This is a genomic window from Massilia violaceinigra (assembly GCF_002752675.1).
Classification (GTDB): domain Bacteria; phylum Pseudomonadota; class Gammaproteobacteria; order Burkholderiales; family Burkholderiaceae_D; genus Telluria_A; species Telluria_A violaceinigra.
Window position 1 is genome coordinate 7,347,748 of sequence record NZ_CP024608.1, and the last position, 57,365, is coordinate 7,405,112.

Consider the following 57,365-nt stretch of genomic DNA (forward strand, 5'->3'; position numbering starts at 1 on the left):
TGCAACGCCGAAATGGGCATTTTCCTGCTGTGCTTCAACAGCGAAGCCGCGTTTGCCGGCACCGCCAGGGAATATGTGGATCGGTTTAACTACGACGCCGCCCGCCTGGCGCAACTGAAAACCAACTTCGGCGACTGGAAATACCAGGGTTTCAACCAGGACCAGCCGCACTGGGACGCCGGCTGGGGCGCGTTCCAGGAAGCGATCGAGGCTTATCTGACCGATGACGCGATGGAGGTGGAACCGGCCAATCTGTATATCGAGCGATTGATGCGCTGTGCGTGCCGCGTTTTGGTGCGTATTGAGCGCTCGGGCATCCTGGAACGCACCAGAATGGACCCAGGATTCACCACCTTGGTGATGGATCACGATCAAGATCACCAAGAAGCAACAGTTCGATTAAATACTGTACGCGCAGAATCTTAACGGCTGATTGCAATTGGGATATAAAGGGATGATTTCCTTCGTCATGATTCAACTTTTTCCATTTAATATAAGTTATTTTTGCTGAAAACGCCTAATTTCACCTATGTTTACTAGTGTTGCTTTTCATGCACACAAATGTCCACAGATCAGTCATAATGTTTGGCAATACGGTAGATTTAACCCTTCCGGATGACCTGGCGTATCCACGCTGTTGATAGGAAAGTGACTTGAGAAGAATGGACGGTGACATGAATTCCCCACACAAAGCCTGCTTGCTGCGGACGCGTCGTTTAACCCCGGGTATTTCTGCACTGTCTGGACGTCACATGGCCACGCTGTTCTTTCCGGCAGCATTGCTGCTGGGCGGCGCGGCGCAGGCGCAAAGCGTCAATGCGGCCACTGCCGCGGTCTTTTCCAAACCCGCCCTGCTCGGCGTGCAACTGTCGATGAAGGCCGGCGCCAAACAGGGCAAGGTCACGGCCGACCAGTTGAAATGCGTGCAAGCGCTCGACCCCGCCAGTTTCGACGAGGTCTACAAGCAATTGCTGCTCGCAAATCTCGACAGCAAGGAATTGACGCGCACCCAATCCTTCCTGGCCAAGTCGGTCGGCAAGAAATTTGCCAAGCATGGCTACCTGGGCGTGTTCGCGGCGGCCGGCGAACCGCTGCCGGAAGCGCTGCCGCGCTTTACCGAGGACGAGATGGTCGATTTCGAGCAGTTCCGTACCAGTACGGCGGGCGAAAAACTGGTGACCAACCGCATCCTCGAAGCACCCGCCGCCCGCACCATCCTCAACGAGCGAATCGAAAAAGTGCTGGAAGTCTGTATTCCCCAGCAGTAAGTAGCCAGAGTGTCATGAAAGTGTAGCAAATTGTCCGCGCTGGTCTGCAACTGGCTTTTTTCGTAGTAGCTCTTATACAATGGGCGGCTAGGAGAAAACTCATGTTTCGTGTAATGCTGGTGGAAGACGATGCGCGCCTGGCGCAACTGGTCACGGAGTACCTGAGCGGATACGAGTTCACGGTCGACCTGGTCACGCGCGGCGACGCCGCGCTCGAACGCTTCAAGGCGCTCACCCCGGATGTGGTCATTCTCGACCTGATGCTGCCCGGCCTGGACGGCATGGTGGTGTGCCGCCAGATCCGCGAACTGAGCGAAACCCCCATCCTGATCCTGACCGCGCGCGAAGATTCCTACGACGAAGTGTCGGTGCTGGAACAGGGCGCGGACGATTTCGTCAACAAGCCGGTGCAGCCGCGCGTGCTGCTGGCGCGCCTGCGCGCCCTGCTGCGGCGCGCCCAGGGCAAACCGGGCAGCGACCCGGCGGCGCTCGAATTCGGCGCCCTGTCGATCATCGCCAGCGACCGCATTGTCACCTGGCGCGGCGAGCAGTGCCTGCTCAGCAATACCGAATACAAGCTGCTGCTGGTGCTGGCCGAATCGGCCGGGCGGGTGCTCTCGCGCGATGCTTTGCTGAAAAAAATGCGCGGCATCGAGTTCGACGGGCTGGACCGCAGCATCGATAACTGCATTTCCAAGCTGCGGCGCAAGTTCGACGACGTCGATTCCGAGAAGATCAAGACCGTGTGGGGCGAAGGCTATCTGTTTTCGCCCTCGGCCTGGGCTTGATGCGCAAGGGGACGCCGCCAGCGCGTCCCGCCTTTTCCGGCTAGCGGTAGTACGACAGCTGTTCCACGAACTCGACCGGCTCGTCCGAGCGCTCCACCACCGCCGCCGCCCAGGCATTGGTGATCGCCGCCGGTGCCGGGCCCATGCTGTAACGTCCCATCGTTTTTTCGACCGTGGTCACGCGCAGCTTGCCGCCGATGCGCTCGACATCGCTTACCGCCAGCTTGTACGCCTCCACCGGCCGGGCGCCGGTCGTGGCGAACAGCACCATGTGCTTGCCGAAGTCCACGTCCGGTGGCGGTGTTACGCCGTCATGCCGTTTCCACAAGGCGGCCCAGCCCTGCGCATCCTTGATCACCAGCTGCGTGCGCTCGTGCATCTGCGACTTGCGGGCGCCCTCGATCGGCTTGAACGCCACCCGGAGCGGCGCCACTTTGTCAAACGTCACGCTGGCGTAGCTGCGGTCGACCATTACGATCTGCATGGGCGTGGTGACGATCTGCGGGCAGGCGATACCGGGCGGGCCGCTGCGATGTTCGTACTCGGCGACCAGCTTGTCGCCGCTGACCCGCACCGCGCGGATGCCGAATTCACCGCAACTGCCGCCGCGGCTGCCGGCGAACACGGCGATGGCCATCTCGTTTTCAAAATGCACCACCGGCCGCGCGGCCGGACTGGCGCCGCCGTTGGTGTGCTCGGCCCACACGGCGGCCAGGGTGGCGGCGTCGCGGATCACGAGGTGGCGCGGCTCCTTGATACCGGACGCGTTGTCCTGCGCCAGCGGAGTCAATGCCAGCCTGCTGCCATCCATGGGCAGAAAGAAGATTTCTTCTGTTTTGGTCCCTGCGGGAAGTAACTTCGGACTCGTCTGCATCCCCCACAGTTTCTCGAACAGGCCGGTGAGCATGGGATCGGCACAACTTTCCTTGCCGCCAAGCCGTCCATAATAACTGGTGCACAGCCTGACATCGGGCGTGGAACCGAACAGCACCTCGCGATCCGTATTGACATCACAACTGCCGTTCTGGCCCGCAAAAACGTATTTGTGGTCGACCACGAACAGGCGATTGTAGTACTGGCCGCAGGTACTTTGACGGGCACGCTGCACGAATGGCGTGATGAAGACGCCGGAGGCACTGGGGTCCGGCTCGGCGACGCCTGGGACTGTGACGGACGCCGGCTCCGGCGTCGGGTTTGGGATCGGGTCTGGCGTTGGCGTTGGCGTTGGCGTCGGGACCACCGGGTCGGCCGCTTTGACCGGGACCGGATCGCTGCCGCCCCCGCAAGCCGTCAGCAGCAGCGCGCCGGCCAGAGGAATGGCGAGGTACAGGCTAGTTCTTTGGGTCATCGGAATCTTTCGGCGATGCCGGGCGCACTGACAAACTGCACCAGCAAAATATTGTTTGGATTTAAATATTGTCTAAATTCATATTAACCGTTCCGCAGCCTGACGTCCATGCCGCGCGGCTGGGACGGTAACACCGGAGGCGGCGGCGCCAACACGGCGCTTGACTTTGAACGGCAACGGCACAATAGTTGATGCGGAATGCTGGCGCGCTCGCGATACCGTCGCGCGGCGTTCGCCCCCACTCCGGATGACTTAGGGCAGCCATGAAAATCCTTGTTTACGCGATAAGCCTGATGTGCGCCGCCTGGTTGACGAAGGCGCGCTCCGAAACGTTCAAGGTCGGCTTCTACAATTACCCCCCCATGATGATCGAAAGCGGGCGGACGGGCATTTACCAGGAACTCCTGGACGAACTGGGCAAGATTACCGGCCATCGCTTTCAGATAGAGTACTTTCCCTACGCACGGCTCGCCAAACGGTTCGACCTGGGGCAGGTCGACGTCGAACCCGGCGTGTTCCCCGGCTGGGTAAAGCAGCAAAAAGTTCCCGGCGTCTTTTCAGTGCCGTTTGGCAAGGTGATCGACATACTCGTGTTTGGTCCGGGCAAACATTTCAAAGTGAACACGCCGAACGATTTGACTGGCAGAACAATTGGATTGGTACGGGGTTACAGCTATCCGGAGTTGCGCGAGCTGTTCGACAGCGGTGCCGTGCATCGCTCCGACGCCGTGAGCGAGACGCAGCTCATGGCCATGCTCGCTGCCGGGCGGATGGACCAGATCCTGATCAACAAGGCGGTCGCACAATACAGCATTCTCCAGACGCCCAAGTACAGTGAGTTCGTCGTCGGTGACGTCCTGGGGTCGTATGATGTCTCGATACGCGTCCATCCCAGCAAGAAAGCCTTGCTGCCGAAACTGGACGAAGCCATCCTCATCATGAAACGCTCGGGGGCCATCACCAGAATCTACGGCAAATACGGCGTGAGTCTCTGAGTCGCGCCGCCGTGGCGCTTGCCTCCGCCCGCATATCGACCGATGTACAAGGGGGATCGAACACCCGCCCCCGCTTGACCTATTCCAGCAGCGGCGCGATCGCCAGCGGCGCGCTCTGCGTGACCAGCTGCCCCTTGTCGGCATGCTCGCCGAAACGGTAATTGACGACCCGGAAGCCATCGTTGTTGTCGTCGCCGAAGCTGGCCCCTTCGGCCACCGGCAGCAGGGCCAAGTCGCCGCTGCCGTTACGCAGCCTGACCACCGGGTCCGCCCCCTTGCGCAGGTAGCTCAGGCGCACGCCGCTGCAACGGCGTGTGCGCGCCGAGGAATCCACATGGCGCAGGTACGTAAGCGCTTGCTCGCAGGCGGCGCGCAGGTCGCTCGTTTCGTACACGCCGTCGGAACGCACCACGATCGATACGCGCGGGCGGAACACGTACTGGGCGGCGTTGCGAGTGAGCATCAGCGTGGCGTTGTCGTCATACGCCGCCTTGAGCAGCGGAAAGACGGTGCGGCCGGTCGGATCGAGCGGCAGGTTCAGGCTGCTTGCCTTGCTAAGCAGACTCAACTGCAGACCATCGGTCAGCACGCCCTTCTCTTTCAACATGACCTGGAAATGATTCTGCAAGAAATTCTTGGGCCTGCCGTATTTTTCAAACACCACCATCGCGCGGTAGGCATCGCGATAACTGAGCCATTCGCCGCCGGCTTCACTGGCCGTCGTGCCGCCTGCCGTAAACAGCAAGGCAAGCATGGCGGAAACGTGGCGGACAAATGACATGATCAGAATCGGTAAGCGAGTCCAGTGGACACGGTGAAATTATTGGGGCGCTCGACCAGCGGGCTGCGCCGCGCATCGCCCTGCAGGCGCGCGGCGCGCACCGCGCTGCCGAGCATCCAGGATGGCGACAGCGCCCAGTTCCAGCGCGCCGCCACGGCCACATCCTTGAGGCCGCCTCCGGGCGCATATGCGTCATTGCCGCTGCGTAGGCTTTCAGCCTCGGTCACGCCGAAATAGCTGCGGTTGTAGCTGCCGTTGACCAGCGTCAGGTCGGCCGACAGCAACACGGTGTGGTGGGGCGCGATGGTCCGCGCCACGTGCTGCATGCCCACGGTCCAGGTGGCGCCATGGCGGTCGCGTCCCGATCCTGCCAGCAAGTTATTGGTAATGCGCAAGGATGGCGTCAGATAATAATGGAAAAACGCCCCGCCCTGCAGGCGCGCACCAATCGCATCGGTGCCGCCGAGACGATTGCCGCCGCGCTTTTGCGCGGACGGCTCTGCGGGCTGCACCGCGGATGGCCGTATCGGCCCGGTCTTCGGATCGGTCGTGCTCAGCGGCGGCACCGACTCGCCCACGAAGCCGGCCATGGGCGCCCCGACCCACTCGCTGTCGCTGCCGGATTGGCTGCGGCGCGGCTGCAGTGCGACCAGGGGGCCATATTCGAGCACCGGATTGGTCGACAGGTGCATCCCTGCGCTCATGCCCGAGATAAACACGCCATTGCTCCATTCGACCTGAAGCAGCGGCAAGGCTGTCACGCGCCGCTGCGCCGCGCCCTGGTAGCGCGGCGCCGAGACGGCGCCCAGCCCGACATACATGTCGCGGCTGCCGTCCGGCATCGGATTGGTGGCAGGGGTCTGGGCCCAGGCGGCAGGCCAGACGCCGGCCAGGACAAGGGCAAAAAGGGTTCTCATGAATATCGCCGAAAAGATGATCAGCCGCCATTTTACGGCCTGCCGTCAACATCGCCGAAATCGCTGAGTTTTCGTCAAGACCGCACGCGCCTCGACTGCACGCTGCGGCGTCCCACGATACGCGGATGGCGGGCGCCTTCATGCGGCCCGCTGCATCGCCATCATGCTGTTGCTGCGAATAAAAAAAGCCCACGACACCGGAGAGCATCGAGGGCGAACGGAAAACCCGATACGCATAGCTTAGGCGCTTCGTGCGTTCCTTTCCGCCTCGAAATGTCTGGCAATTGTCGTAAATGTGTATTCGACATCACCGCACCGTTGAGCACGCTATTCGATCAGCGGCGCGATGGCCAGCGGCGCACTGCTGGTGATGAGCTGGCGCGGCTCGCCGCCACGGCTGAATCGATAATTGACGATGCGAAATCCAGCCGGGCCATCGTCGGGAAACGCGCGGCCCTCGGTTACCGGCAGCGTCACCGCGTCGGCCGCGCCGCTGCGCACCCGCACCGGGGGCGTGGTGAGCGCGTTCGGGTAGACGAAGCGCACGCCCACGCAGGCGCGCGCGCGCGCGCTGGCATCGGTGTAGCGCAAGTAGCCCAGCGCCTGGGCGCAGGCGGCGCGCAACTCGGCGCTGTCGTACAGGCCGTTGGCACGCGGCATGATCGACACGCGCGCGCGAAAACCGACCGGCCCGCTACTGCCGCTCACCAGCAAGGGCGCGTTCTCGTTGTAGGCCGCTGTGCTGAGCGGAAATACCGTGCGCCCGGTGGGGTCGAGCGCGAGATACTGGTCGCCGTCGCGGGTGTGCAAGATCAGCCGCAGGTCCGGCGCCGCGGCGCCCTGCTGCCCCGTTACCAGCTGCAACTGGTTTTGCAGATAGCTCTTGGGCCCGCCATATTTCTGGAACGCCACCATCGCGCGGTAAGCGTCACGATAGCTGAGCCATTCCGACGCCGGCGCGTGCGCCGTGCTGGTGCCCGCCGAAAACAGCAGCGCGAGCAAGAGAGCGAGACGGCGTGGGGCGTTCATCATCAAAACCGGTAAGCGAGCGCGGTGGATACGGCAAAGCCGTTGGCACGCTCCACCAACGGACTCTTTTGCGCAGCGCCCAGCACGCGGGTCGCTTGCACGTTGTTAATCAGCAGCCACGAGGGCGACAGGGCCCAGTGCCAGCGCAGGCCCGCGCTCGCGCCGTTCAGGCCGCCGCCGGGCGCATACGCAGGGTTGCCGCTGCGCAGGGATTCAGCAGGGCTGACGCCGAAAAAGCTTGTGTTGTAGTGGCGGTTGACCACGCTCACGCCAGCCGACAGCGACACGCTGTGGTGCGGCGAAAACTGCTGCGCCACGTGCTGGATGCCGAGATTCCACAGCACGCCGTTGGCGTCCCGGCCGCCACCGTACAGCACGCTATTGGTCAGGCGCAGGCTGGGGCTGAGATAGACGTTAACGAAGCCGCCCGCCTGCAGGCGCGCGCCGACCACATCCATGCCGGACAGGCGGTTGGGGCCGGCGTTGCGCGCGGTCTTGTCGGGCTGGCCCGGCGTGATGGGCTGGCCCGGGGTGTCGACGACGGGCGCCAGCGGCGAACCGCCGTCGGTCATGGAGGTCAGCGAGGCGCCGCCGAGCGCGGCCCCGTTGCCCGATTCGCTGCGCCGTGCCTGGACCGACAGCAGCGGCCCGAATTCGAGCGATGGCTGGTCCGACAGGTGCACGCCGGCATTCATACCGGAAATAAATACGCCATTGCTCCACTCGCCCTGCAGCACCGGCACGGCCATGCGGCGCGGCCGGCGCGCGCCTTCGTACGCCGGCGACGACACGAAGCCGAGCCCGACATACATGTCGCGGCTGCCGTCCGGCATCGGATTGACGGACGGGGTGCGGGCGGTGGCGCTGGCGCACGCCGCGCCCAGCACAAAGGTCAACAGTATTTTCATACATCGGGGTCCGGGCCCGGCAGCGCTTGCGCGCCACCAGGGAAACGGAAAACTGCCTTATCGGTGCCGCGATTGGGTCGAAAACTCGACCGTGTCATTCGAGCGCGGCAGCTTGACCAGATGCCCGGGGTTCGAAATCGCCGCCGGACACGCAAGGCCGCTATCGGGCTTGAGCGACCAGTTCACGCTGGACACGTGAATCTTGCCGCTCTCGCGGTAGACGCTCTGGATTTCCGTGGTTTCGCACCCGGTCGGGCCACCCTGGCCGAATACCGCGACCACCATTTCCTTGCTGAAATCGACAACCGGCAGGGTGCCGCCGCTGTGCGACTGGTTCCATACGGTGGCGAAGGTGGTGGCATCCTTGATCACGATATTGCGCGGTGTCGGCATGTGCGAGTAGGGGCCGCGCCACAGGTCGGTGAAATCGATGTTCTGCGTCTTCACCTGCACGAAGTCGACCACGGCGTCCACGCGCGGGACCGTGATCATCTGCATCGGATTGGCGACCACGGCGATGCACATGACGCCGGGATCGGGCGCCCTGTGCTCGGTGCGGATCACCAGATGGCCGTCGCTGGCATTGGCGCGCACCACGCCGAAGCTGCCGCAGGCCGAGCCGTTGCCGCCGAATACGGCGATCACCATTTCAGTCTTGAAATTGACTTTCGGCGCCGGCGGCGGCGGGATGCGGATCCGGCTGTGCTCGGCCCACAGGGCGTCGAGCGCCGCCTGGTCGCGCACCACGACATTGCGGGCCTCGGACACGCCGGAGAAGGTATCGCTGGCGATGGTCTTGAAATCCACGCTGAGTCCATTTGCAGGCAGGAACTTGATCTCTTCGACAACGTGGGCGGCGCCCAGGCCGAAACCTTCTTCGTTCGTCTTGTCGACAATCGTGTTAAACATGGGCAGCATTTTTTCGTCGCTGCATTCCTTTTTCGGACCGGCGATGGTATCACTCAGGCTGCATACTTTCGCGTCCGGCGTCGTGCCGAACAGTTCGAGGCTGTAGCGTTTGTCGGCGCAGTCGCCCGACTGGTTCCACAGCACATATTTTTTGTCGATGAGGAACAGGCGGTTGGTCACGCTGGCGCACGAAGCTTGCTGGGCGCGCGCGACGAACGGGGTCATCACGGTGACCGGATCGGGCGTGGGCGTGGGCGTCGGCGTCGGCGTCGGCGTGGGCGTAGGCGTTGGCGTAGGCGTTGGCGTTGGCGTGGGCGTGGGCGTGGGCGTCGGGGTTGGGGTTGGGGTTGGGGTTGGGGTTGGCGTCGGGGTCGGGGTCGGGGTCGGCACGACGATGTCCGGCTGCGTCTTCGGAGGTACGGGCGTGCTGCCGCCGCTGTCGCCGCCGCCGCAACCGGCAAGCGCGACAGCGCCAGCCAGCGGGAGGCAGGAAAGTGCGCGAATCAAAACAGACATGGCAAATCCTTTCATAAGGGAAGCGATACCTGCCGTCGCGCAAGCGCGGCGGGCAGACCTGGAATTCGAGTAAAGCCATGATATAGACAATCGCGCGGCACTTCCGCCATGAACTGTCCCCTATTTGTCACTTATTTGTAATACCCCGATGCGCGCCACTCTTATACAATGCTGCGCAAGGAGAAGCGATGTCTATGGCAACAGTTATTGAACACCGTTGTGGCGGGATACACGCGTGAACCGGATCTTCTTCCGCTTCTTCGTGCTGGTCATGCTGTCGATCACGATCGCGACCTTTGCCATCTACTTTGCCACCAGCCGCCTGTTCGGCGATCCGCTGGACGATATCGCGCGGCGCCAGGCGGCCGCCCAGATTTTCCTGCTTGAACAATACATCGACAAAGCCCCGGCCGACGATTGGCTGGTACGGCTCAACAAGGTGCGCGAAGTGACGGACGTCAAGCTCGACCTGGTGCCGCTGACCAGCGCGCGTGCCTCGCTGCCGGTCCAGCAGCACGGCGCGCTCGACCGTGGCGAACTGGTGCTCGACACCGCCAACAAAGCCTTTTACCGCCGCGTCGACCTGCATGGCGAAAGCTATGTCGGCAGCGCCGAGGAAGTCATCCACGCCCATCAGCTGCCCATCGACATCGGTCTGGCGCTGGAAATGGAAGCGGTGCGCTACGTGATCGTGGCGCTGTTCCTGCTGGTGCCGATCGCCCTGTGGTCGCGCTCGCACTGGCTGGGACTGCAGGAACTCTCGCGCGTGGCCGACGAGGTCGGCGCCGGCCGGCTGGCGGCGCGCGCCAGCTTCAAGCCGGGCGCCATCATCTATCCGCTGGCCGAGCGGCTCAACCACATGGCCGGGCGCATCGAAGGCTTGCTCGACGCGCAGAAAAACCTGCTCCATTCCGTTTCGCACGAACTGCGCACCCCGATCGCGCGCCTGGAATTCGCGCTGGAACTGCTCAGGTCGGCAGCGGACGATCCGGCGCTGGAACAGCGCATCGTGGCGATGGAAGGCGATGTCGCCGAGCTGAACGGGCTGGTGAATGAACTGCTGGGCATGATCCGGCTCGACAGCCGCCAGGCGCTGCAGCAAGCCAGCTTCGAGCTGGCGCCGGCGCTGCTGGGCTGCGTGGACGCGCTCGACCCGCTGGCGGCCCAGCCCCAGGTCCGGCTCGACAGTGCGCTGGGCAGCATGACCGGCGACCGCCGCCTGCTGCTGCGCGCGGTGGGCAACCTGCTCAGGAATGCGCAGAAATACGGCAACGGCCAGATTGCGCTCTCGGCGCGGCGCGCGGACGGGGTGGAAATCGTGGTGGAAGATGACGGGCCCGGCATTCCGGAGGCGGAACGGGGCAAGGTATTCGAACCGTTTTACCGGATCGACCGCAGCCGCGACCGCAGTACCGGCGGCTTCGGGCTGGGATTATCGATTGCGCAAAAGGCCGTGGCGCTGCATGGCGGCACGATTGCGGTGGAACAGTCGGCGATGGGCGGCGCGCGCTTCGTGATTGCGTTGCCGGCCTGAGCACCGTCGTTTCCAGCGCTTGCCTAAAAGCCGTCTTTCCCGCGCAGTGAAGTGACCCAAGAAAGTTGGACGGTGTTTTGATTAAATCAAAGCGAATGCTGGGTTCGGTATTGCACCGGGCTCAGTCCGTTCAGCTTCATCTTGATACGGCAGTGATTATAGTAGTCAATGTACTCGGCCAGACCTTTTTTCAACTCGTCGACGCTACTAAATTTGTTCAGGTGGTAATACTCCGTCTTCAGCACTGCGAAGAAGCTCTCCATGGCTGCGTTGTCGAGGCAGTTGCCTTTGCGAGACATGCTCTGCACGATGCCTTTCTGCGCCAGCATGTGCTGGTAGGCCGGCATGCGATACTGCCATCCCTGATCTGAATGGACGATCGGTTTATCGTCGGCACGCAACTTCCGGAAGGCTTTTTTGAGCATGCCTGTCACCAGTCCGAGTACCGGACGCGTGTCCATTTCATACGCTACAATTTCCCCGTTGAACAGGTCCATCACGGGTGATAGATACACTTTCTGACCAGCGACTTTCATCTCGGTGACGTCGGTTGCCCACTTCTGATTCACCCCCTCTGCGTTGAAATCGCGCAGCAAGATGTTCGGCGCAGTCTTGCCCACTTCCCCCTTGTACGACTTGTATTTCTTGATGCGTACCAGCGATGTCAGCTTCATTGCCTGCATGCAGCGCTGGACGGTATTGGCGCATGCGCGATGGCCTGCCTTGCGCAGCACGTCAGCGATACGCCGATAGCCCATACGCCCCTTGTGTGCCTGATAGGTCGTCTCGATACCCTGCTTCAAGTGCGCATGCTTGTCGCCGTCTTGCGCAACCTTCTTTTGATAGTAAAACGTACTACGTTTCAGACCGGTAAGCGCAAGCAACTGCGCAATGGGAAATTGCAGCCTTAACTCGTGGACTATGTGCGCTTTTTGCGCATTGCCGCAGCCTGTTCGGCCGCTTGAGCTAAGGCTCTCCGCTTTTTTAGAACGGCGACCTCCATCCGTAACTGGTTCAGTTCCACCAGCAACTCTTCACGGCTACGTGTGGCATCACTATGCACGCTGGCAGGTGCAACTTGCTTGGGTAAATCAGCCATGCGCTTGGGTCTTCCTCTGGGTTTGCGGATCAGTGGCACTATACCGCCATCACGAAAATCGCGCTCCCAAACCCCGACGTAGCCCTGCGCGCGAATATTGAACCTGGCCGCCGTTTCCACATACGATAATTTGTTCGCCCACATGTACCGCAAAACCTCAAGCTTCTCATCGGCGCTGTACTGAACAGACTTCCTCGGTTCAAGGCCAGCTTTGCCGTGATAGCGGTGGAACAGTACCCAACGGCGTACTTGGCCGTAGCTAACGTTGTTGATGCGGCCTACTTCCTTATAGCCCATCAAGCCACGTACATATTGCTTAGCGATTTTTAGCTTGAATGCCGTCGTATGCTTCGTCATCGACTTCCCCCAAAAAGTAGAAACGGTGTCCAACTTTTTTGGGTCAGTTCACAGGCGGGAATCCAAGTTCGCTCCGAAGCCATTAGCTAAATTACGAACTTGGGGAGAACGGATGCGTTCCCGCCGACTGCCGTCTTGGCGCGGAAAGCCGTTCCTGGCGTCGCCAGAAATGACGGGGTTACTTCTCCGCCGGCTTCAGATGCGTAATCCCGTACCAGAGGTGTTCCCACCAGTGCGGACGCGAGCTGACCACCTGCAGGCAGCGCATGTCGACCTCGCCCTTGAACACGGGATCGGCGCACTGCTTGGTGATCAGCGCATGACGCTGGTTCTCGGCATTGATGATCGCAATCGAGAACCACACCACGATACTGCACAGCACGACCACCAGGCTCCATGCCAACTGGTTAATCCAGTTGCGCTCGAATAAATCTTCTTCCACGGGGCGCGAACCGTCGTAGATCTTGATGATTTTTTCTTCAGGCGTGCTCATTTTCCGGCAGGTTTGGCAGGTGCTTTGGCTGGCGCGGCGGCAGGGCCCGCCTTTTCTTTCTGGGCCTTGGCCACCAGCGCATCGAGGGTTTGCCCGATCGCCGGGTATTGCGTGGCGTTGCTCAGACCCGGATTGGCGTCGCCGATGAGCGATGGCGAGGTCATGAGACGGCCATCGATCACGATGCTGGGCGCACTGTCGACCTTATAGTTCTGGATCAGTTGCGGTGCGCTTTTCAGCTTGGTCAGCACGCCGAACGAATTCCAGTATTCCATGAACTTGGCCTGGTCGATGCCCTGCTTCGGAATCCACTCGAGAATGGTGGCGTCCTTGTTCAGGCGAACGCGCTCGACGTGGAAGGCACGCAGCACTTTCGGATGCATTTCTTCGCCCTTGCCCATCGCTTCGAGCGTCAGGTGCAAATGCGCTTCCGGATCGTTGTTGCTGGAAGCGAAGTGCACGCGCCGGAACAGGATATTGTCACCCTGCTTTTTGACCCAGTCGGCCAGGTGCGGTTCGAACGCATTGCAAGCCGGGCAGTGGTACATGAAAAACTCGATGACTTCGATTTTCTTACCGACCGACTTGGTCGGCTGCGGACTTGCCAGCGTGACAAACTCGGCGCCCTCTTTCGGGTCAAGGGGCGAAGCGAACGCCGTGCTGGCGGCCAGACTGGCCACGGCCAGAGCAATACGCAGGAAACGCATAAATATCCTTCATGTTAAGTTGAGACGACGATCGCGAGATTACCACTTTTTGCGGCAGGTCTCAGTCCAGGGACCCGCATTTTACATTGCGTTGCATATGCGTTAACGCTACAGGCACCGTCAGCTCCGTAGTCAGCGTGTAAACGCAGGCCTACCTGCGGCGTTGACGCGCCAGTTCAAGTTTTTCGCACAGGATGGCGGCACCGTCGGGCAGGCGCGGTCCGGCCCGGGTCAGCAATTCGCCATCCAGGGTGAACAGATTGCCCTTTTGCACCGCCAGCAGGGTTGTATACGGCGCCCAGATCGCCAAACCCTGTTCCGAGGCGTCGTAGGGCGTGCTGCCGACGATCGCCTCCGGATTGGCCTGCAACACCGCCTCGACGCCGACCGAAGGCGCCTTGACCGCCAGCGCGGCGAAAATATTCTCGCCGCCGCACAGGCGAATCGCATCGCTGGCGACATGCTGGCCATTGAGGGTGTACAGCGGCTTTTCCCACACCTGGTAAAACACCTTGACCGGCGGCCGCTTGCTGTAGCGCGCCTCCAGCGCCGCGATGCGGGCGCGGAACGACGCGGCCGCTGCCTGCGCCACCGTCCCGGTACCGAGCAGCTGGCCGAAACGCAGCATGCTGCCGGCCACCTGGTCCATCCGCGCCGGCTCGCTGTAAAACATCGGAATGCCGAGCTGGCGCAGCTGCTCCAATTGGCGCGCCGTATTCCCGCTCTGCCAGACCACCAGCAGGTCGGGTTTCAGCGCCAGCACCCGTTCCATGTCGATCTGGCTGTTGTCGCCGACAAGGGGAATGGTTCGGGCGGCCGGCGGATAGTCGCTGTAGCTCATCGCCCCGACGATGCGCGCGCCGCCACCGGCCGCGAACAGCAGCTCGGTGACGTGCGGCGCCATCGACACGACGCGCTGCGCCGGCGCGGCCAGCACCACGCGCCGGCCGGCGTCGTCCACCACCGTGATGGCGGCGCCGGCCAGACCGGCCCACAGGGCCAGCACGGCGAAGACGAGGCGCTGGCGCATCAGAAGTCGTAGCGCGCCGAGACCTTGACCTGGCGCCCGTCGCTCGGATAAATGCCGCTGTTGCAGCCGTAGGCATTGCTGGTGTAGCGCTTGTCGGCCAGGTTCAGGCCCGCCACCGCGAATTCCCAGGCGCCGACCTGGAGCGCGTAACGCGCATCGAACGTGGTGCTTGATGCCATGCGCACGCCGCAGGTGTTGGCGAAGTCGGCGCCAAAACGCTGGCTGCCGGCCCATTGAGCGCCGATGTCGGCGCTGTGGCCATTGCCCGGCACCCAGGCCAGGCGCGCCGAGACCACGTTCTTCGGTACCAGCACCATTTCGCGCCCGGCGTTCGGGCCGCCGGTGAAGCGGGCCAGCACGTGCTGCCAGTTGCCGCTCACGCGCCAGTCGCGCGCGATGCGGGCGTGGACATCGAGCTCCACGCCTTTGCGCTCGGTCGGGTCGAGGTTGGTGTTGGCGCCGTAGCCGCCGTTCACGGTCGGGTCGTAGAAAATCTCGTTGCGCAGCTGATGGCGGAACACGCGCCCGTTCGCGCCCATGGCCGCATCGCCGTAAGCGACGCCCAGTTCCAGGTCGCGCGAGGTTTGCGGCGCCAGCACGGCGGAGGAGGAACGGTAGCCGTTCTCGTCGACGTTGGCCACGCGGTAGCTGCGCCCGGCCTTGGCGTACAGGTTTACCATCGGCATGACGTTGGCGCTGCCCTGCACTTCCCAGGCGTTGAGGGTGGTCTTGCTGGCATACGGTGCGGCGTAGGCGCGCTCGTCGGTGGCATCCTTCTCGAAGCGTTCGCGGCGCGCGCCGACAGCCACGCGGGCTTTGTGCGCACCGCCGAACTTGAGTTCATCGCGCACGTACAGTGCCCGCGATTTCTGCGTGGCGTCGGCGTTCGAGTAGTCCGACTCGGTCACGCGCGACCACGTGACAAGGTCCACGCCAGCCACCAGCTCATTGAGCATGCCGCCCATTTGCGCAAGGTGGCGCAGGCGCGGCGAGAACTGGGTCTGGGCGCTGTCGTAGGTCGACTTCGAGGCTGCGCGCACGCCCTCGAAGGTGTAGAAATAGGTGGAACGGACGGTGCGCTCGCGGCGCGACAGTTCGGCGGCCAGGTCGACGCTGCCGACGCGCTGCTCCACGAACGCGGTCACGCGGTCCGAATCGAGCGAGCCCACATCGTCGGGCGTGCTGGCCTGGCGCGGATTGTCGCGGAACTGCTGCATGCTCAGGGCACCCGGCAGGTCCGATTCCTGGCGCGCGCGGTCGTAGCGCAGGCCGGCGCGGCCGCCCTGGTACGCCCACTGGGCGCCGCCGCTGAAGGTATCGAGCTCGAAGCTGTTATGGTCGCGGTAATTGTCGGTGCGCTGGCTGCCGACCGAGGCGTCGAGCGCGAACCCGTTCCACGACTGGGCCACGGCGGCGCGCAGGTCGCGCAGGTTGAACTGGCCGGCTTCGGCGCGCAGCATGCCGCGCCGGCCATTGGCCTCGGGACGGCGCGTGACGATGTGGATCACGCCGCCGGTGGCGCCTTCGCCATACAGCACGCTGGCGCCGCCGCGGATGATTTCGATGCGCTCGACAGTCTCGATCGGGATCGACGACAGGGTCGCATTGCTCAATTCACTTTCGGACATGCGCACGCCGTCCAGCGTGACCACCATGTTCTGGCTGCTGTTGGTGCCGAAGCCGCGCAGGTCGAGGCTGAAATCGGGCGAGCCGTCCAAGCTCTGGCGGCCGTACACGCCGCCGATCTGGCGGATGGCCTGGTTGACGTCGGCCGCGCCGGCGCGGCGGATGTCGTCGGCGCTGATGACGGTCGCGCCGATCGGGGCCAGCGCCGGGTCGCTGGCAAAGCGGGCGCCGGTCACGGTCACGGCGGGCAGGGTCTGGGCCTGGGCTTGGCCATCGGCGGCCAGCGCGGTGCTGGACATGAAACACAGGGACAGGGCGGAAACCAGCGCGAGCGGCCTGGCGGAGAGCGCGCGGCGCGGCGATACTGCAGAAATCATGATGTCGTCTTCAGAAAATAGAGTCCTGGCTTGCGTCCCCGCAAGCCGGATTGCACGGACAGAGGCGCGCTGCGCGGCATCGTGTCCACCTGTTTTGGCCGGTATCCGGGCTTGCAAGGCGTCAGGAACGACGGCTTGCAGTACCGTTGCGGGGGCAGCACACTGCGTGTTTCCCGTTTAACTGCCGGCGTGAAGTCGCGGGCGGGCACCAAAACTGCGCCATTATAATCGGAGTCGCCATCCGGACCGCGGCCCGGCGGGCGTTGTGGCATGCTGTGCGGCTGGCCGGCTGCCCACCAGTATGGCCCATTACCAATCGAAGCGCCCGATGGCGCAGGAGAATGCATGCAAGCGCGTACCCGAACCATGGCCCAGAGGGCGCTCCTGCTGGCGGCAGCGGCCATCGCCGGGGCCGAGCTGATGGCGCAGGCCGACATCACCATCACGCCGATTCCGGAACCGGTGACCGACGTCGGCATCGGCTTCGCCATGCCCTCGGCCAGCGCGGTGAGCGTGCCGAGCGCCCCGCACGCGTGGGGCGGTCCGCGCAGCGGCAGCGAAGCGACCCTGTCGGACCGCGTGGTCGACTACCGGATCGAAGCGACGCTCGACCCGATTGCGCACACGGTCGACGGCAAGCAGAAACTCACCTGGCGCAACCGCAGCAAGGAGACCGTGCGCAGCGTCTACCTGCACCTGTACATGAACGCCTTCAAAAACGCCGGCAGCACCTTCTTCACCGAGCAGCGCGCATCCGGCTACAACGCCACCATCGCCCCCGGCGAATGGGGCCATATCACCCTGCGCAGCGTGACCCAGGGCGGCGCCAGGGTGGACTGGTCATTCGTCCATCCCGACAACGGCCCCGCCACCGACGAGACGGTGGTGCGCTTCGACCTGCCGGCGCCGGTGGCGCCCGGAGCTTCCACCAGCTTCGACATCGCTTTCCTGACCCAGTTGCCGCGCGTGGTGGCCAGCACCGGCCATGTCGGCAGCTTTCACCTGGTGGGCCAGTGGTTCCCCAAGATCGGGGTGCTGGAGCTGCCGGGCGAACGCGGTGCCACCAGGGCGCGCTGGAACGTGCATGAATATCACCACGAGACCGAGTTCTACGCCGACTTCGGCCGCTTCGATGTCAAGCTCACCGCGCCCAAGACCTACACCGTGGGCGCCACCGGCGAACTGCAGGGGCCACCGGTGGAACGGGGCGGCATGCTCACGCACCACTACGTGCAGGGCGACGTCCACGATTTCGCCTGGACCGCCGACAATCGCACGGCGCCGCCCCTGCGCGGTACCTGGAGCGCGCCGGGCAGCCCGCAGGTTGCGCTGTCGGTACTGTTCCCGCCCGACCGCGCGGCCAGCGCCGCGCCGGCGCTGAAAGCTGCCACCGAGGCGCTGACCTATTATTCGACAACGCTCGGACCGTATCCGTACAAGACGCTGACCATCGTGATCCCGCCGCTGAACGCCGACAACGCCGGCGCCATGGAGTACCCGACCTTCATCACCGTCAACGGTTACGACAAGGTGGTGCCGCGCACGGCCACCGCCTTCGACATTGATCTCGTCACGATCCACGAAGTCGGCCACAGTTACTTCCACGGCATCCTGGCGTCGAACGAGACTGAAGAACCGATGCTCGACGAAGGCTTGAACGAATTCTGGAACCATCGCATGCTGCGCGACACCGGCAAGGACGCGTATCTTGGACCGCCGCTGCTCGCGGCACTGGGCATCGCGCCGGGGTTCAAGGGCTTCGACGTCGAGCGTTATGACACCGTGCCCGCCGAACCGGCGGAACCGCTCGGACAGAACGCCCACATGCGCAAGCAGGGCATTGGCCCGGTGTACGTGCGCAGCGCCACCGTGCTGCGCGACCTGGAGGCACGCATCGGCAAGGAGGCAACCGGGCGCGCCTTCAAGGAATACTACCGGCGCTGGAAGTTCCGTCATCCGAGCATCGCCGATCTGCGCGAGACGCTGGCCGAGGTGAGCGGCCAGCGCGCCGCCGTCCACGCCGCGTTCGCGCAGCAGGTGTACGGCACGGCCAGCGTGGACGACCGCATTGCGCACTTCGCGAGCGAGGCGGAGGCGTCGGCCAAGGCCGGCGGCGCGGGCGCGTGGCGCACCAGCGTCACCCTGGAGCGGCGCGGGGCGCCGGTCGCGCAGACCGTGGTGGTCAAATTCGCCGACGGCGGCAGCGAAACCGTGGTGTGGGACGACCAGCAGCGCACGCGCACCTTCAGCTGGGTCAAGCCGGTCAAGGCGGTATCGGCCGAACTCGACCCGAGCCGCCTGCACTACCTCGACGCCAGCAAGCTCGATGACAGCCGCACGCTGGAACCGGACCGCAGCGCCGCGCGCCGCTGGGCCGGCGACCTGGCGGCGATGTTCAGCATCCTCTTTTCCCTGATTGCGACCGTGTGATGATCTCCTCCCCTGCCTTTTCGATTGCAGCGGCGGCGCGCGCGGCGCTGCAATGGCGCCTGCTGCTGCTGTGGGCCTTGTGGATGCTGGTGCCGACGCTGATCATGGCGCTGCCGGCGTGGCATCTGCTGTCGTCGAACCTCGATTATTCGGTGCACGCGGCGGCGCTGGCGCGCGCGCTCGACATGACCGCCGTCAGCGATCTGCTGGACGTGCACGGGCGCCATCAGGCGGTATTCACCCAGGCCGGCAGCATCGCGCTGGGCGTCACGCTGCTCATTTCGCCGCTGTTGTCCGGCATGGTGGCGACGGCCGCGCGCGCGCCGCAGGCACCCGGCTTTTCGGCCCTCACGCGCGGCGGCATGGCGTACTATGCGCCCATGCTGCGCATGCTGGCGTGGGGCGCGGTGCCGCTCGGCGCGGCCTTCATGGCCGGCTCAAGGGCGGTCGATGCCGCATCCGCCTACGCCGGCAAGGTCGTCACGACCGGCGAGGCCGCGCTGCCGATGATGCTGGCGCAGGCGCTCATGGTGCTGCTCATCGGGCTGGTGACCGTTTCGCTCGACGCCGGCCGCGCTTTCCTGACGCACGACCAGCGCCAACGCTCCGCTCTTGCGGCGTGGTGGTCGGGCTGCAAGCTGCTGGCGCGCCACCCGCTGGCCGCGCTGGGCACGTACGTCGTCATCAGCCTCGTCGGCCTCGGCCTGGCCGGCCTGTTGTCGCTGCTGCGCGCGAACACGGCGGGCGTCGATGTCCTGGGGTTTACGGGTGCCCTGCTGCTCACGCAGGCGGCCGTGGTCACCATCGGCTGGATGCGCAGCGCGCGCCTGTTTGCGCTGATCGGCCTGGTGCGCGCCCGCGCGACTTGATAAAGAGCGCGCGCGCCCCTATATTGAATAGATAAACCACCGATTGGAGCGCCGCCATGAACCATCGCCTGCCGACCTATTTCGTCTCCCACGGGGGCGGGCCGTGGCCGTTCATGAAGGAGCAGTACGGCGAGACCTACGACGTGCTGGAAGCGTCGCTGGTGGACATCCGGCGCCAGATCGGCGACGTCAAGCCGGCCGCGGTGCTGGTCATTTCCGGTCACTGGGAAGAAAAGGAGCTGATGCTGTCGTCCGGCGCGCAGCCGCCGATGATTTACGATTACGGCGGCTTTCCGGCCCATACCTACCAGATCAAATACCCTGCGCCAGGCTCGCCGCAACTGACGCAACGCGCCGCCGCCCTGCTGACAGCGGCCGGCCACGCGGTGTCGCTCGATCCGCAGCGCGGCTTCGATCACGGGACGTTTTCGATGCTGTATCCGGTCTATCCGCAGGCCGATGTGCCGGTGGTGCAGCTGTCGCTCCTGCACGGCTTCGATCCGCTCACGCACGTGAAGATCGGGCGCGCGCTGGCGCCGCTGCGCGATGAAGGGGTGCTCATTATCGGCAGTGGCCTGAGCTACCATAACCTGCACCAGTTCGGGCCGGAAGGCCGGCTCGCCTCGCACCAGTTCGACGACTGGCTGCAGATGGTGCTCAAGCTGCCGCCGTCGGAGCGCACCACCGCCCTGCTGCACTGGGGCCAGGCGCCGTATGCGCGCAACGCCCACCCGCGCGAAGAGCATCTGCTGCCGCTGATGGTGGCGCTGGGCGCGGCCGAATCGGAGGATGCGGCCTGCGTGTATCACGAAGATGAATTTTTCGGCCACCTGGCCGTGTCGAGTTTTCGCTTCGGGGAACCGGTGGCGCCGTAACAGCGCCACCGGTTCGACCAAGCCTCGTCAGAACTGGTTGCTGTCCTTGACCACCAAACCGCCCTGGGGCTCGGGCAGCGATTGCATCAGGGTGGCGCCACCAAGACCGGTGATGCGAACCTGCATCGGGCCTGCGGCAATCGGGTTCGGATAAACGAAGTAATTGTACTCTTCGCGCTTGACGGCGATCCAGTTGGCGCTGCCGTTCGGCCGGATCTCGAGTTTCGTGATCGGCAGGCGGTGATTGAGCACCTGGATGCCCTGCCAGTAGATCGTGCTGCCTTCCTTGAAACGATAGCTGACTGTACCCGTCGTGTCGCCGGCCACCACATACCAGCTGATCGGCACCCTGCCGGCCGACTTCTCGGCCACCTTGACGAAAGCCTGCTCGCTCAGGTCAACGTCACCCGGTTTGCACTCCGGGCAGCGGTCGGTGATCCGCACCGTGACCTTGCCTTTGGGACCGGTGACGACGATGTACTCGCCGCACGCCCCGCTGTTGGCGTAATCCGTCTGGTTCATTGCGGCGACCATCAGGTTGCCGGGACTGGCGTCGTAGCTGCAGTTGCCCTCGCCCGTTGCGCCGTAAAAGGTGCCTTCGCCCTTGTAGACTGGCGAGAGCGCGCCTGTCGGCGTAGGCGTAGGTGTCGGTGTAGGCGTAGGCGTCGGTGTCGGTGTCGGAGTCGGTGTCGGTGTCGGTGTCGGTGTTGGTGTCGGAGTAGGCGTCGGTGTTGGAGTAGGCGTCGGCGTGACGGCATCCGTCGCGCAAAAGCCGATCGACTCAATCGATGACTTGCCCTGGATGATCTTGTTCCAATCGAGCCCGCCGCTGAACACGATGGCGCCGCCGGACTGCTTGCCGACCGCGTTCCACAGCGATGTCACGGTGCCCCGTACCGGGAGCGAACCGCTCCACTGGACCGCCTCCGCATTCGGATTGGACACCTTGACGATGGCACAGTAACCGCCCGCCCACGGATTGTTGACGACGTATGTCAGCGACACCGGCAATGCCGCCTGTGCTGAGGTGGCAAACAGGCCGGCGACGATGGTTTGACAGATGACGGTGGAACGCAGCGTGAATCGCATTCGGACTCCATTTCGGTTGAAGTAATCGGTTCGCGCCAGAGCAGGCGCAGGCAGGCGACGAATTCATCAACCGGGAGTCCGGGGGTTCGGATATCCGTTCAGTCAACCATCGGCCGCCGCTGAAATCGTTTGCACGACCCATGCATTAGGCTTCATAGTTGAACAAAAGTCAATGCAATGCTGCCGCTTCACCGATTCTGCAAGGTGTCAAAGCGCGCAAACAGGTCGTCCAGGATATCGTCCTGGTCCATTTTGGGGCCATCGACGGGGCGGATTCCCGGCGTCATGAAGCTGAACATTTTATGTTTCCCGACCATGCTGATGTTGCCGCCCACCGTGGTGAGGCAGAACGCCCGCCGCAAGCTCCGTCCGGCCTGTTTTACCGCCATGTCCGGCCTGACGTGAAAGACGATATTGAGAAAACTGCCGAAAATGTTGGGCAATGGATTAATGAAGGTGATTTTTTCCATGTCCGAAAATGCCACGAACAAACCGTCGGCAAAGCTGACGCCCTCGTCGCTCACCGTCATCGTTGCGGACTTGCCATTCATGGCAAATTGAAGAACTCCCATCACGGCCACCCACCCGCCCAGCACGAGTCCCGCGATGGCAAAACCCGTCTTGCCTTCCCTGACTGCCGCCACGGCGAGCGCCAGGACGATCGCACTGGTCGGAATACACGCCCACGCAATTCGTTTGCCTTCGGTATAGGTGATCGGTGGACGCGGTACATTCATGGAGGACTCCGGACAGATGAACAGCAAGCATACCATGTTGACGAATACACAATACCCGCCGGACATGATTTCCGTTCACCTGGAGATGGCGCCGGTCAGCGCAACCGTGGCGCGACCGGGCCGGATAGAGCTGTGCGAGGATCAGGTGCCGCGCTTGCCGCGCGCCGAATTAGCCGCTTTTTCGGCGGCAATCGCTGCCGCCTTGGCTGCCTTGGCAGCCATCTCGGCCTCGTGCTGGGCCAGGCGCACGGCGCGCGTTTCCGGCGTTTCGAGGCTGATGCGACCGAGCGCGCCGGTGCGGTAATCCTGCAGGAAGATGTGCGAGGCCTTTTCGAAATCGAGGTCGCCGCCCTTCTGGCGGTAGCCGCGCCGCGCCGCCACGCCTTCGACCACGGCGATGCCGTCCATGCCCTCGGTCTTGAAGCCATAGCGCGCCGTGAGCAGCGCCGGATAGCGCGCCAGCAGTTCGTCGGCCAGGAACACGGCTACTTCATCTTCGATCAGCGCATTCGAGCCGATGGCGTGGCTGGCGGCCAGCATCAGGCCATCGCTGGCCAGCGCGATTTTCGGCCACAGCATGCCGGGGGTATCGACCAGGATGATGTTCTTGCCGAGGTAAAGCTTCTGCTGCATCTTGGTGACGGCCGGCTCGTCGCCCACCTTCGCCACTTTTTTCTTGAGCAGCGCGTTCATCAGCGTCGATTTGCCGACGTTGGGAATCCCCATGATCATGATGCGCAGCGGCTTGGTCGGCACGCCGCGGTGCGGCGCCAGCGACTGGCACAGGTCCGGGATCTTGGCGACGTCGCCCGGCTTCTTGGTCGTCATCGCGTAGGCGGTCACGCCTTCCTGCGCGTTGTAGTAGGCGCTCCAGGCGGCGGTGGCGGCCGGATCGGCCAGGTCGACCTTGTTGAGGATCTTGAGGCAGGGGCGCTGGCGGAACAGGCGCAGTTCCTCGACCATCGGGTTGCAGCTCGCCTCGGGCAGGCGCGCATCGAGCACCTCGATCACCAGATCGGTGTTCTCCATCTGTTCGGCCGCCTTCTTGCGGGCGGCGTTCATGTGGCCCGGGTACCATTGTATCGACATGCTGTGCTTTCGGAATTCTCGTTTAAGGCGCTATTTTACCGGGGCGCGCCCCGCGCGCAGCAAATTCAGCGAATGCAGGCGCTGGCCGGCGCCGGGGCGCCCGGGTCGGCCTGGGCCAGCGCGCCACGCGCCAGGGCCACATCCTTGCCGAATTCCTCCAGGTGGCGCGTGCGCGTGTCGCTTTGCCATTCGGCGTCCGAGAAGTCCTTGAGCGCGTGCGGCTTGCCGGTAAAGGCGCGCCCTTCCAGGCGCGGCATCATGAGCCGGTCCGGGTCGGTGTTTTCGCGCAGCAGATAGCCGTCCACGTCGCGCAAGGTCAATGGCAGCGCCGGCGCCTGGTCGCGCAGCAGCTTGCCGAACACGGTGAGTTTCACTTCCGTCTGGCCCGCGCCCAGCATGTCGTTGAAGGTGGCCAGCGCGAACGGCTTGCCGGCGGCGTCGTCGACCCGCCCGCTGACCACGTAGCGCCCGGCCTGGCGCACGTCGGCCTTGAGGTAGTACACCAGCGAGCCGTCTTCGATCACTTCGCGGATCTGGCCGGTCCAGGTGGCCGGCACCTCGGGACTGTAGATGACATCGAACAGCGCCAGGCCGGCGCGCCCGTTCACGCTGAAGCGCACTTCGGCGCGGATGGTGCCGTGGAAGGCCGCCAGCCCGGTCTGGGCCGGCGCCAGGATGCCGCCAAAGGCGCCGTCGCCCGCTACCGAGTCGGCCATCTGGCCGTCGTCGGCAAACGCCAGCGGCAGCTGGGTGGTCGGGCGCGCGCCCTTGAAGGTGATGCCCTGCGCGAGCGCGCGCGTGATCACCAGCGGCTGCACCGCACCACGGCTGTCGAGCGCGCGCAGCGACAAGGCGACCGTTTCGCCGGCCACCATGAACACGCGCGATTGCGACGTCTGGATCTGCACCGACGGGTCGGCGCGTCCGCCCTCGCTGCGCATGGCGTGCGTTTCGGTGACCGGCTGGTTCGGATAAACCTGGTCGGGCTGCTCCGATATGGGACGCGAGACATCGGGATAGCGGGTCGCCGCGCGGTAGTCGCACAAGGTCTTGTCGGCCTGCGCCAGCTGCTCGCGCAGCTGCTGCAGACGCGCGCCGCGCCCGGACACTGGCGGCAGGAGCGCGCCTTGCGGCTCCGGAGCGAAAAAGGTGGCGGCGGTGCGGTCCGGGGCAGGCGGCGCGGCGCTGGCGGCGGTGCCCACCGGTGCGCCGGAGCGCCACGCCAGCAGGGCGAGCGTGGCGGCCACTGCAACAGCGGCAGCGGCAGCCACCCACCCTGCTTTAAAGCGCACTGCCCGCGACGGCGGCGCGCATCACGCCAACCACGCCCTGCCAGTTGTTGGAGTTGTAGTGGTCGTAGGCCTCGTTATCGTCCCTGAACACCACCGAGTGGTTGTTCCACTTGGCGCTGCCGCCTTCGTTGGGGCCGCTGCCGAGGGTCAGGTCGTTGCAGAACCAGTTGCCGGGATTGCACAGATTGCTGCCCCCGCTGCCGGCCGCGGCGCCGCTGCTGTGGTACGCCACCACTTCGTCGTCCTGGCCTGGCAGGATGAAGGAGTAGGCCGTGCCCTTGGCCCCGGCGTACATGTAGAACCACACGTTGTAGGTCGTGTTGTGGTTGTACATGGCGCGCGCGGTGGTGGTCTTGAGGTCCTTGACCAGCGGTTCGGAAGTAGTCCAGGAGCCGGCGTCGGACAGTTCCGAGCCGCCGGCGGCGCCCGCCGCCGAGCGTACCCACTTGATGTTCCAGCCGGTCTGGCTGCTGCCGTCGGTATTGCCGCACTGGCCGCCGCTATTGGGCACGGCATTCTTTTTGAGGCGGCTCGATCCGCCGTAATTGGCCAGGGCGTAGCCCATCATCAGGTCGCCGGCGCTGTGGGTGGCGACGTAGCACCAGTTGGTGCCGGTGCAGTAGCAGTCGAGCGCATCGCGCACGTTGCCGTTCTGGGCGGCGATGCTGTTGTAGCCGTCCCAGTTGGCCGATTTCTTGTTGACCCCGGCGTCGGCCGTGGCCGGTCCCCAGTAGGTGAAGCTGTTGTGATTGCCGATTACGCCGCCGCCTCCGCGTCCGTTGACCCACAGGGTGTAATTGGCCGCGCTGGCGATGCTGGTGATGGCGGTGAGGGAAACCAGGCAAACCGAAATGAAGACACGCATGACATGATTCATTGACTGCTCCTTGTAGGTACGGCGGCGGAAACAGAGAACGACCGGACTCGGCCACCGACGAATCTACAGAGGGCTTATATGCATGTCAACATGGCGTGGTCAAAAAATAAAGTTTGTCGGTGAATGGAGACAAGGCGGGTGACGGGCACCGGAAACTTCACTCCAGATCAGCCAATACCTTGACGTGCGCCACCACGCTGCGGCCCAGGGCCGACAGGTTGTAGCCGCCTTCGAGGCAGCTGACGATGCGTCCGCGCGCGTACAGGCGCGCCACCGTCATGATCTGGCGCGTGATCCAGGCGTAATCGGCTTCCACCAGGCCCATGCCGCCCACATCGTCTTCGCGGTGGGCATCGAAGCCGGCCGAAATGAAGATCATGTCCGGCTTGAAGTCGTGCAGCGCCGGCAGCCAGTGTTCGGTGATCAGCTGGCGCACCACGTCGCCGCCGCTGCGCGCCGGTACCGGAATGTTCACGCTGGTGGCGCTGCGCGGTTCCGGTTCGGTGTACGGATAAAACGGATGCTGGTAAAAACTGGCCATCAGCACGCGCGGATCGTCGCGAAACGACGCGGCGGTGCCGTTGCCGTGGTGGACGTCGAAGTCGATGATCGCCACCCGTTCGAGGCCGTGCGAATCGAGCGCGTGGCGCGCCGCGATGGCCACGTTGTTAAACAGGCAGAAGCCCATCGGCTCGGTCGGCAGCGCGTGGTGGCCGGGCGGGCGAACCGCGCAGAAGGCGTTGTCGATGCTGCCGGCAATGACGGCATCGGTGGCGGCCAGCGCGGCGCCGGCGGCGCGCAGCGCGGCCTGGTAGCTGAAGGCGCACAGGGAGGTGTCGCCATCGAGCGGGTAAATATCGCCTTCGACCGTGGGCGTATTGTCGCGCACCAGGGCGATGGCTTCCGGCGTGTGATTGCGGCCGATGGCCGGAATTTCGGCCAGCGGCGCATCGCGCCGTTCGAGCAGGCCGTCGATGCGGGCCAGGATCAACTGGTCTTCGATCGCCTGCAGGCGCGCCGGGGACTCCGGGTGCCATTCGCCCATGTCGTGGCGGCGGCAGTCGGGGTGGCTGTAGATTGCTGTGCTCATGTGCGTCATTTCAAAAACGGTGTCATCAATGTTGCACCGGAAATGCCGTTCTCGCATAGAATCCTGAGAACGGGTCGTGATGACGGAATAGTCGGTGCCGATGGCGCTAATCTACCATGCCGTGCCCCTCGCGGGTGCGCGCGACCACCCACAGCACACTGTAAAGATAACCACCATGTTCAAAAAGATGCACGCCGTCGCCCGCCAGGTCAGCCAGATTGTCGTCGGCAAGGACCTGCAAGTGCGCCAGGCGCTCACCTGCCTGCTGGCCAACGGCCACCTGCTGATCGAAGACGTGCCAGGCGTCGGCAAGACCACCCTGGCCCACGCGCTGGCCATTTCGCTGGGGCTGAAATTCAACCGCGTGCAGTTCACCAGCGACCTGCTGCCGGCCGACGTGGCCGGCATCTCGGTGTACGAACGCGAAAAGAATGGCTTCGTGTTCCATCCCGGCCCGATCTTCACGCAAGTGCTGCTGGCCGATGAAATTAACCGCGCCACGCCGAAAACCCAATCGGGCCTGCTGGAGGCGATGGAAGAGCGCCAGGTGACCGCCGACGGCGTCACGCGCGCCCTGCCCTCGCCCTTCTTCGTGATCGCGACGCAAAATCCGCTGCACCAGGTGGGCACCTTCGCCCTGCCCGAGTCGCAGCTGGACCGCTTCTTGATGTGCCTCTCGCTGGGCTACCCGGACGCCGCCGCCGAACGCGCGCTGCTGATGGGCGACGACCGCCGCAGCATGCTCAAGACGCTGCCGGCGGCCATGCAGCCGGCCGAACTGACGGTGGCGCAGAAGGCGCTGCGCGAGATCCACGCCTCGGCTTCGCTGATCGACTACGTGCAGGCACTGGCGCAAGCGTCGCGCCAGAACGGCATGTTCGCTGAGGGCCTGTCGCCGCGCGCCTCGATCGCGCTGCTGCAGGCCGCGCGCGCCTGGGCCGCCATGGAAGGGCGCGACCACGTGGTGCCGGAAGATATCCAGGCGGTGCTGGTGCCGGTCTGCGCGCACCGCCTGCGTCCTTTGAAGTCGGCGCACGGGGTGGCGCTGGCCAGCCGCGACCTGGTCCTGCAGCTGCAGAAATCCGTGCCGGTGTGAGGCAATGGCGGCCTCCCTGAAGCGCTTCATCCCCGCCGCGGTACGCGCCAAGGCCGACACCTGGCTATTCCAGAAGCGCGGCGTCGATCCCGGCGAAACCCTGCTGACCCAGCGCCGCGTGTTCATCCTGCCTTCCGGCGCCGGCATGGGATTTGCCGCGCTGATCCTGATCCTGCTGATCGGCTCGATCAACTATTCGCTCGGCCTCGGTTTCGCGCTGACCTTCACCATGGGCACCTGCGCCATGGTCGACATCTACATGACCTATAAAAACATGGCGCACCTGCACCTGCGCCCGGGCCGCGCGCAGCCGGTGTTCGCCGGCGAAGTGGCGCAGTTCGAACTGCACCTGGTCAACCGCACCAAACTGGACCGCTACGCGCTGTGGGTCGACTTCATGGAAGCCGGCGAAGCGCGCCACGTGGTCGATGTGGCGGCCGGCGCGACCAGCGCCGTGGTGCTGTCGGCGCCGAGCACGGAACGCGGCTGGCTGGCGGCGCCGCGCATCCGCCTGTCCACGCGTTTTCCGCTTGGCCTGTTGCGCGCGTGGAGCTACTGGCAGCCGGATTTGAACGCGCTGGTGTATCCCTTCCCCGAAGAAAACGGGCCGCCGCTGCCGATATCGGGCGTCGAGAGCGCCGACGGCCACGGCCACGCCGGCCACGACGACTTTGCCGGCATCCGCAGCTACCAGCCGGGCGACCCGATGCGCCACATGGCCTGGCGCCAGATCGCGCGGCTCGACCCGGCCGACGGCGGCCAGCTGGTGACCAAGCATTTCGAGGGCGGCGCGGTCGACGAGCTGGTGCTCGACTTTAACGCCATGCCGTCGATCATGAACCTGGAACTGCGCCTGTCGCGCATGACGCGCTGGGTGCTCGACGCCGAACAGCGCGCCCTGCCCTACGCCTTTCGCATCGGCGCCACCGACTTCGAAGCGTCCATCGGCGAAGCGCACCAGGCGGCCTGCCTGCGCGCGCTGGCGCTGCACGGCCTGAAGGAGGCGCCATGAGCGGCGCCAGCGTGCGCGCGCCACGCGCCAGCCTGGTGCGCCTGGCCGCGCAACTACCGCGCGACAAGGCCGACACCCTGCTGCTGCTGGGCGCGGCCCTGATGGTGCTCGCGCCCCACGCCGGCCACCTGCCGCTGTGGGTGTCGAGCCTGTGCGCCCTGACCCTGCTGTGGCGTACCGTGGCCACCGTGCGCGGCACGCGCATGCCGTCCGCCTTCCTGCTGCTGCCGCTGTCGATGGCGGCCATGGCGGGCGTGTTCATGAGCTACCGCACCCTGTTCGGACGCGATGCCGGGGTGGCCATGCTGGTGCTGCTGGTCGCTTTCAAGATGCTCGAAATGCACGCCAAGCGCGACCTGTTCGTGGTGGTCTTCCTGTCGTTCTTCCTGGTGCTCACCAATTTCTTTTATTCGCAGAGCATCCTGACGGCGCTGATGATGGTCGCCTCGATCATCGCGCTGCTGACCGCGCAGCTCTCGTTCCAGTTCACCGGCAGCGTGCCGCCGCTGGGCCGGCGCCTGTGGATGGGCGCGCGCGTGTTCCTGCTGGCCGCGCCGCTGGCGCTGGTGCTGTTCTTCCTGTTCCCGCGCATCCAGGGGCCGCTGTGGGGGATGCCGAGCGACGCCCAGGGCGGGCGCACCGGCCTGTCGAACAGCATGGCGCCGGGGAATATGTCGAACCTGGCGCAGTCGGACGAGCCGGTGTTCCAGGTGCGCTTTCTCGACCCGGTGCCGCCCAAGCCGCAGCTGTACTGGCGCGGCCTGGTGATGGGCGACTTCGACGGGCGCACCTGGACCCAGCTGCGCCGGCGCCGCCTGCCCGATAACGTGTCCCTGACCGCGCGCGGAGAGCCCATCCGCTACGAACTGACCCTGGAGCCGTCGTCCAATAGCTGGCTGTTCGCGCTCGACATGCCGGACCGCCTGCCTGTCCTGAGCGGCAATTCGGTCGGCGTATCGAGCGAGCTGGAAATGGGGGCCACGCTGCCGCTCAGCAAGCGCGTACGCTACGAGCTGTCTTCGCACGTCGATTACAGCCTCGACGATGGCGACCAGCTCAACGAGCGCGCGCGCTGGCTGGCCCTGCCGCAAGGCTTCAATCCGAGGACGCTCGAAACCGGCGCGCAGATCGCGCAGATGAGCGCCGACCCGGCCGCGCGCGCCAATGCGGTGCTGGGCATGTTCACCAAGCTGCCGTTCTCGTACACGCTGCAGCCGCCGCTGCTGGGACGCGACTCGGTCGACGAATTCCTGTTCAAGACGCGCGCCGGGTTCTGCGAGCACTTCGCCAGCGCCTTCGTGGTGCTGATGCGCGCGGCCGACGTGCCGGCGCGCGTGGTGATCGGCTACCAGGGCGGCGAACTCAACCCCATCGACGGCTTCCTGATGGTGCGCCAGTCGGAAGCGCACGCCTGGGCGGAAATCTGGATCGCCGGGCGCGGCTGGCTGCGGGTCGACCCGACCGCCGCGGTGGCGCCGGAACGGGTGCAGCGCGGCCTGTCGAGCGCGCTGGCGCAGAATGCTCCCGCATTCGCCGGCCTGGGCGGCCTGCTCGATTTCGGCGGCGAGCGCAATGCGCTGCTCGAACAGTTGCGGTTTCGCATAGGGGCGATCAACAATGGCTGGAACCAGTGGGTGCTGAACTACACGCCGGATCGCCAGAGCGGCTTCCTGGACAGCCTCAAGCTGAGTCTGATGCATTGGCGCAACCTCGCCATCCTGGCCGCGATCGGCGCCGCGTTGCTGCTGTGGCGCGCGATACGCCAGCGGCGCGAGACAGACCCGGTCGATGCGCTATACTCGGCCCTGTGTCGACGGATGAGCCAGCTTGGAATGGCGCGCGCCGCCGACGAGGGCCCGAACGCGTACGCCGCCCGGCTCGCGCAAGGCACGCTGGCGCAGGACAAGCTGGCAGCCATCGAGCGCTTCCTGACGCTCTACAGCGCCCACAAATACAGTGCCCGGCCACCCGCTTCCGGGCTGGCTTCCACCCTGAAAAGTTTGCTGAACAACATTTAATGAAACTGATATCTCTCTTGCTGGCGCTGGCTGTGTCGGCAAGTCCCCTGAGCCAGGCTGCGCCTGCCAAGAAACCCGGCAAGAAAAGCGCGCACAGCCGCGTCAAGGCGGGAGCCAAGGCGCCGGCGCGCAAGATGGCGCCGCTGGTGGCCCTGCCCGTGGCGGCCGGCGCGGCTGCGGCGGCCCAGGCCGGCGACGCCATCGTGTTCAGCGAATCGGACGCGGTCAATGCCTTCGCCGACGAGCTGGCCCTGCGCCACGGTTTTCCGCGCGCCGAGCTGGGCGCGCTGATCGGCCAGATCCGCTATATCGATGCGGCGGTCCAGCTGGTCAAGCCGGCGCCCAAGGGCAAGCCCAAGAACTGGCAGAACTACAAGCGGGTGACGATCGAACCGGTCCGCATCAGGGCGGGCGTATCGTTCTGGAACCAGCACGCCGCCGTGCTGGCGCGCGCGCAGGCCGAATATGGCGTGCCGGCCGAGATTATCGTCGGCATCATCGGCGTGGAAACGATCTATGGCAGGGATACCGGGCGCTTCCGGGTGCTGGACGTGCTCACCACGCTCGCCTTTGCCTATCCCGAGGCGCCCAACCGGGCGGCGCGCATGGCGTTTTTCCGGGGCGAGCTGGAAAACGCGCTGCTGCTGGCGCGCAAGTCGAACATCGAACCGCTGTCCATGCTCGGCTCCTTCGCCGGGGCCATCGGCATGCCGCAGTTCATGCCGGGCAGCGTGCTGGCGTACGGGGTCGACTACGACAACGATGGCAACATCGACCTGCGCAACTCGGCGGTGGACGCGATCGGCAGCGTGGCCAGTTTCCTGGTCCAGCACGGCTGGCAGGCAAAGCAGAGCGGCCCGATCGTGTATCCGGCGCGCGTCTCCGACGAGCGCGTGTGGGAAAGCTTCCTCAACCAGGGCCTGGCGGCCAAATTCCGGGACGACGAGTTGCGCGCCGGCGGCGTGAGCAGCAGCGCCATCCTCCCGCCAAGCCAGCGCTATGGCTTGATCGACTTGCCCAACGGCGGCGATCCGACCGAGTACCGCATCGCCACCGATAATTTTTTCGCTATCACGCAATACAACCGCTCTTACTTTTACGCCATGTCGGTCATCGAACTGGGTCGCACCATCCGCCTGAGCCGATCGGGACAGCCCCTTGCATCCGGGGAAACTTTGTAAAAGAATCTAACGCACGGAGCGGTTTTTTGGCGCACAAGGCCTGCGCCGGACACCTCATTCTGGTCAAGAGTATCCCCACGAATATTCATTCGTGCTCCATAGAAACCCCTCTTGCGTTAATATACTCAGAAACATGTTGCTAATAAGCCAGTTCTGTTTAGAATTGTGCGGCGAAGGCATGTAAATTGTCTTACACTTAAGTTTTCTTGGAAAACAATTAGTTTTTCAGTGATTTTGTGAGAGAATTGCAATGCGGCTATGTTGCGATCAGACAACACAACCGACATCATTTTGTAATCTGTTATTGCTTTTCAGTATTAGATTACAAAACCTTGTACAATTGTGTATATTTTTTAAAAAGTGTTACCCAAGATAAATTCGCAAGCGCACTTCGACGGTGGTTGACCAGCAGCGAGAGCTCCGCGTGTTTGACTTAGCAGCACCACTCACAATAGGAATTATTGACATCATGACAAACCAAGTCGGCATTGATATGAACAGCGATTCGGACTCCGATGATCTGCTGCAATACAACCCAAATCGTTTATTGGACACGCTGATCGAAAATCTGCGTCTCAAGAACGATGCAGCCCTGTCGCGCGCGCTGGAAGTGGCGCCGCCAGTGATCTCGAAGATCCGTCACCACCGCCTGCCGGTCGGCGCCTCCCTGCTGATCCGCATGCACGAAGTAAGCGACCTGTCGATCCGCGACCTGCGCTACTTGATGGGCGACCGCCGCAACAAGTTCCGCATCAGCGACAAGCAGTTCAAGCCAAAAGAAGGCGATCCAGCGTAATAGCGGGATCGGTCGGGCCGCGCCGCACAGGCGCAGCCGGATAAGCCCATGCATTGCCCTGTGGGGGGCGGCGCACGGGAAGCACACAAAAACGCCTTCCACCATGAACGGGTCATCGACTCGTTCGCGGTGGAAGGCGTTTGTTTTTGTGCGGGGCAGCGCTGGCCCCGCCGGGAATTATGCGGGGAACACGCCGGTCGACAGGTACCGGTCGCCGCGGTCGCACACGATGAACACGATGGTGGCGTTTTCCACCGTCTGCGAGATGCGCAGGGCGATCTCGCAGGCGCCGGCGGCCGAGATGCCGCAAAAAATGCCTTCTTCGGCCGCCATGCGGCGCGCCATCTGCTCGGCCGCGGCCTGGCTCACGTTCTCGACCTGGTCGACCCTGGCCTTGTCGAAGATTTTGGGCAGATAGGCTTCGGGCCACTTGCGGATGCCCGGGATCTGCGAGCCGTCTTCCGGCTGGGCGCCGATGATCTGCACCGCCGGGTTCTGCTCCTTGAGGTACTGCGACACGCCCATGATGGTGCCGGTGGTGCCCATGGCGCTGACAAAGTGGGTGACGCCGCCGTTGGTATCGCGCCAGATCTCGGGACCGGTCGATTCGTAGTGGGCGCGCGGATTATCCAGGTTGCCGAACTGGTCGAGGATGATGCCCTTGCCGTCGCGCTGCAACTGATCGGCCATGTCGCGCGCGTATTCCATGCCGCCGGTCTTGGGCGTGAGGATGATCTGGGCGCCGTAGGCGGCCATGCTCTGGCGCCGTTCGATCGAGAGGTATTCGGGCATGAGCAGCAGCATCTTGTAGCCGCGGATGGCCGCCGCCATCGCCAGCGCGATGCCGGTGTTGCCGCTGGTCGCTTCGATCAGGGTGTCGCCCGGCTTGATCTGGCCGCGTTCTTCGGCGCGGCGCAGCATCGACATGGCGGCGCGGTCCTTGACCGAACCGGCCGGATTATCGCCTTCCATCTTGCCGAGGATGATGTTGTTGCGGGCTTCCGCATCGGCGCCCGGCAGGCGCACCAGGCGCACCAGCGGGGTGTTGCCGATCGTATCTTCGATGGTCATGTAGGGCATGGGCTACTCTTTGCAGTTCGACAAAACACCATTCTAATCCACGATGCTCTTGTGCGTTTGAGACAGGGTCGCTTGCAGCCGGCCAGCTGCTAGACTGACAGCTGTTCCCCTCACCAGAGCCGACTTCCCATGAGCACCCTGCCCGCCCCTGACTTTATTCCCGACAACAGCATCAACGAGCGCTTCGAGAGTTCGATGAGCAAATACGAGTCGCGCCGCGACCAGATGTTTCCTGTGCTGACAGAGGCCGACATCGCGCGCCTGCGCCGCTTCGGCAGCGAGGGACGCTGGCACGACGGCGACGCCATTTTCGTGGCGGGCGGCGGCAATCCGGGAATGATGATCGTGCTGGCGGGCGAAGTGCGCATCAGCCAGCGCGATGGCATGGGCAACAGCCACCGGATCGTCGACCACGGCCCCGGCCACTTCACGGCCGACGTCGGACAATTGTCGGGCAGCCCGGCGCTGGTGAGCGCGCACGCGGTCGGCACGGTCGACGCGCTGATCGTCACGCCCGACGCGCTGCGCGCGCTGGTGGTGGCCGAAGCGGAGCTGGGCGAGCGCATCATGCGGGCCTTGATTTTGCGGCGCGTGGGCCTGATCGAAGCGGGCACAAGCGCGCCGGTGCTGGTCGGCCCGCCCGGCAGCGCCGACCTGTTCCGCCTGCAGACTTTTTTGACCAGCAACGGCCAACCGCACATGGTGCTCGATCCGGCCACCAGCCCGAACGCCGAGGCGCTGATCCGCATGTACCAGCCCGGCCCGCACGAACTGCCGCTGGTGGTGTGCCCGGACGGCGTGGTCAAGAAAAATCCCAGCCTGACCGAGCTGGGTCGCTGCCTCGGCATGCTGCCCGAGCTGGACCCGGACAAGGTATTTGACGTACTGGTGGTGGGGGCCGGGCCGTCCGGACTGGCGACGGCGGTGTATGCGGCCTCGGAAGGCTTGTCGGTGCTGGTGGTGGAAAACCGCGCGTTCGGCGGCCAGGCCGGCGCCAGCGCGCGCATCGAAAACTACCTCGGCTTCCCGACCGGGATTTCGGGCCGCGCGCTGGCCGGACGGGCCTTCGTGCAATCGCAAAAATTCGGCGCGCAGGTGGCCATTCCGGCTGCTGCCGACAAGCTGCTGTGCGACCAGTATCCGCTGCGCCTGTCGCTGGCCGGCGGCGGCCAGGTGCAGGCGCGCGCGGTGGTGCTGGCGTGCGGGGCGCGCTACCGCAAGCCGGACCTGGCCGACCTGGCCACGTACGAAGGCTGCGGCGTGTATTACTGGGCCTCGCCGCTGGAAGGCCGGCAGTGCCAGGGCGAAGACGTGGTGCTGGTCGGCGGCGGCAATTCGGCCGGGCAGGCCGCCGTGTTTTTGTCGGGGCATGCGAAGACGGTGCACATGCTGATCCGCGGGGCCGGGCTGGCGGCGAGCATGTCGAGTTACCTGATCGAGCGGATTGCGGCGACGCCGAATATCGTGCTGCACACGCATACCAGATTGATCAAGTTGGAAGGCGATGGGCAACGGCTGACGGGCGTGCGCTGGCAGCGTCGCGACGAGGCCGAAGAAAGCCACGCGGTGCGCAGCGTGTTTTTGTTCGTGGGGGCCGATCCGAATTCGGGCTGGCTGGAGGATTGCGGCGTGCAGGTCGACCAGCATGGGTTCGTGATGACGGGCACCGATGTGATGATGGCGCGCTGCAGGGTGACGGGCCAGATGCTCAATACCGATGGGACGCTGCACGGGCATCTGGAAACCACGGTGCCGGGGGTGTTTGCGATTGGCGATGTGCGCGCGGGGTCAACCAAGCGGGTCGCCGCAGCCGTGGGAGAAGGCGCGGCGGTGGTGGCGCAGTTGCATGCGTATTTGGCGGTGAAGTAGACGCTGTAGTTACCGCTATCCTGAAAACCGTCGTTCCCGCGAAGGCGGGAACCCAAGTTCATGCCGATGCCTGTGGCGGATCAATAAACTTGGGTTCCCGCCTTCGCGGGAACGACGGAACTAATTGTAGCGAGCGCGTTAAGTGCACATCAGCGCAGCGGCGTCGGATACGTCGCCACGCTCACATTCCCATCCTTATCCACCGCCTGCACGCCGAAGAAGTAATTATCCTTCGACAGCTTCACCGTCGCCTCGGTCACATTCCCCACGAATAAAGATCCCTGCCACTGCGCGGCGGTGGTCTCGCGCCAGACGATGCGGTAGCCTGCCAGATCGGGCTCACCGTTGGCCTGCCACACCAGCGAGGAATCGTTCTCCAGCTTCGCGGTGCGCATCTGCACCTTCTGCGGCGCGCCCGGGGCTAGCGACAGCGTCGCCAGCGCCGCCGCGTTCACCCGCGTCACGCGCGCGATGTAGTTGTAGTCGTTGAACTCGGGCAGATCGCCATACTGCAGCGTGCCTTCCTTGCGCACGTTCTGGTGCTGGTGCGTGAAGTCTTCGTTCGGCTCCGTGAAGCGCAGCGCCGGATAGCCGCGCTCCAGGAACGGCATATGGTCGCCGCCGCGCAGATACCGGTCGCGCCGCTGGATCACGTTCACCGTAAAGCCAGGCACGTAGCGCTCCCCCACTTCCTTCACATGGCGCGCCAGCTGGCGCGAGGTCGAATCGTTTTCTCCGCCGGTGGCCAGCAGGGCGCGGCTCGTTTCGCTGTTCTCCTTGGTCGCCGGGACCGATTCGGCGAACAAGCGCACCTGCTTGTCGTCCACGCGGCCGTCGTCGGCGCGCGAGCTGCCGATGATATCGTTGGTGAACATGCCCTGCAGGTTCAGGTTCTTCAGCCTTGCCTGTTCGGCCCAATGCGCGGCGCCCAGCAAACCCTGCTCCTCCGCCGCCACCGCCATGAAGACGATGGTCGCGTCGAACTTGTGGCGCGCCATGACGCAGGCCATTTCCATCACAGCCGCGGTGCCGGAAGCGTCGTCGTTGGCGCCGGGCGAGTCGCCCGTCGCATCCATGATGTCGGTATTGCGCGAGTCGTAGTGACCGCTGACAACGTAAATGCGCTCTTTCGACGCCGGCTGCGTGCCGGGCAGGGTCGCCACGATGTTGACGATTTCAGTCGGGCGCGAAATGCGCGCCGATACCGGCGTGACATGGCTGTCGAAGCTCACCTGCAGGCGTCCGCCGGCAGCGGCGCCGCAACGTTCCAGTTCGGCCTTGATCCAGCGCCGCGCGGCGCCGATGCCGACCGTGTCGGAGACGGTGTCGGACATGGTGTGGCGCGTCTTGAAGCCCACCAGCTTGCGCACGTGCGCTTCGATACGCTGCGGCGAAATGTCGCCGACGATCTTGTCGATCTGCGGCTGGCGGCGCGCAATGTCGGGGCTCGCGGGGGCTTGCGCGGCGCAGGCGCCGGCAGCGGCGGCGATCAGGGTGGCCAGCAGGGATTTGGTGAACGGGACAGATGCCATGAGGGGTCCTTTGCGACGGGCGACGGGTGAATGGGCGCCGTCATCTTCTCACGACCCGGCGCGCGCAAGTGCGTCCATACAGCGAAAAAACTTTGCCCGCGCCGCGCGTGCGCCCATGAAAAAACCCCGCGGCATAACGGCGGGGTTTTTGGCAAACCACGCAACACTTACATCTTGGCCGGAGCCGCCGCCGGTTTGGCGGCTGGAGCCGGTTTGCCCGCGGCAGCAGGCGCCTTGGCGGCGCCGGCGCCGTCAAACGGCTTGCCCGCTACCTGCAGCCCCGCCTGCGACAGCTTGGCGGCGCGCTTGTCGCCCACGCCCTTGACGCGCTTGGAAAAGTCGGCCCAGTCCTTGAACTCGCCGCCCTTGGTGCGCTCCTCCAGGATCAGCTTGGAGGTGGAGGGCCCGACGCCCTTCACACTGTCGAGTGCGGCTGCGTCCGCCTTGTTCACGTCGACCTGGGCAAACGCCATGCTCATCGCGGCCACCAGCGCTGCAACTGCAAGCATCAATTTACGGATCATGTTGTGTCTCCATCAGATTGTAGGGACGCGGTTGCGCCCCCAACAAGCTAACGGACGATGCAGCACAATGTTGACCGCTCCGATTGAGCGTTATCAGAACAGCAAAATGCCATTCGTGTAGGCAGACTCGGCGCTGGCTGACAGGCGGAACATTACAGGCCGAACAGTTCCTCGCGCGTCACGGTCGCAGTGCCGAGCTTGCCTACGACGATGCCGCCGGCGCGGTTCGCCGTCATGATGGCGTCGGCCATCGGCATGCCGGCGCCCAGCATCGAGGCCATGGTCGCGATGACGGTGTCGCCGGCGCCGGAGACATCGAACACTTCGCGCGCGTCGGCGTGCATGTGCAGCACTTCGCTGGCGGTGTACAAACTCATGCCCTCCTCCGAGCGCGTGAGCAGCAGCGCATCGAGGCGCAATTCGGCGCGCAGGGCCTGGGCCTTGGCGGTGAGCTGGTCCTCGGACGACCAGCTGCCGACGATGCGGCGGAACTCCGACTTGTTCGGCGTGAGCACGGTGGCGCCGGCATAGCGCGAAAAATCGTCGCCCTTGGGGTCGACCATGACGACCTTGCCGGCCGCGCGGCCCGCCTCGATCATGTGCGCCACATTCACCAGGCTGCCCTTGTTGTAGTCCGACAGGATCACCACATCGTAATCGGGCAGCAGTGCATTGAACTGGGTGAGCTTGTCGCGCAGGACGGTATCGGTGGGCGCATCCTCGAAATCGATGCGCAGCAGCTGCTGCTGGCGGCCGATGACGCGCAGCTTGATGATGGTGGAAATGGCCGGGTCGCGCTGCAGGTAGCTGTCGATGCGCGACTCGGCCAGCAGCTGCGCCACCTGCTCGCCCGCTTCGTCGGCGCCGACCACGCCCAGGAGGCCGCAGCGCGCGCCAAGAGCGGCCGCATTGCGCGCCACGTTGGCGGCGCCGCCCAGGCGCTCTTCGCGCTTTTCGATGCGCACGATCGGCACCGGCGCTTCCGGCGAGATGCGGCTGACATCGCCGAACCAGTAGCGGTCCAGCATCACGTCGCCGACGACCAGGATGCGCACCGCGGCCAGGTCGGGCGCGGCGATGAAGGGATGGCTGTCGGCGCTGAGCAGGCGCGCGGGAGTGGCGGTGTGATTGGTCATCGTGATCGAATACGTTTAGTTCATGACATTGAGTTCTTCGGTGCGGCGCGGCGGGTAGGTCTCCCAGCGGCTGCATCCCGGGCACTGCCAGTAAAATTGGCGCGCCTTGAAGCCGCAGTGGCTGCACTGGTAGCGCGCCAGCTTCTGGGTGTAGCCGCGCACCAGGTTCTTCACCATCGACAGCTCCTCCCAGACATCGGCCGGCGCGTCCATCAGGCGCGCTTCGAGCAGCTTGTCGAGGCCGAGCAGGGTCGGATTGCGGCGCAGTTCCTCGATCATCAGCTGCTTGGCCGCGTCCACGCCATCGAGTTCGATGACGGCCTTGAACACCACTTCGATCAGGTCGATCGAGGACGCTTCGGCCAGGTAGGAGCGCAGCAGGTTCACGCCTTCCTGCGGGCGGCCAACCTTGCGGTAGCCATCCATCAGGCGCTGCGCGACCAGGGCCACGTGCGGCACGCTTTGCTGCTCGACGCGGCGCCAGGTGACCAGCGCGCCTTCGGCGTCGCCCTTGACCAGCTGGGCGTCGCCGGTCAGCAGGGTCGCGCGCACGTTCTTGCGGTCCGCGTGCAGGGCTTTGTCGAGCAGCGCGAGGGCATCGTCGGTGTGCATGTGGACCAGCGCATCCTGGGCCAGCTCGCAGTAGAACTGGGCGATTTCCTTCTGGCGCGCGCCGGCGCCGGACTCCTGCAGGCCGAGCGCCGCTTCGATCGCGCGCGGCCACTCCTTTTCACGCTGGTAGATTTCGAGCAGGGCGCGGCGCGCCTGGGCGCCGTAGGAGGTTTCGAGCAGCAGGTTGAAGGTTTCCTCGGCGCGGTCGAGCAGGCCGGCCTTGAGATAATCCATGCCCAGTTCGTACTGGCCGTGGGCTTTCTCGTCGGCCGGCAGGTCGGGGCGCGAGAGCAGGTTCTGGTGGACGCGGATGGCGCGCTCGATCTCGCCGCGGCGGCGGAACAGGTTGCCGAGGGCGAAGTGCATCTCGACCGTTTCCGGATCGAGCTTGACGATATCGATGAAGGCATCGATAGCCTTGTCGGGCTGCTCGTTGAGCAGGAAATTCAAGCCGCGAAAGTACCCACGCGGCAAGGTGCGCGATTCGGAGAGCAGTTGCTTGATGTCGACGCGCGCGGCGATCCATCCCAGGGCGAAAAACAATGGGATGCCAAGCAACATCCAGATTTCAAATTCCATGCGGTTCTTTTTGTTGGTTTTTCAGATGGGTTACTGCTGGGTGTTGACGCTGTCCGGCTGCGGCTGGGACACATTGGTACGCGCCACGGTTTGCAGGGCGACGATGGTGTTCTTGTGTTTTGACGTTTCGCGGCGGTGGCGGAACACGGTGGGCGTGACAGCCAGGATGCCGAGGGCGGCGCCGGCCACGAAAAAGCCCAGCAGCATCAGCACCAGGGGGCCGCGCAGTTCGTAATTCAGGAAAAAGTGCAGATCGACTTCCTGGGTATTCTTCAGCGCGAAGCCGAAAAACAGGATAAACAGAATAAATCCAACGATGGTGGATACAAATTTCATCAGCCAGGTCCAGTCTGAAAAGGTCGCAAGTGTCGCATATTACACCAAAACGACGGCCTCCCGGCCGTCGCCCCCGCGCAAGGCGGGGGCCTATAGCACCTATGAGCAAAGGTGCTATGGATCCCCGCCTGCGCGGGGAGTCGATTCTGCTAATGGCAGGATCGACGGCACAGACGAAAAAAAACGGCATCCAAGGATGCCGTTCTTCTGTGTCGACAAACGACTCAGTCTTCAATAATCGGCTGCCCGACCATCGCATCTACCCGTTCGCGCAATTGCTTGCCCGGCTTGAAGTGCGGTACCCGTTTTTCGGGAACCATCACCTTGTCGCCGGACTTGGGATTGCGTCCGATGCGCGGCGGCCGGCTGTTCAGGGCAAAACTGCCGAAACCACGGATCTCGATGCGCTGACCAGTCGCCAAGGCGTTGGTCATGGCATCGAGAATGGTCTTGACAGCGTACTCCGCATCCTTGGCCACCAGCTGAGAATAGCGCTCAGCCAGGCGGTTAATCAACTCGGACTTCGTCATCTGTCGATTCCGAGTGTCTTAGTTCTTGTTGTCGAACTTAGCTTTCAACAGTGCGCCCAGGCTGGTGGTGCCCGATGCTGCATTGTTGTCGGAGGACGAAGCCATCTTCTGCATCGCTTCCTGGGTCTCGACATTGTCTTTCGCTTTGATCGACAGCTGGATGCTGCGCGCTTTGCGGTCAATGTTGATAACCAGAGCTTCAACCGAATCGCCAACCTTCAGGTGGGTACCGGCATCTTCAACGCGGTCGCGCGAGATTTCGGAAGCACGCAGGTAGCCTTCAACTTCTTCGGACAGCTGGATGACAGCGCCCTTAGGCTCGACCGACTTGACCGTACCCGTTACCAGGGAGCCTTTGTCGTTCATTGCAGCGAAGTTGTTGAATGGGTCGCCTTCGAGTTGCTTGACACCCAGGGAAACGCGCTCGCGCTCGACGTCGATCGCCAGAACGATGGCTTCCAGTTCGTCGCCCTTTTTGAAACGGCGGACAGCTTCTTCGCCGGTTTCGGTCCAGGACAGGTCGGACAGGTGCACCAGACCATCGATGTTGCCGGCCAGGCCGATGAACACGCCGAAGTCGGTGATCGACTTGATCGCGCCGCGGACTTTGTCGCCCTTCTTGTGGGTAACGCCGAAGTCATCCCATGGATTCGCTTTGCACTGCTTCATGCCCAGCGAAATACGGCGACGCTCTTCGTCGATCTCGAGAACCATGACTTCCACTTCGTCGCCCAGCTGCACAACTTTGTTTGGTGCCACATTCTTGTTGGTCCAGTCCATTTCGGAAACGTGAACCAGACCTTCGATACCCTGCTCAACTTCCACGAACGCGCCGTAGTCGGTGAGGTTCGTTACTTTGCCGAACAGACGGGTGCTTTGTGGGTAACGACGGGACAGACCGGTCCAAGGATCGTCGCCCAGTTGCTTCACGCCCAGCGAAACACGGTTCTTTTCCTGATCGTACTTCAGGACTTTGGCGGTGATTTCCTGGCCAACGGTCAGCACTTCCGATGGGTGACGCACACGACGCCATGCCAGATCGGTGATGTGCAGCAGGCCGTCGATACCGCCCAGATCCACGAACGCGCCGTAGTCGGTGATGTTCTTGACGACGCCGGTAACCACGGTGCCTTCTTTCAGCGTTTCCATCAGTTTCTGACGCTCTTCGCCCATCGACGCTTCGATGACGGCGCGGCGGGACAGAACCACGTTGTTACGCTTACGGTCGAGCTTGATGACCTTGAATTCCAGGGTCTTGCCTTCGAACGGGGTGGTGTCCTTGACAGGACGGGTGTCGACCAGCGAACCCGGCAGGAACGCGCGGATGCCGTTGGTCAGAACGGTCAGGCCGCCCTTGACTTTGCCATTGACGGTACCGACGACGATCTCGCCCGATTCCATGGCTTTTTCCAGAGCCAGCCACGATGCCAGGCGTTTTGCCTTGTCGCGCGACAGGATGGTGTCGCCGAAACCGTTTTCCAGCGATTCAATCGCTACGGAAACGAAATCGCCGACTTGAACTTCCAGTTCGCCCTGGTCGTTCTTGAATTCTTCGATAGGAATGAAAGCTTCGGATTTGAGGCCAGCGTTCACGATCACGAAATTGTGGTCGAGACGCACGACTTCAGCGGAAATAACTTCGCCGGAGCGCATATCTTGGCGCGACAACGATTCCTCGAAGAGCGCTGCAAAACTTTCCATACCGGTTGCTTCAGTTGTTGCTGTTGACATAGTTTGTACACGAGTTAGCCAGCAGAGATCGCACCATGCGACTTAAACTGGGTTATAGGTTGATTCAACGCCTGCAATGGCACTATTGCAATTGCAAGCACCCATTGCTACTTCAGACTACGACTGCTTGGTGTGCGCATACCATTTCAGCACTTCCTCGACCGCTTCGTCAGCGGTCATATTGGACGTATCGAGCAGGTGCGCCCCTTCTGCCGGCATCAATGGCGCGATGGCCCGGTAAGTATCACGGTCGTCGCGCGCCTTCAAATCGGACAGGAGGTCTTCTATGTTAGCAGAAAACCCCTTGTCAATCAATTGCTTATATCGGCGTTGCGCGCGCGCCTCGGTACTGGCGGTCAGGAACACCTTCAGTTGCGCGTGCGGAAAGATTACCGTTCCCATGTCGCGACCATCGGCGACCAGGCCGGGCGCGCGCCGAAAGCCCAGCTGCAGGGCGAACAGGGCTTGGCGCACGGCGGGCAGCGCGGCGATTTTCGATGCCATGTTGCCAACCTCCTCCGCGCGGATGAGTTGAGTGACATTTTCCTTGGCCAGCAAGATTTCGCCGCCGCTGAAGCTGGCGGGGAGGTGTTCGGCCAGCTTGGCGAGGGCGTGCTCGTCGGCCAGCTCCGTACCGCGGCGCAAGGCCATCAGCGCGGTCAGGCGGTATAGGGCGCCCGAATCGAGGTAATGAAAGCCGAGGCGATCGGCCACCTTGTGCGCGACGGTGCCCTTGCCGGACGCGGTGGGGCCATCGATGGCGATGACGGGGATGTTCGAATGTGGCATGGGACTGTGTCCTGGTGAAATCACTATAAAACGTGCAAAAACGGCGCTCTGGCAAAAATCCTACAACCTGGATCAAATTCCCACAACCGGGGTCAGAGCTCTGACTCGAAACATTGCAAATCCGCGCAACCGGGGTCTGACCTCTGATTAGAAATTAGTTGCCGAACCAAGGACAGACCCGGGATCGCCAGCCGCGGTTTTGCAACGATACTCAGGCGTGCCATTGCTTCCCGCCTGCCTTATCGAGACGGAGCTTAGTTTAGCGGCAACAGGTTCTATCGCTGTAATGCAATTAATTTCTAATTAAAGCTCTGACCCCGGTTGTAGGAAGTCGGAGCCACGCTGCAGGAGAAAACTGGGGTCTGGCCCCGGTTTTGCAACTATTGGGGCTTAAATCAGGTTCTCGTGAGCGATGCCGGCGAAGGCGTCGAAGTAGTCGGGGAAGGTCTTGGCGACGCATTTCGGGTCGTTGATGCGCATCGTGTTGCCACGCCGCGCTTTGCCGTCCAGGCTCGCCAGCGAGAAACACATCGCCATCCGGTGGTCATCATAGGTGTCGATCGTCGCGGCACGCAATTCGCCTTCCGGCGGCGTGACCGAGATGAAGTCCGGCCCCTCCACCACGATCGCGCCCAGCTTGCGCAATTCGGTCGCCATCGCGGCCAGGCGGTCCGTTTCCTTCACCCTCCAGCTGGCGATGTTGCGCAAGGTAGTGGTGCCGTCGGCGTACAGCGCGGCCACGGCAATCGTCATCGCGGCGTCCGGAATATGATTGAAGTCGGCGTCGATGGCTTTCAGTACGCCGTTCGAGCGCGCTTCGATCCAGTTGTCGCCGCGCGTGATCGTCGCGCCCATCTGTTCCAGCGCCTCGGCAAAGCGCACGTCGCCCTGGATGCTGTCGCGCCCCACTCCCTCAACCCGGATCGGACCGCCGCCAATCGCGCCGGCTGCCAGGAAGTACGAGGCCGACGAGGCGTCGCCTTCCACGTGGATCGTGCCCGGACTCGCATAGCGCTGCCCCGGCTGCACCGTGAACGATTGCCAGCCATCCTGCTCCACCGTCACGCCGAAACGCCGCATCAGGTTCAGGGTGATTTCAATGTACGGCTTGGAGATCAGTTCACCGACGACGTCGATCGTCACCGCCTGCTCGCGCGCCATCAGGGGCGCGGCCATCAGCAGCGCGGTTAAAAACTGGCTCGATACGTTCCCGCGCACCGACAGGCGCTGCGCGTGGATATGCCCGCGCCGGATGCGCAGCGGCGGGAAGCCTTCCACGCCCGTGTACTCGATCTGCGCGCCAATCGCGTTCAGGGCGTCGACCAGGTCGCCGATCGGGCGCTCGTGCATGCGCGTGACGCCATGCAGGGTGTAGTCGCCGCCAATGACGGCCAGCGCCGCCGTCAGCGGCCGGATCGCGGTGCCGGCATTGCCCATGAACAGATCGGCTTCGTGCACCGGCAAGGTGCCGCCACCGCCATGCACGATGTGGGTGTGCTCGTCGACCTGTTCCCATGTCAGGCCCAGCGAGCGCAGTGCCCCCAGCATGACCAGGGTGTCGTCCGACGCCAGCAGGTCGATGATGGTGGTTGTGCCTTCGGCCAGCGCGGCCAGCAGCAAGGTGCGATTCGAGATGCTCTTGGACCCCGGCAGCCGCACCACGCCCTCGACGTGCATGACGGGCTTGAGATCGATATGGTGCGGGTACTGCTTCTGCTGGGTCATGCTGGAGTTCCTTGAAATGCTGGGTTTATTCCGGACTGCTGTCCTGCGCCGGCGGCGCCTCGGCCGTTTCGATCGCTTCGATCCAGCGGCAGCGCGCGCGCTGGGCGTTGGCGTAGACCGCTTCGATGGCGGCGCCGTCGCCATTGGCGAGCATCGCGCGAATTGCTGTCAATTGTGCCAGATATGCGTCCAACTCGCCCAGCAGGGCCGATTGGTTGGCCAGGCTGATGTCGCGCCACATTTCGGGCGAGGAGCCGGCAATGCGCGTGAAGTCCCTGAAACCGCTGGCGGCGTATTGGAACAGCAAGCCGGCATGCGGCTTGCGGGCGATGTCGTCGACCAGCGCGTAGGCCAGCAAATGCGGCAGGTGGCTGACCGAGGCGAACACGGTGTCGTGCTCTTGCGGCGTGAGGCGGTGGATGATGGCGCCGCAGGCGCTCCATGCGGCGGCCACGCGGTCGATGTCGGCCGCGGCGTTTTCGGGCAGCGGCGTGAGCACGGTCTTTTTGCCGTGGTACAGGTCGACGATGGCAGCGTCCGGACCATTCGTTTCGCGCCCGGCGATCGGGTGCCCCGGCACGAACTGGCCCACCCGCTCTTTCATCACGGCGCGCGCGGCGGCCACCACGTCGGACTTGGTGCTGCCGGCGTCGGTGACCACGGTACCCGCTTCCAGGTACGGCAGCAGCGACGCCAGAACCGGCGCGGTCTGGGCCACCGGCGCGGCGATCAGCACCAGGTCGGCACCCGCCATCGCATCCTGCACCGAAGCCGCCACCTGGTCGATGATGCCCAGTTCAAGTGCGCGCGCCATCGCTTGCGGCGAGCGGCCGACACCCACCAGCGTGGTCACCACGCCGGCATGGCGCAGCGCGCGCGCGAACGAGCCGCCGATCAGCCCTACGCCGAAGATGACGACTTTATTGAACACGTCAGGCCAGCGCTTTCTTGAGGGCGGCGATGAAGATCGCGTTTTCGGCCGGCAGGCCGATGGAAATGCGCAGCCATTGCGGCAGGCCGTAGTTGCCGACCGGGCGCACAATCACGCCTTGCTTGAGCAGCGCGAGGTTGATGCGCGCGCCCGCGCCGTCGTCGTCGCCAACCTTGACCAGCACGAAGTTACCGAACGATGGCACGTACTGCAATCCCAATTCGTCGAAGGCTTCGACAAACTGCGCGTAGCCGGCGGCATTGTTCTTGGCGCCCTGCTCCAGGAACGGCTTGTCGTTCAGCGCTGCGATGGCCGCGGCCTGGGCCAGCGAGTTCACGTTGAACGGCTGGCGGATGCGGTTCATCAGGTCGGTCAGGGCCGGCTGCGCAACGGCGAAGCCGACGCGCAGGCCGGCCAGGCCGTAGGCCTTGGAGAAGGTGCGCGAGACCAGCAGATTAGGGTACTTGCGCGCCCACTGGGCCGATTCGAACTGGTGTTCGGGCGCCAGGAATTCGTTGTAGGCTTCGTCCAGCACCACGACCACGTTGGCAGGCACCTTGTTCAAGAACGCTTCGATCTGCGCCGCCGGAATAAAGGTACCGGTCGGGTTGTTCGGGTTGGCGATGAAGACCAGGCGTGTGTCGGCGTCGATCGCCGCTGCCATGGCGTCGAGGTCGTGGCCATACTCCCTGGCCGGCACCACGATCGCGCGCGCGCCCACGCCTTGCGTGGCCAGCGCGTACACGGCGAACGAGTACTGCGAATAGACCACGGCCTGGCCTTTTTGCACAAACGCGTGGGCGGCGATTTCGAGGATGTCGTTGCTGCCGTTGCCCAGGGTGATCCAGTCGGCCGGCACCTCGTAGCGCTTGGCGAGTGCGGCTTTCAAATCGAAGCCGTTGGCGTCCGGGTAGCGTCCCAGGTCGGCCACCGCGGCGGCCATGGCTTGCTGGCTCGATGCGGGCACGCCGAACGGATTTTCGTTCGACGCCAGTTTGACGATGTTCGCTTCGTCGAGGCCGAACTCGCGCGCGACTTCGGCGATCGGTTTGCCCGCCTGGTAGGGAGCGATGGCACGGACGTATTCTGGACCGAATTGCTGGGACATGGTTTATCTCTGGGTAGTTGTTTTAGATTGGAACGTCAAAGACTGAGCGGGTAAGAGCCGAGCACCTTGAAAAAGGCGGCGTTATCGCGCAGTTCGTCGAGCGCTTTGGCCACCGCCGGGTCCTGCACGTGACCTTCGATATCGACGTAAAAATAGTATTCCCAGGTGCCGATGCGGGCCGGGCGCGATTCGAAACGGGTCATCGAGACGCCATTGACGGCCAGGGGCGCGAGCAGGTTGTAGACGGCGCCCGCCTTGTTGGGCACCGCCAGCACCAGCGAGGTCTGGTCGGCGCCCGAGGGGTTGGTCTGCAGGTGGCCGATGACGGCGAAGCGGGTGCGGTTGTGCGGATCGTCCTGGATGTGGCCCTTGACCACGCCCAGGCGGTACTGTTCGCCCGCCATTTCGCTGGCAATCGCCGCCATCGTCGCATCCTTGCTGGCCATGACGGCCGCTTCGGCGTTCGATACCACCGCGCGCCGTTCGATGCCGGGGTAGTTCTGGTTCAGCCATACCTGGCACTGGGCCAGCGCCTGCGAGTGCGCGCACACCACCGTCACGCCATCCATGTTGCCGGTCTTGGTCATCAGGCTGTGGTGCACGGGGATCGAGATCTCGCCGCTGATGATGGTGGTGGTGCCGAGCATCAGGTCGAGCGTGCGGTTGACCGCCCCTTCGGACGAATTTTCAACCGGGACCACGCCGAAATCGGCGGTGCCGGCCTCGGTGGCGCGGAAGACTTCGTCGATCGAAATGCACGGCAGCCCTTCGATGGCGCTGCCGAACTGCTGGAACGCGGCCTGCTCGGTGAAGGTGCCGGACGGCCCGAGGTAGGCGACCGTGACGCGCTTTTCGAGCGAGCGGCAGGCCGACATGATTTCGCGGAAAATGGTTTGCACTTCGGCCGCCTTGAGCGGACCGGGATTGCGGTCGGCCACGCCGCGCAGCACTTGCGCTTCGCGTTCCGGACGAAATACCGGGGCGCTGGTTTCGGCCTTGACGTGGCCGACTTCCTGCGCCAGGCGCGCGCGCTGGCTGAGCAGGTCGAGAATCTGGGCGTCGATCGCATCGATCTGTTCGCGCAATGGTGTGAGTTTGTCTGTCATGGGTGCGGCATGGTTTGCGGTGAATCGGATGTTCGCGCGGGCACGAAGCCCTTGCTGTCACTTACGGCCGGCGAACTCGTTCAGGTAATCGACCAGGGCTTGCACGCCCTCGATCAGCATCGCGTTGTAGATCGATGCGCGCATACCGCCCACGGACTTGTGGCCCTTGAGCTGCAGCAGGCCGCGCGCTTTTGCACCGGCCAGGAATTTGTCGTTCAGTGTTTCGTCGCGCAGGTAGAACGGTACGTTCATGCGCGAGCGGCAGTCTTTCTCCACGCGGTTCTGGTAAAAATCGTCGGCATCGAGCGCGGCGTACAGCAGTTCGGCCTTGGCGATGTTGCGCTGCTCCATGGCGGCCACGCCGCCCTGGCGCAGCACGTGCGCGAACACCAGGCCGGCGATGTAGATGCCGTAGGTCGGCGGCGTGTTGTACATCGAGTCGTGCGCGGCGACGATGCTCCAGTCAAAAGCGGACGGGCAAATCGGCAGCGCGTGCCCGAGCAGGTCGTCGCGCACGATCACCAGGGTCAGGCCGGCCGGGCCGATGTTCTTTTGGGCGCCGCCGAAAATGACGCCGTACTTGCTCACGTCGATCACGCGCGACAGGATGTGCGAGGACATGTCGGCCACGATCGGGGTGTCGTCGCCCAGTTCGGGCACGAAGTTGTATTCGACGCCGTCGATGGTTTCGTTGGTGCACAGGTGCAGGTAGGCCGCGCCGGGCGTGAGCTTCCACTCGCTTTGCGGCGGCACGCTGGTAAAGCGCCCCGCCTCGCCGCTGGCGGCCACGTTGACGTTGGCATAGCGCGCCGCTTCCTTGACCGATTTGCCGGACCAGGAACCGGTGTGGACGAAATCGATGGCGGCCGGGGTGGTGGCAGAAGCGGACACGCGGCCAACGAGGTTCATCGGCACGATGGCGTTTTCGCCCAGGCCACCGCCCTGCAGGAACAGGATCTTGTAGTTGGCGGGGACGTTGAGCAGCAGGCGCAGGTCGCGCACGGCCGCTTCGTAGATCGAGATGAACTCGGGACCGCGGTGACTCATTTCCATCACCGACATGCCGCTGCCGTGCCAGTCCAGCATGTCAGCGGCGGCCTGTTGCAGCACTTCCTTGGGCAGGACGGCGGGGCCGGCGGAGAAGTTGTAGATCTGGGTCACGGGGGTCCTTGCGAATGGAATGGCTATTTGTCGGCGGCGGCTTCTTGCATGATCTTGTTCACGCGCGGGAGCATGATCTTCTGGCCGATCTGCATGGACTCGTTCACGATCTGCGGTGTGGCGGCGAGCATCTTGGCGCCGACAGGACTGCGGTAGAACGCGGCGATCTGCTCGATTTCAGCCACCGTGAAGCGGGTCGCGTAGAGCGGCACGACGGCTTCGATCATCTCGTCGGCCACGGCGGGATCTTCAAACGCGCGCTGCACGCGCGCGGCCGCATCCGGCACTTTCTTGGCCGCTTCGGCGATGGCTGCCTTCTTTTGCGCGGCGGTCAGGCGCGGATTGGCGTTGATGACGGACGTGGCGGTGCTGAGGATCATCTGCGGAATCGTCGCCTTCATCTGCTCGAAGCTATCCTTGATCATCTTGCGCGTGCCCATCGAGTCGAGCAGCGCGCGCGTGGCCTTGTCGGTAGCCGGATCGATCGCGGCCTTGTCGGCAAACACCGGCGTGGCGACCAGGGCCAGCGCGGTACAGATCAAGGCGGTCAGTTTTTTCATCATCACTCTCGGAATGGAAGCGTGGATCGGTCGGGTCAAGCGTCCAAAAAAAAGGGGCCGGTGTCATTTTCGCACGAAGTGCAAAAACAAGACCGGCCCCGCGCCGTTTTTTACTCCGGCGGGTTTTCGAGGTCGACGTCTTCGAGGTCGGTTTCGACGATGCGCTGCAAGCCGCTCAGCTTGGTGCCATCTTCGACCGCGATCAGGGTCACGCCTTGCGTGGCGCGGCCCATTTCGCGGATTTCCGACACGCGGGTGCGAATCAGCACGCCACCGGTGGTGATCAGCATGATCTCGTCGCTCGGCTCGACCAGGGTGGCGGCGACCACGCGGCCGTTACGTTCGCTGGTCTGGATCGCGATCATGCCCTTGGTGCCGCGGCCATGGCGGGTGTACTCGGTGATCGGAGTACGCTTGCCGAAGCCGTTCTCGGTGGCCGTCAGGACCGACTGCTGCTCATTTTCGGCGACCAGCAGGGCGATCACGTTCTGGCCCTCTTCCAGGTTCATGCCGCGCACGCCGCGCGCGGTACGGCCCATCGGACGCACATCGTTCTCGTCGAAGCGCACCGCCTTGCCGGAGTCGGAGAACAGCATCACATCGTGCTCGCCGTCGGTCAGCGCGGCGCCGATCAGGAAGTCGCCGTCGTCCAGGTCGACCGCGATGATGCCGGCCTTGCGTGGATTGCTGAAGTCTTTCAGCGGCGTCTTTTTCACGGTACCGAGGCTGGTCGCCATGAACACGTAGTGGTCTTCCGGGAAGGTGCGGTTCACGCCCGACAGCGGCAGCACCACGGTGATCTTCTCGTTGTCCTGCAGCGGGAACATGTTGACGATCGGCTTGCCGCGCGAATTGCGCGAGCCTTGCGGCACTTCCCACACCTTGAGCCAGTACATGCGGCCGCGGTTCGAGAAGCACAGGATGTAATCGTGCGTGTTGGCGATGAACAGCTGGTCGATCCAGTCTTCTTCCTTGGTCGCCATGGCCTGCTTGCCGCGCCCGCCGCGCTTCTGGGCGCGGTATTCGGAGATCGGCTGCGACTTCATGTAGCCGGTGTGCGACAGGGTCACGACCATGTCCTGCGGCGTGATCAGGTCTTCGGTTTCCAGGTCGGTGGCATTGTGCTCGATGGTCGAGCGGCGCACGTCCTTGTTGCCGGCGCCGTACTCGTTCATCACCAAGGTCATTTCATCGGTGATGATGACCGTCACGCGTTCCGGCTTGGCCAGGATGTCGAGCAGGTCGGCGATGTGCGCCATGATGTCTTTGTACTCGTTGACGATCTTGTCCTGCTCAAGGCCGGTCAGGCGCTGCAGGCGCATTTGCAGGATCTCTTGCGCCTGTTCGTCGGACAGCTTGTACAGGCCGTCGGGCTGCATGCCGTAGTGCTTGGGCAGGTGCTCGGGACGGAACGCTTCGATGCCGCCGACGGTGGTGCCTTCGGCGGTACGCAGCAGCATCTCGCGCACCAGGGACGAGTCCCAGGCGCGCGCCATCAGTTCGGTCTTGGCGATCGGTGGCGATGGCGCGGCCTTGATGATGGCGATGAAGTCGTCGATATTGGCCAGGGCGACGGCCAGGCCTTCGAGCATGTGGCCGCGTTCGCGCGCCTTGCGCAGTTCGAACACGGTGCGGCGCGTGACCACTTCGCGGCGGTGCGACAGGAAGCACTGCAGCATCTGCTTGAGGTTGAGCAGTTTCGGCTGGCCGTTGACCAGCGCGACCATGTTCATGCCGAAGGTATCCTGCAACTGGGTCTGCTTGTACAGATTGTTGAGGACCACTTCCGGCACTTCGCCGCGTTTCAGTTCGATGACCACGCGCATGCCCGACTTGTCGGACTCGTCGCGGATGTCGGAAATGCCTTCGAGCTTCTTGTCGCGCACATTCTCGGCGATGCGCTCGAGCAGCGATTTTTTATTGACCTGGTACGGCAGCTCGTCGACGATGATCGCGATGCGGCCGCCATCCTTGCCGTATTCCTCGAAGTGGGTCTTGGCGCGCATGACCACGCGCCCGCGCCCGGTGCGGTAGCCGTCGCGCACGCCCGAGACGCCGTAAATGATGCCGGCGGTCGGGAAGTCCGGCGCCGGAATGATCTCGATCAGCTCGTCGATGGTGCAGTCGGGATTGCGCAGCACGTGCAGCGCGGCGTTGACCACTTCGGTCAGGTTGTGCGGCGGGATATTGGTCGCCATGCCGACCGCGATACCGGACGAGCCGTTGATCAGCAGGTTGGGAATCCGGGTCGGCAGCACCGTCGGTTCTTTTTCCTTGCCATCATAGTTGGGCTGGAAATCGACCGTATCCTTGTCGATGTCGGCCAGGATCTCGCTGGCGATCTTGTCCAGGCGGCACTCGGTGTAACGCATGGCGGCGGCGCTGTCGCCGTCGACCGAACCGAAGTTGCCCTGGCCATCGACCAGCGTGTAGCGCAAGGAGAAATCCTGGGCCATGCGCACCAGCGTGTCGTAGATCGACGCGTCGCCGTGCGGGTGGTACTTACCCATCGTTTCGCCGACCACGCGCGCGCACTTCACGTACGGGCGGTTGTACACGTTGTTCATTTCGTGCATGGCGAACAAGACACGGCGGTGCACCGGCTTCAAGCCGTCGCGCACATCCGGCAAGGCGCGCCCGACGATCACGCTCATCGCGTAATCGAGGTAGCTCTTGCGCATCTCTTCTTCGAGGGAAATGGGGATTGTTTCTTTTGCGAATTGATCCATTGGCGGGACTGATCTCAGGCTGTGGTTATATTAGCTGTACGCAAATGCTGCACGTTCGATGCTGCCAGACCGACGGGTGCACAATGACGGTGCGCGCGCCCACTTAGCTACAGACAAGCGTAGGATTTTAGCATGCGGCGTATAGCAGCTGCGCAATTGATCGATGGCCGGCAATGAGAGTAGCGTGATCGAAATCATAAAAACGTTCATCATTTGTCAACCAAGTCATGTTGCGCGAGACACGATGTTGCGTGGATACAACATGATGGACCCCATTGCAGCGTGTTTGGTTTAACAGCCTTCGTGCTAATTAAGTGCATGTGGCAAAATGGCCCAGAAGTTAATTGCCTGTTTCATAAGCTGTCACGAAACTGTCACGGGTAATGGCTGGGGCAAGCTGTTACTATCTTGTCCACGCTCGAAAAGTTGCGCAGCTATAAAGCTGCGGATATCACCCCCGAAAGGAAGAAAAACTATGAAAAAACTCGTCTCGCTCATGCTCGCGGCCTCCGCGATTGCAGGCAGCGCAATGGCACAACAGTCGCCGCCGTTCGCTCCTGTAACCACCGACATCATGGCAACGAAACCGAACAGCGCCTATGTCCAGGATGCCCGTGGCGTGATCGCGCGCGATCCTTTCGGTCTGTGCTGGCGCACTGGCTACTGGACCCCGGCCGATGCGGTCCCAGGTTGCGACCTGCCCCTGTGCGTTGAGCCAGCCAAACTGGAAAACGGCAAATGCGTCACGCCGCCAGAGCCGGTAACGCCGCCGCCAACCCCGGGCGCCGTGGTGACCCCGCCGCCAGTGGTTGCTCCGCCGCCAGTAACGTCGGAAAAAGTCAGCTTCTCCGCCGACGCCCTGTTCGATTTCGACAAGTCCGTCCTGAAAGCGGAAGGCAAAGGCAAGCTGGACGACCTGAGCTCGAAACTGCAAGGCATCAACCTGGAAGTCATCATCGCCGTCGGCCACACTGACTCGGTCGGCACCGATGCGTACAACCAGAAGCTGTCGATCCGCCGCGCTGAAGCTGTCAAGGCTTACCTGCAAGCCAAAGGCATCGAAGCGAACCGCATCTACACCGAAGGCAAGGGCGAATCGCAGCCAGTAGCAGACAACAAGTCCGCTGAAGGCCGCGCCAAGAACCGTCGCGTCGAAGTCGAAGTCGTCGGCACCCGCGCCAAGTAAGCTGCGCCTCTGCCACGAAGCCCGCCCCGGCGCATGCGCCGGGTGGGAAGCCACGGCAGCGCCGACGATCGCATCGTCAGTGAAACACCCCTCGCGCAGGGGTGTTTTTTTTCGCCCGCGATTTGGCGAACCGGCCTTGATTGCGCGTGGCGCCAGGTTCCGGCCGCGCCGGAGACGGCGAGAACGCCTGGCCTGGCGACTCCAGCAGCCCGACGGCGTGCGCAGCGGCAAGGCCTCCTGGCCCTGCGAGCTCTGCGGGAATGGCATCGCCGTCGCGCTTTTTTTATGCTTGCGTCCGTCGCATTCCCCGAATTCCCGCTATCATTCCGCGTATGAATGCCGACCCTCTAGAAATCCAGAAATTTAGCGAACTTGCCCACCGCTGGTGGGACCCGACGTCCGAGTTCAAGCCCCTGCACGAAATCAACCCGCTGCGCCTCGAATGGATCAACGCGCGCGCCGCGCTAGCGGGCAAGAAAGTGATCGACATTGGGTGCGGCGGCGGCATCCTGACCGAATCGATGGCCAGGAAAGGCGCCGAGGCGACCGGCATCGACCTGTCCGACAAGGCGCTCAAGGTCGCCGACCTGCACAGCCTGGAGTCGGGCGTGCAGGTGCGCTACGAACTGATCGCCGCCGAAGACATGGCCGCGCGCGAAGCCGGCCAGTACGACGTCGTCACCTGCATGGAAATGCTCGAGCACGTGCCCGATCCGGGCGCCATCGTCGAGGCTGCCGCGACCCTGGTCAAGCCGGGCGGGCATGTGTTTTTCTCGACGATTAACCGCAATCCCAAGGCGTATCTGTACGCCGTGGTCGGCGCCGAATACCTGCTGCGCATGCTGCCCAAGGGCACCCATGACTACGGCAAATTCATCACCCCCGCCGAGCTGGCGCAATTCGTGCGGGAAGCCGGCTTGCAGGTAGACGGACTGAAGGGCTTGACCTACAATCCGCTGACCAAGATCTACTCCCTCAACAACGACACCAGCGTCAATTACATGGTGGCCTGCAGCCGCCCCCTGTAAGCCGCGCCCTTCCGAACTGCCGAGCAAGCCGCCATGACCCGAACCCTCTCCACGCCGGCCCCGCGGGCCATCCTGTTCGACCTCGACGGCACCCTGGCCGACACCGCGCCGGACCTGGCGGCGGCCGTCAACCGCCTGCGCGCCGACCGCGGCCTGGAGCCGACACCGTACGCCCTGCTGCGTCCGACCGCCTCGGCCGGCGCGCGCGGCATGATCGGCGCCGCCTTCGGCCTGGCGCCGGGCGACGCCGGCTACGAAGCGCTGCGGGTGAAATGGTTCGATTATTACCAGGCCGACATGGCATCGCACAGTACCCTGTTCGGCGGCGTGCCGGAACTGCTGGATGGCATCGTCCAGGCGGGCATGGCCTGGGGCATCGTCACCAACAAACCGGCGCGCTTTACCGATCCGCTGATTCCCCTGATCGGGCTGCAGCACGCCGGCTGCATCATCTCGGGCGACACCACCGCACACGCCAAGCCGCATCCCTTGCCGCTGCTCGAAGGCGCGCGCCGGCTCGGCATTGCGCCGGAACAGTGCTGGTACGTGGGCGATGATTTGCGCGACATCGAAGCCGGGCGCGCGGCCGGCATGCTCACCGTCGCCTGCGGCTGGGGCTATTGCGGCGCGGTCGAACCGGCCCAATGGGGCGCCGACTACCTGCTCGACACCCCGCAGGATTTGCTGGAACTGCTGCGCGCGACGATCGCGCCGGGCGTGCTGGTGGCCTGAGGCGCAAGTGGCCGCCCCTCGGCGGGGCCGGTGGCAGCGCGAGCGCAAAAAAACGCCTGGCCATGCTGCATCAGCATCGGCCAGGCGTTTTACATTCTACGACAGACGATGCACCCGCGTCGGGCGCATGGTCCAGCGATAATCGATCAGCTCAGGGTCCAGTTGTATTCGACTTTGGTCCAGGTGCTGTCAGGACGGCCGTCCTTGCTGCCCGGTTTGAATTTGCAGGCGCTGATGGCGCTCATTGCGGCTTTGTCCAGGCTCTTGAAGCCGCTGGTCTTGTCCAGTTTCGCTTCCAGAACCTTGCCATCGGCCGACACCAGGAAAGCCATGCTGACCACGCCCTGCTCTTCGTTCATCAACGATGCTTTCGGATAGTCGGCCTTGCAGCTTTTGGCGTCGAACACCGCTGGTACGTCAGCTGCGAATGCCACGTTGGCGCTGGCTGCTACGATCAGTGCTGCGCAAAGGCGGAAGGTCGTCTTGGTCATCATGATGCTGGTTCTCCTGGATGGGTTAGAGGGTCTGACTTGACTGCGAAGTCGTCGTCACAGCCAAGAGAATAGCCTAAACAATTCCATGTGGCAATTTATTTGATGCAAATGGGCAATTAAATTTCCTTTTGTGTTCATTTTTTGACAGTTGAGGGATTGGACACACGGTTCGGAGGCAGGTGTCATGCTGTCGCGCTTTCAGGTACAATAGGGGTTCTGTGGGGGCGACCTGGTTTCGACGTGGGTTGCAAAGCAGCGCAGGGCATACCGAGGGCGGGCTACCTCGTAAATACAACCTGAAAAACTTAACTGCAAACGATAACTCGTACGCACTCGCAGCTTAATTGCTGCTAGCTCTAGAACACCTCGTCCCTGGGGTGGGCCGTCAAAAGCTCTAGAGTCATTTACAGGGACTCGTCTTGAACTGGGTTACTTAGTTCCGGACTAAATAATAGGTAACTCGCTTGTACACAGCGTGCACGTCCGCGTTGTACCGGTTAAATTAAATGGCAGTGCTAAGTATGTAGAACTGTCTGTAGAGTGCTTGCGGACGCGGGTTCGATTCCCGCCGCCTCCACCACTTATTAAGTTGTTGGCAGACCACGAAAGACGATGTAAGACCCTGATTTTATTGGGGATTTATGAGAATCGGCAGGGCTTGATTCTTGTCTTTGGCGGTCTGTAATTGTCAGTGCTTTCACACGCAAATCACACGCAAATATGCCCGGCCCTGTGCTGGGCATTTTTGCGTTTA

General features: G+C 63.6%; 51 protein-coding genes, 1 other RNA gene and 1 riboswitch (1 of these 53 running past the window's edge). Of the genes, 18 read left to right on the forward strand and 34 right to left on the reverse strand.

Translation table 11 applies throughout. The annotated features are described in order from the left end of the window. From CR152_RS31740 to CR152_RS31750, 3 genes are all read left to right on the forward strand, one after another. Nucleotides 1-426, forward strand: the 3' portion of a protein-coding gene (locus tag CR152_RS31740) for a DUF4303 domain-containing protein (RefSeq protein WP_099881697.1). 117 nt of this gene lie to the left of the window's left edge; the window shows 426 of its 543 coding nt (coding positions 118-543); the start codon falls outside the window, past its left edge; the stop codon is at nt 424-426. 326 nt (nt 427-752) lie between these two features. Continuing rightward, nucleotides 753-1,268 (forward strand): hypothetical protein, encoded by a 516-nt coding sequence (locus CR152_RS31745; protein WP_099881700.1) that lies wholly within the window; start codon nt 753-755, stop codon nt 1,266-1,268. Between the two features lie 101 nt (nt 1,269-1,369). Further along, on the forward strand, nt 1,370-2,056 hold the full coding sequence (locus CR152_RS31750) for a response regulator (RefSeq protein ID WP_099881702.1): 687 nt from the start codon (nt 1,370-1,372) through the stop codon (nt 2,054-2,056). A gap of 40 nt (nt 2,057-2,096) precedes the next feature. Here the strand turns inward: CR152_RS31750 and CR152_RS31755 are convergent, their stop codons facing one another. Then, the gene (locus CR152_RS31755; RefSeq protein WP_099881704.1) at nt 2,097-3,404 is read right to left on the reverse strand and encodes a hypothetical protein; all 1,308 of its coding nucleotides are present in this window, start codon (nt 3,402-3,404) and stop codon (nt 2,097-2,099) included. A 263-nt stretch (nt 3,405-3,667) separates the two neighbouring features. Between CR152_RS31755 and CR152_RS31760 the strand changes: the two genes are divergently transcribed. Continuing rightward, on the forward strand, nt 3,668-4,399 hold the full coding sequence (locus CR152_RS31760) for a substrate-binding periplasmic protein (RefSeq protein ID WP_099881706.1): 732 nt from the start codon (nt 3,668-3,670) through the stop codon (nt 4,397-4,399). 79 nt (nt 4,400-4,478) lie between these two features. Here the strand turns inward: CR152_RS31760 and CR152_RS31765 are convergent, their stop codons facing one another. From CR152_RS31765 to CR152_RS33940, 5 genes are all read right to left on the reverse strand, one after another. Then, nucleotides 4,479-5,180 carry a hypothetical protein gene (locus CR152_RS31765; RefSeq protein ID WP_229413748.1) on the reverse strand — a complete coding sequence of 234 codons (702 nt, stop codon included), beginning with the start codon at nt 5,178-5,180 and terminating at the stop codon, nt 4,479-4,481. Between the two features lie 2 nt (nt 5,181-5,182). Continuing rightward, nucleotides 5,183-6,097 carry a MipA/OmpV family protein gene (locus tag CR152_RS31770; protein WP_099881708.1) on the reverse strand — a complete coding sequence of 305 codons (915 nt, stop codon included), beginning with the start codon at nt 6,095-6,097 and terminating at the stop codon, nt 5,183-5,185. Between the two features lie 327 nt (nt 6,098-6,424). Beyond that, a complete protein-coding gene (locus CR152_RS31775; RefSeq protein WP_229413749.1) occupies nt 6,425-7,129 on the reverse strand; it encodes a hypothetical protein in 705 nt (234 codons plus the stop codon). Then, a complete protein-coding gene (locus CR152_RS31780) occupies nt 7,129-8,034 on the reverse strand; it encodes a MipA/OmpV family protein (protein ID WP_099881712.1) in 906 nt (301 codons plus the stop codon). The genes CR152_RS31775 and CR152_RS31780 overlap by 1 nt, the downstream gene beginning before the upstream one ends. Before the next feature lie 57 nt (nt 8,035-8,091). After that, a complete protein-coding gene (locus CR152_RS33940; RefSeq protein WP_208640234.1) occupies nt 8,092-9,459 on the reverse strand; it encodes a hypothetical protein in 1,368 nt (455 codons plus the stop codon). Nucleotides 9,460-9,694: 235 nt separating this feature from the next. Here CR152_RS33940 and CR152_RS31795 point away from each other — a divergent pair, with 235 nt between their 5' ends. Then, nucleotides 9,695-10,993, forward strand: a complete 1,299-nt coding sequence (locus CR152_RS31795) for an ATP-binding protein (protein ID WP_099881718.1) — start codon at nt 9,695-9,697, stop codon at nt 10,991-10,993. An 86-nt stretch (nt 10,994-11,079) separates the two neighbouring features. Here the strand turns inward: CR152_RS31795 and CR152_RS31800 are convergent. The 5 genes from CR152_RS31800 to CR152_RS31820 form a co-directional block, all read right to left on the reverse strand. Next, nucleotides 11,080-12,449 (reverse strand): IS3 family transposase gene (locus CR152_RS31800; protein ID WP_099881933.1). Its coding sequence is split into 2 segments (ribosomal slippage): nt 11,080-11,928 and nt 11,931-12,449, totalling 1,368 coding nucleotides; the frame shifts between segments, so codons are not numbered across the junction. A 178-nt stretch (nt 12,450-12,627) separates the two neighbouring features. Continuing rightward, on the reverse strand, nt 12,628-12,942 hold the full coding sequence (locus CR152_RS31805; protein WP_099881720.1) for a hypothetical protein: 315 nt from the start codon (nt 12,940-12,942) through the stop codon (nt 12,628-12,630). Next, nucleotides 12,939-13,649: a thiol:disulfide interchange protein DsbA/DsbL gene (locus CR152_RS31810; RefSeq protein ID WP_099881722.1), complete on the reverse strand. Its 711-nt coding sequence runs from the start codon at nt 13,647-13,649 to the stop codon at nt 12,939-12,941. Before CR152_RS31810 ends, CR152_RS31805 begins: the two co-directional genes overlap by 4 nt. 151 nt (nt 13,650-13,800) lie before the next feature. After that, entirely contained in the window at nt 13,801-14,679 is an 879-nt protein-coding gene (locus CR152_RS31815) for a cobalamin-binding protein (RefSeq protein ID WP_099881724.1), read from the reverse strand. Then, nucleotides 14,679-16,682 carry a TonB-dependent receptor family protein gene (locus CR152_RS31820; protein WP_099881727.1) on the reverse strand — a complete coding sequence of 668 codons (2,004 nt, stop codon included), beginning with the start codon at nt 16,680-16,682 and terminating at the stop codon, nt 14,679-14,681. The genes CR152_RS31815 and CR152_RS31820 overlap by 1 nt, the downstream gene beginning before the upstream one ends. 79 nt (nt 16,683-16,761) lie before the next feature. Continuing rightward, a riboswitch (cobalamin riboswitch) is annotated at nt 16,762-16,910 on the reverse strand. Between the two features lie 117 nt (nt 16,911-17,027). Between CR152_RS31820 and CR152_RS31825 the strand changes: the two genes are divergently transcribed. Genes CR152_RS31825 through CR152_RS31835 form a run of 3 tightly spaced genes read left to right on the forward strand, consistent with a single transcriptional unit; the run spans nt 17,028 to nt 20,856 of the window. Beyond that, nucleotides 17,028-19,112, forward strand: coding sequence for a M1 family metallopeptidase (locus tag CR152_RS31825; protein WP_099881730.1), 2,085 nt, complete (start codon nt 17,028-17,030; stop codon nt 19,110-19,112). Continuing rightward, on the forward strand, nt 19,112-19,981 hold the full coding sequence (locus CR152_RS31830) for a hypothetical protein (RefSeq protein ID WP_099881732.1): 870 nt from the start codon (nt 19,112-19,114) through the stop codon (nt 19,979-19,981). Before CR152_RS31825 ends, CR152_RS31830 begins: the two co-directional genes overlap by 1 nt. Nucleotides 19,982-20,037: 56 nt before the next feature. Further along, the gene (locus CR152_RS31835; RefSeq protein ID WP_099881734.1) at nt 20,038-20,856 is read left to right on the forward strand and encodes a DODA-type extradiol aromatic ring-opening family dioxygenase; all 819 of its coding nucleotides are present in this window, start codon (nt 20,038-20,040) and stop codon (nt 20,854-20,856) included. Nucleotides 20,857-20,883: 27 nt separating this feature from the next. Here the strand turns inward: CR152_RS31835 and CR152_RS31840 are convergent, their stop codons facing one another. From CR152_RS31840 to CR152_RS31865, 6 genes are all read right to left on the reverse strand, one after another. Then, nucleotides 20,884-21,945, reverse strand: coding sequence for an expansin EXLX1 family cellulose-binding protein (locus tag CR152_RS31840; protein WP_099881736.1), 1,062 nt, complete (start codon nt 21,943-21,945; stop codon nt 20,884-20,886). 188 nt (nt 21,946-22,133) lie between these two features. After that, complete coding sequence (locus tag CR152_RS31845) at nt 22,134-22,682, reverse strand: hypothetical protein (protein WP_099881738.1); 549 nt, start codon at nt 22,680-22,682, stop codon at nt 22,134-22,136. A 141-nt stretch (nt 22,683-22,823) separates the two neighbouring features. Next, complete coding sequence (ylqF, locus tag CR152_RS31850; protein ID WP_229413870.1) at nt 22,824-23,744, reverse strand: ribosome biogenesis GTPase YlqF; 921 nt, start codon at nt 23,742-23,744, stop codon at nt 22,824-22,826. A 92-nt stretch (nt 23,745-23,836) separates the two neighbouring features. Continuing rightward, on the reverse strand, nt 23,837-25,042 hold the full coding sequence (locus CR152_RS31855) for a choice-of-anchor X domain-containing protein (RefSeq protein ID WP_157778865.1): 1,206 nt from the start codon (nt 25,040-25,042) through the stop codon (nt 23,837-23,839). A 10-nt stretch (nt 25,043-25,052) separates the two neighbouring features. Further along, nucleotides 25,053-25,940 (reverse strand): hypothetical protein, encoded by an 888-nt coding sequence (locus CR152_RS31860; RefSeq protein WP_208640235.1) that lies wholly within the window; start codon nt 25,938-25,940, stop codon nt 25,053-25,055. 157 nt (nt 25,941-26,097) lie between these two features. After that, nucleotides 26,098-27,030 carry a histone deacetylase family protein gene (locus tag CR152_RS31865; protein ID WP_099881744.1) on the reverse strand — a complete coding sequence of 311 codons (933 nt, stop codon included), beginning with the start codon at nt 27,028-27,030 and terminating at the stop codon, nt 26,098-26,100. A gap of 175 nt (nt 27,031-27,205) precedes the next feature. On the opposite strand from CR152_RS31865, the gene CR152_RS31870 reads away from it, so the two are divergent. The 5 genes from CR152_RS31870 (at nt 27,206) to CR152_RS31890 (ending at nt 33,133) form a co-directional block, all read left to right on the forward strand. Then, entirely contained in the window at nt 27,206-28,126 is a 921-nt protein-coding gene (locus CR152_RS31870; protein ID WP_099881746.1) for an AAA family ATPase, read from the forward strand. A 4-nt stretch (nt 28,127-28,130) separates the two neighbouring features. Further along, a complete protein-coding gene (locus tag CR152_RS31875) occupies nt 28,131-29,138 on the forward strand; it encodes a DUF58 domain-containing protein (RefSeq protein ID WP_099881747.1) in 1,008 nt (335 codons plus the stop codon). Beyond that, nucleotides 29,135-31,156 carry a transglutaminase TgpA family protein gene (locus CR152_RS31880; RefSeq protein WP_099881749.1) on the forward strand — a complete coding sequence of 674 codons (2,022 nt, stop codon included), beginning with the start codon at nt 29,135-29,137 and terminating at the stop codon, nt 31,154-31,156. Before CR152_RS31875 ends, CR152_RS31880 begins: the two co-directional genes overlap by 4 nt. Next, nucleotides 31,156-32,337, forward strand: a complete 1,182-nt coding sequence (gene mltB, locus CR152_RS31885) for a lytic murein transglycosylase B (protein WP_099881751.1) — start codon at nt 31,156-31,158, stop codon at nt 32,335-32,337. Before CR152_RS31880 ends, mltB begins: the two co-directional genes overlap by 1 nt. A gap of 469 nt (nt 32,338-32,806) precedes the next feature. After that, nucleotides 32,807-33,133 carry a hypothetical protein gene (locus tag CR152_RS31890; protein WP_054266941.1) on the forward strand — a complete coding sequence of 109 codons (327 nt, stop codon included), beginning with the start codon at nt 32,807-32,809 and terminating at the stop codon, nt 33,131-33,133. A 177-nt stretch (nt 33,134-33,310) separates the two neighbouring features. Here CR152_RS31890 and cysM read toward each other — a convergent pair whose 3' ends face one another. Beyond that, nucleotides 33,311-34,213, reverse strand: a complete 903-nt coding sequence (gene cysM / locus CR152_RS31895) for a cysteine synthase CysM (RefSeq protein WP_099881753.1) — start codon at nt 34,211-34,213, stop codon at nt 33,311-33,313. 129 nt (nt 34,214-34,342) lie between these two features. Between cysM and CR152_RS31900 the strand changes: the two genes are divergently transcribed. Next, a complete protein-coding gene (locus tag CR152_RS31900; RefSeq protein ID WP_099881755.1) occupies nt 34,343-36,082 on the forward strand; it encodes an FAD-dependent oxidoreductase in 1,740 nt (579 codons plus the stop codon). Between the two features lie 149 nt (nt 36,083-36,231). Here CR152_RS31900 and CR152_RS31905 read toward each other — a convergent pair whose 3' ends face one another. The 15 genes from CR152_RS31905 to gyrA form a co-directional block, all read right to left on the reverse strand. Further along, entirely contained in the window at nt 36,232-37,614 is a 1,383-nt protein-coding gene (locus CR152_RS31905) for a M20/M25/M40 family metallo-hydrolase (RefSeq protein WP_099881756.1), read from the reverse strand. Nucleotides 37,615-37,781: 167 nt separating this feature from the next. After that, complete coding sequence (locus tag CR152_RS31910) at nt 37,782-38,138, reverse strand: ComEA family DNA-binding protein (RefSeq protein ID WP_099881758.1); 357 nt, start codon at nt 38,136-38,138, stop codon at nt 37,782-37,784. Nucleotides 38,139-38,290: 152 nt separating this feature from the next. After that, complete coding sequence (rfaE1, locus tag CR152_RS31915; RefSeq protein WP_099881760.1) at nt 38,291-39,274, reverse strand: D-glycero-beta-D-manno-heptose-7-phosphate kinase; 984 nt, start codon at nt 39,272-39,274, stop codon at nt 38,291-38,293. A gap of 15 nt (nt 39,275-39,289) precedes the next feature. Further along, a complete protein-coding gene (gene lapB, locus CR152_RS31920; protein ID WP_099881762.1) occupies nt 39,290-40,465 on the reverse strand; it encodes a lipopolysaccharide assembly protein LapB in 1,176 nt (391 codons plus the stop codon). Between the two features lie 30 nt (nt 40,466-40,495). Continuing rightward, nucleotides 40,496-40,801: a LapA family protein gene (locus CR152_RS31925; protein ID WP_099881765.1), complete on the reverse strand. Its 306-nt coding sequence runs from the start codon at nt 40,799-40,801 to the stop codon at nt 40,496-40,498. Between the two features lie 224 nt (nt 40,802-41,025). Then, a complete protein-coding gene (locus CR152_RS31930; protein ID WP_008446215.1) occupies nt 41,026-41,331 on the reverse strand; it encodes an integration host factor subunit beta in 306 nt (101 codons plus the stop codon). Between the two features lie 18 nt (nt 41,332-41,349). Further along, entirely contained in the window at nt 41,350-43,062 is a 1,713-nt protein-coding gene (rpsA, locus tag CR152_RS31935) for a 30S ribosomal protein S1 (RefSeq protein WP_267876255.1), read from the reverse strand. Between the two features lie 117 nt (nt 43,063-43,179). Next, the gene (gene cmk / locus CR152_RS31940; protein WP_099881770.1) at nt 43,180-43,851 is read right to left on the reverse strand and encodes a (d)CMP kinase; all 672 of its coding nucleotides are present in this window, start codon (nt 43,849-43,851) and stop codon (nt 43,180-43,182) included. A 390-nt stretch (nt 43,852-44,241) separates the two neighbouring features. After that, nucleotides 44,242-45,576 carry a 3-phosphoshikimate 1-carboxyvinyltransferase gene (gene aroA / locus CR152_RS31945; RefSeq protein WP_099881773.1) on the reverse strand — a complete coding sequence of 445 codons (1,335 nt, stop codon included), beginning with the start codon at nt 45,574-45,576 and terminating at the stop codon, nt 44,242-44,244. Nucleotides 45,577-45,601: 25 nt separating this feature from the next. After that, on the reverse strand, nt 45,602-46,507 hold the full coding sequence (locus tag CR152_RS31950; RefSeq protein ID WP_099881775.1) for a prephenate dehydrogenase: 906 nt from the start codon (nt 46,505-46,507) through the stop codon (nt 45,602-45,604). A 1-nt stretch (nt 46,508) separates the two neighbouring features. Further along, entirely contained in the window at nt 46,509-47,615 is a 1,107-nt protein-coding gene (hisC, locus tag CR152_RS31955) for a histidinol-phosphate transaminase (protein WP_099881777.1), read from the reverse strand. 35 nt (nt 47,616-47,650) lie between these two features. Continuing rightward, on the reverse strand, nt 47,651-48,721 hold the full coding sequence (pheA, locus tag CR152_RS31960) for a prephenate dehydratase (protein ID WP_099881779.1): 1,071 nt from the start codon (nt 48,719-48,721) through the stop codon (nt 47,651-47,653). A gap of 57 nt (nt 48,722-48,778) precedes the next feature. Next, complete coding sequence (serC, locus tag CR152_RS31965) at nt 48,779-49,882, reverse strand: 3-phosphoserine/phosphohydroxythreonine transaminase (protein ID WP_099881781.1); 1,104 nt, start codon at nt 49,880-49,882, stop codon at nt 48,779-48,781. Nucleotides 49,883-49,905: 23 nt separating this feature from the next. Beyond that, the gene (locus tag CR152_RS31970) at nt 49,906-50,445 is read right to left on the reverse strand and encodes a DUF2059 domain-containing protein (protein WP_099881783.1); all 540 of its coding nucleotides are present in this window, start codon (nt 50,443-50,445) and stop codon (nt 49,906-49,908) included. A 107-nt stretch (nt 50,446-50,552) separates the two neighbouring features. After that, nucleotides 50,553-53,171: a DNA gyrase subunit A gene (gene gyrA, locus CR152_RS31975; RefSeq protein WP_099881785.1), complete on the reverse strand. Its 2,619-nt coding sequence runs from the start codon at nt 53,169-53,171 to the stop codon at nt 50,553-50,555. Between the two features lie 475 nt (nt 53,172-53,646). On the opposite strand from gyrA, the gene ompA reads away from it, so the two are divergent. The 3 genes from ompA (at nt 53,647) to CR152_RS31990 (ending at nt 56,117) form a co-directional block, all read left to right on the forward strand. Then, entirely contained in the window at nt 53,647-54,357 is a 711-nt protein-coding gene (gene ompA, locus CR152_RS31980) for an outer membrane protein OmpA (protein WP_099881787.1), read from the forward strand. Nucleotides 54,358-54,689: 332 nt separating this feature from the next. Further along, the gene (gene ubiG, locus CR152_RS31985; RefSeq protein ID WP_099881789.1) at nt 54,690-55,385 is read left to right on the forward strand and encodes a bifunctional 2-polyprenyl-6-hydroxyphenol methylase/3-demethylubiquinol 3-O-methyltransferase UbiG; all 696 of its coding nucleotides are present in this window, start codon (nt 54,690-54,692) and stop codon (nt 55,383-55,385) included. Nucleotides 55,386-55,418: 33 nt separating this feature from the next. Further along, on the forward strand, nt 55,419-56,117 hold the full coding sequence (locus CR152_RS31990) for an HAD family hydrolase (protein WP_099881791.1): 699 nt from the start codon (nt 55,419-55,421) through the stop codon (nt 56,115-56,117). A 146-nt stretch (nt 56,118-56,263) separates the two neighbouring features. Here CR152_RS31990 and CR152_RS31995 read toward each other — a convergent pair whose 3' ends face one another. Next, a complete protein-coding gene (locus tag CR152_RS31995) occupies nt 56,264-56,608 on the reverse strand; it encodes an energy transducer TonB (RefSeq protein ID WP_099882987.1) in 345 nt (114 codons plus the stop codon). Between the two features lie 223 nt (nt 56,609-56,831). Here CR152_RS31995 and ssrA point away from each other — a divergent pair. After that, nucleotides 56,832-57,191, forward strand: a transfer-messenger RNA (tmRNA) gene (gene ssrA / locus CR152_RS32000). Nucleotides 57,192-57,365 lie beyond the last annotated feature (174 nt).

Coding starts and splice junctions, on each gene's coding strand:
- ylqF (WP_229413870.1), bottom strand. CDS start 23,744: ATGAACGCCGCCCGCAAGAAGGCGGCCGAACAGATGGAGAACACCGAT.
- CR152_RS31745 (WP_099881700.1), top strand. CDS start 753: ATGGCCACGCTGTTCTTTCCGGCAGCATTGCTGCTGGGCGGCGCGGCG.
- rpsA (WP_267876255.1), bottom strand. CDS start 43,062: ATGTCAACAGCAACAACTGAAGCAACCGGTATGGAAAGTTTTGCAGCG.
- CR152_RS31805 (WP_099881720.1), bottom strand. CDS start 12,942: ATGAGCACGCCTGAAGAAAAAATCATCAAGATCTACGACGGTTCGCGC.
- CR152_RS31930 (WP_008446215.1), bottom strand. CDS start 41,331: ATGACGAAGTCCGAGTTGATTAACCGCCTGGCTGAGCGCTATTCTCAG.
- CR152_RS31820 (WP_099881727.1), bottom strand. CDS start 16,682: ATGATTTCTGCAGTATCGCCGCGCCGCGCGCTCTCCGCCAGGCCGCTC.
- CR152_RS31890 (WP_054266941.1), top strand. CDS start 32,807: ATGACAAACCAAGTCGGCATTGATATGAACAGCGATTCGGACTCCGAT.
- CR152_RS31825 (WP_099881730.1), top strand. CDS start 17,028: ATGCAAGCGCGTACCCGAACCATGGCCCAGAGGGCGCTCCTGCTGGCG.
- mltB (WP_099881751.1), top strand. CDS start 31,156: ATGAAACTGATATCTCTCTTGCTGGCGCTGGCTGTGTCGGCAAGTCCC.
- CR152_RS31835 (WP_099881734.1), top strand. CDS start 20,038: ATGAACCATCGCCTGCCGACCTATTTCGTCTCCCACGGGGGCGGGCCG.
- CR152_RS31840 (WP_099881736.1), bottom strand. CDS start 21,945: ATGCGATTCACGCTGCGTTCCACCGTCATCTGTCAAACCATCGTCGCC.
- cmk (WP_099881770.1), bottom strand. CDS start 43,851: ATGCCACATTCGAACATCCCCGTCATCGCCATCGATGGCCCCACCGCG.
- hisC (WP_099881777.1), bottom strand. CDS start 47,615: ATGTCCCAGCAATTCGGTCCAGAATACGTCCGTGCCATCGCTCCCTAC.
- pheA (WP_099881779.1), bottom strand. CDS start 48,721: ATGACAGACAAACTCACACCATTGCGCGAACAGATCGATGCGATCGAC.
- CR152_RS31765 (WP_229413748.1), bottom strand. CDS start 5,180: ATGTCATTTGTCCGCCACGTTTCCGCCATGCTTGCCTTGCTGTTTACG.
- CR152_RS31905 (WP_099881756.1), bottom strand. CDS start 37,614: ATGGCATCTGTCCCGTTCACCAAATCCCTGCTGGCCACCCTGATCGCC.
- CR152_RS33940 (WP_208640234.1), bottom strand. CDS start 9,459: ATGTCTGTTTTGATTCGCGCACTTTCCTGCCTCCCGCTGGCTGGCGCT.
- CR152_RS31970 (WP_099881783.1), bottom strand. CDS start 50,445: ATGATGAAAAAACTGACCGCCTTGATCTGTACCGCGCTGGCCCTGGTC.
- rfaE1 (WP_099881760.1), bottom strand. CDS start 39,274: ATGACCAATCACACCGCCACTCCCGCGCGCCTGCTCAGCGCCGACAGC.
- CR152_RS31815 (WP_099881724.1), bottom strand. CDS start 14,679: ATGCGCCAGCGCCTCGTCTTCGCCGTGCTGGCCCTGTGGGCCGGTCTG.
- CR152_RS31900 (WP_099881755.1), top strand. CDS start 34,343: ATGAGCACCCTGCCCGCCCCTGACTTTATTCCCGACAACAGCATCAAC.
- CR152_RS31845 (WP_099881738.1), bottom strand. CDS start 22,682: ATGAATGTACCGCGTCCACCGATCACCTATACCGAAGGCAAACGAATT.
- lapB (WP_099881762.1), bottom strand. CDS start 40,465: ATGGAATTTGAAATCTGGATGTTGCTTGGCATCCCATTGTTTTTCGCC.
- CR152_RS31875 (WP_099881747.1), top strand. CDS start 28,131: ATGGCGGCCTCCCTGAAGCGCTTCATCCCCGCCGCGGTACGCGCCAAG.
- aroA (WP_099881773.1), bottom strand. CDS start 45,576: ATGACCCAGCAGAAGCAGTACCCGCACCATATCGATCTCAAGCCCGTC.
- CR152_RS31775 (WP_229413749.1), bottom strand. CDS start 7,129: ATGATGAACGCCCCACGCCGTCTCGCTCTCTTGCTCGCGCTGCTGTTT.
- CR152_RS31770 (WP_099881708.1), bottom strand. CDS start 6,097: ATGAGAACCCTTTTTGCCCTTGTCCTGGCCGGCGTCTGGCCTGCCGCC.
- CR152_RS31755 (WP_099881704.1), bottom strand. CDS start 3,404: ATGACCCAAAGAACTAGCCTGTACCTCGCCATTCCTCTGGCCGGCGCG.
- CR152_RS31880 (WP_099881749.1), top strand. CDS start 29,135: ATGAGCGGCGCCAGCGTGCGCGCGCCACGCGCCAGCCTGGTGCGCCTG.
- CR152_RS31830 (WP_099881732.1), top strand. CDS start 19,112: ATGATCTCCTCCCCTGCCTTTTCGATTGCAGCGGCGGCGCGCGCGGCG.
- CR152_RS31760 (WP_099881706.1), top strand. CDS start 3,668: ATGAAAATCCTTGTTTACGCGATAAGCCTGATGTGCGCCGCCTGGTTG.
- CR152_RS31810 (WP_099881722.1), bottom strand. CDS start 13,649: ATGCGTTTCCTGCGTATTGCTCTGGCCGTGGCCAGTCTGGCCGCCAGC.
- ubiG (WP_099881789.1), top strand. CDS start 54,690: ATGAATGCCGACCCTCTAGAAATCCAGAAATTTAGCGAACTTGCCCAC.
- CR152_RS31870 (WP_099881746.1), top strand. CDS start 27,206: ATGTTCAAAAAGATGCACGCCGTCGCCCGCCAGGTCAGCCAGATTGTC.
- cysM (WP_099881753.1), bottom strand. CDS start 34,213: ATGCCCTACATGACCATCGAAGATACGATCGGCAACACCCCGCTGGTG.
- CR152_RS31990 (WP_099881791.1), top strand. CDS start 55,419: ATGACCCGAACCCTCTCCACGCCGGCCCCGCGGGCCATCCTGTTCGAC.
- ompA (WP_099881787.1), top strand. CDS start 53,647: ATGAAAAAACTCGTCTCGCTCATGCTCGCGGCCTCCGCGATTGCAGGC.
- CR152_RS31865 (WP_099881744.1), bottom strand. CDS start 27,030: ATGAGCACAGCAATCTACAGCCACCCCGACTGCCGCCGCCACGACATG.
- gyrA (WP_099881785.1), bottom strand. CDS start 53,171: ATGGATCAATTCGCAAAAGAAACAATCCCCATTTCCCTCGAAGAAGAG.
- CR152_RS31780 (WP_099881712.1), bottom strand. CDS start 8,034: ATGAAAATACTGTTGACCTTTGTGCTGGGCGCGGCGTGCGCCAGCGCC.
- CR152_RS31910 (WP_099881758.1), bottom strand. CDS start 38,138: ATGATCCGTAAATTGATGCTTGCAGTTGCAGCGCTGGTGGCCGCGATG.
- CR152_RS31750 (WP_099881702.1), top strand. CDS start 1,370: ATGTTTCGTGTAATGCTGGTGGAAGACGATGCGCGCCTGGCGCAACTG.
- CR152_RS31995 (WP_099882987.1), bottom strand. CDS start 56,608: ATGACCAAGACGACCTTCCGCCTTTGCGCAGCACTGATCGTAGCAGCC.
- CR152_RS31860 (WP_208640235.1), bottom strand. CDS start 25,940: ATGAATCATGTCATGCGTGTCTTCATTTCGGTTTGCCTGGTTTCCCTC.
- CR152_RS31925 (WP_099881765.1), bottom strand. CDS start 40,801: ATGAAATTTGTATCCACCATCGTTGGATTTATTCTGTTTATCCTGTTT.